Source organism: Microbacterium sp. (genome assembly GCF_036277215.1).
GTDB lineage: Bacteria > Actinomycetota > Actinomycetes > Actinomycetales > Microbacteriaceae > Microbacterium.
In genome coordinates this window covers 1-56,567 of the sequence record NZ_DASUNI010000344.1, presented here as the reverse complement: position 1 = coordinate 56,567, position 56,567 = coordinate 1, and the positions used below count along the sequence as shown (strand labels likewise).

Sequence of the window (56,567 nt, the reverse complement as noted above, 5' to 3'; positions counted from 1 at the left end):
AGCCACGCCATGATGTTGCCGAGCACGACCACCCAGACCAGCAGGTAGCCGTAGCGGGCGCCCGCGGTCATGTTGCTCGCGACGTTGCCGGGATCGAGGTACGCGACGCCGGCAACCAGCGCGGGACCGATCAGCCAGGCGAGGCGCGCCGTCGAGCGTGGCGCGCGGCGCGCGCTCGGACCTCTCGGGGTGAGGTCGACGTCGACAGCTGCTTTCGGCACACCGAAACTCTACCCCGTATTTCGGTGGACCGAAATATGGGGTGAGCGCGTCGCCGGGACGGTGGCTATGGAAACCTGCATCCGCTCCACATACCTTTGCCGCAGGCGCAGGATCGTGTGGCAGATGCGGCCACGTGCAGCGGATGCCGGAATGCGTCGCTCTTCGGCCGGGTAGCCTGAGCCGGTGACCGCCGAGACTCCCGCCGATGCGCCCGACCCGGCGGAGCCGGAGCTCTCGGACGGGGTAGGGCCGTGGCCCGGCGGTGAGGCGGCATGGCCGGACGACTCGCGGCTCGATCCGGAACTGCTCGCCCGCGGCGATCGGCGCAACGTCGTGGATGCGTACCGCTACTGGCGCATGGACGCGATCGTCGCAGACCTGGATGAGCGGCGCCATCCGTTTCATGTCGCCATCGAGAACTGGCAGCACGACATGAACATCGGTTCGATCGTGCGCAGCGCCAACGCGTTCCTGGCCGCCGAGGTGCACATCGTCGGGCGCCGCCGCTGGAACCGTCGCGGCGCGATGGTCACCGACCGCTACCAGCACGTGCGGCACCACGAGGATGTCGCAGCCTTCGCCGCGTGGGCTGATGCCGCATCGCTACCGATAATCGCGATCGACAACCTGCCCGGGGCGCTGCCCGTCGATCGCACGGATCTTCCGCAGCGGTGCGTGCTGCTGTTCGGGCAGGAGGGTCCCGGGCTGTCCGAGGAGGCGCTGGCCGCGGCATCCGAGACGGTCGAGATCACCCAGTACGGGTCGACGCGCTCGATCAACGCCTCGGCGGCCGCCGCGGTCGTGATGTACGAGTGGTGCCGCCGCTGGGCGGCGCCGCCCCCTTGACCCGCGGCCCTTCCGACAGACCAGCGGATGCCGCCCCTCAGGCGCCCGCGACCATCCACGCCGCGCCGCGGACGCGCCAGCCCAGCGTCGCGAGCCGAGCCAGCATGTAGACGCCGAAGAACGCGACCGAGAGCCAGGCGAGACCGGCCGCACCTCCGATGCCGAGAACCGCGAGCAGAATCAGCGCGGGCACGAACGGCACGAGGTTGAGCACACCCGCGAGCGCGAGGTACTTCGCGTCTCCGGCACCGATCAGAACCCCGTCGAGCACGAAGACGATCCCGCACACCGGCTGCGCCACGGCGAGCACGATCAGCGCCGGCTGGACCAGCGCGGCGAGACCGGCATCCCCGGTGAACAGGAGTCCGATCACGCCGGAGAGCGCGCCGATCACCGCACCGACGACGACCCCGAACCAGGCGCCCCACGCCACCGTGCGGCCGAGCGTGCGCTGCACTTCGCGCGTGTCTCCCGCGCCGAGCCCCTTGCCGATCAGCGCCTGCGCCGCGATCGCGAGGGCATCGAGAGCGAACGCCGCGGTGGAGAAGATCGTGAACGCGACCTGCCACCCGGCGAGCTCCTCGGTGCCGAGCCCCGTCGCGACCACCACGGTTGCGAGCAGGGCCATCCGCAGCGTCAGCGTGCGCAAGAACAGCCAGCCGCCCGAGCGGGCCGACCCGCGCACACCCTCGCGGTGCGGACGGACGGATGCCTCGTGCCGGCGCGCGAGCCGGCCGATCACGACGACGTACGCCGCGACCATGCCCCACTGCGCGAGCACGGTGCCCAGGGCCGACCCGGCGATTCCCCAGCCGAAGCCGTAGATGAAGGCCCAGTTCAGCAGCGCGTTCGCGCCGAAGCCGAGGCCGGCGATCCACAGGGGCGTCACGGTGTCCTGCATGCCGCGCAGGAGCCCGGTCGCCGCGAACACGATCAGCATCGCGGGAAGGCCCCACATCGAGAGCCCGAGGTAGATCTCCGCCTGGCGGGCGACCTCCGGGCTCGCGCCGAAGAACCCCACCAGGAGAGGAGTCGCGAGGTAGCCGACCAACGCCAGCACCGCACCCATGCCGAGCGCGAGCCACATGCCGTCGATGCCCACCGACACCGCCCGCGTCGGGTCGCCGGCGCCGAACCGGCGCGCGACGGCGGGGGTGGTCGCGTACGCGAGGAAGACCATGAGGCCGACGATCGTCTGCAGTACGGCGGAGGCGATGCCGAGCCCGGCGAGCGGGACGACGCCGAGGTGTCCGACGAGCGCCGAGTCCACGATGAGGAAGAGCGGCTCGGCGACCAGCGACCCGAGTGCGGGTACGGCGAGCCGCAGGATGTCGCGGTTGAGCGTGTCGCGGGGCACCTGTCGAGCTTAGAGTCGGGGACTCATGGCGTGCGCCGACGATGCCCTGCGCGACGGCCCCGGCTGACTCGCGGGGACGTGCGAGCCGCTCATGTTCGACGCTTATCCTGTACGCATGACCGATTCCCGATCCGGTCTCGCGCTCGACGAGCTCAGTGCTGAGATCCGCCCCCAGGACGACCTCTTCCGCCACGTGAACGGCGCCTGGCTCGAGCGAACCGAGATCCCCGACGACAAGGCCCGCTGGGGCTCCTTCCACCTCATCGCCGAGCAGGCCGAGAAGGATGTGCACGCGATCGTCGAGGAGACGCAGGTGGCCGAGCCCGGCACCGAGTCCCGCAAGATCGGCGACCTGTACACGAGCTTCATGGACACCGGTCGCATCGCCGAGCTCGGCGCCAGTCCGCTGTTCGACCAGCTGGCGCGGGTCGACGCCATCTCGTCCGTGCCCGCGCTGCTGCGCACGCTCGGAGAGCTCGAGCGCGACGGCATCGGCGGTCTGATCGGCCTGTACGTCGAGCCCGACCCGGGCAACCCGCAGCGCTACGTGCCCTTCCTGGTGCAGGGCGGTCTGTCGCTGCCCGACGAGAGCTACTACCGGCTCGACAACTTCGCCGACCTGCGCACGACCTACCGCGGCCACATCCAGAGGATGCTGGAGCTGGCCGGAGTGCAGGATCCCGCGGCATCCGCTGATCAGATCTTCGCGCTGGAGACCGAGCTCGCCACGCACCACTGGGACAACGTCCGCAGCCGCGATGCGGTCGCCACCTACAACCTCATGACGTGGGAGCAGGTCACCGAGCTCGCCGGCATCGACCTGCATCCGTGGCTCGAAGGCACCGCACCGGGACGCGAGGACGCCTTCGCGGAGGCGAACGTCTACCAGCCGAGCTTCCTCGAGGGGCTTGGATCGCTCCTGGTCGAGGACCGGCTCGACGACTGGAAGGCGTGGGTGCGCTTCCGGATCGTGCACGGCGCGGCCGCGTTCCTGTCGGACCCCTTCGTCGACGAGAACTTCGCCTTCTACGGCACGCAGCTGACCGGCGTCCCGGTCAACCGCGAGCGGTGGAAGCGGGGCGTGGGGCTCGCCGAGGCGGCGATGGGCGAGGCGATCGGCCGCGTGTACGTCGAGCGGCACTTCCCGCCGGCGGCGAAGTCCGCCATGGACGAACTCGTCGCGAACCTGATCGAGGCATACCGGCGGAGCATCACGAGTCTCGAGTGGATGAGCCCCGAGACGCGCGAGCGCGCCCTCGCCAAGCTCGACGCCTTCACGCCGAAGATCGGCTACCCCGTCAAGTGGCGCGATTACTCCGCGCTCGAGATCGACGCCCTCGACCTCGTCGGCAACGTGCGGCGCGCGCACATCCACGAGCACGATCGCCAGCTGGGTCGCATCGGCCAGCCCGTCGACCGCGACGAGTGGTACATGACGCCCCAGACCGTGAACGCGTACTACAACCCGCTGATGAACGAGATCGTCTTCCCCGCCGCGATCCTGCAGTATCCGTTCTTCGAAGCGGATCGCGACGCCGCCGCGAACTACGGCGGTATCGGCGCGGTGATCGGCCACGAGATCGGCCACGGCTTCGACGACCAGGGCAGCCGGTTCGACGGCGACGGGTCGCTGCGCGACTGGTGGACGGATGCCGACCGGACCGCGTTCGAGCAGCGCACGAGCGTGCTCATCGAGCAGTTCAACGCCCTCACCCCGCGCGGGCTGCCCGAGGAGCACTTCGTGAACGGCGCGCTCACCATCGGCGAGAACATCGGCGACCTGGGCGGGCTCGGCATCGCGATCAAGGCCTACGAGCTGTCGCTCGACGGTCCTTCGGCAGGCTCGGGAACCGACTCCGCGCCTCGCGCGAACCCCGGGCCGACGATCGACGGGTACACCGGCATCCAGCGCCTGCTGCTGTCGTGGGCGCAGATCTGGCAGCAGAAGGGCCGGGATGCAGAGACCATCCGCCTCCTGACGATCGACCCGCACTCGCCCAACGAGTTCCGCTGCAACCAGATCGTGCGCAACATTGATGCGTTCTACGACGCGTTCGAGGTGACCGAGTCGGACGAGCTCTGGCTCGACTCGGACAAACGCGTCACCATCTGGTGAGACGCTCCGCGCCAGTCGCCCGATCGTTCGCGGCATCCGGATCCACCTCGCTTCACAACAGAACACGCTCTCTCTGACGCATCGCGCGCGCATCCGCGCGCATCACGCATTTCCCCCTCACACTGGAAGGAACACCGGTGGGCATTGCCCCAGAGCCCTTCGATACGGGCGCTGAACGCCCTACTCAGGAGCCACTCAAACGGGATGCCGAGTCGCTGCGGGGGTCGCGACGAAGCAACAGACGACTGCCTCGGAGGGCAGCCGTCGGACGCAGATCGTTCACGTCGACCCTGAAGGCGCTCGACGAACTGGCCGCGTCCGGCGCGCGCATCGCGGTGCGCATCACAGACCTCGACCGGGGCACGACGGTGCTCGCGGGGGATGACTTCGTGGTGCTGCCGATCGCGGGACTGGGCGTCGTACCGCTGCTCATCGACGTGGCCGCCGGCTTCGAGTCCGGTGCCCTCGATCCGCTCGAGATCATCGATCGGTCGTCGCTGGATTCGACCACCGGCGCGGGAGTCTGGCAGCACCTCAAGGCGCCCGCCCTGCCGCTGTCGGACCTCGCCGTCCTCACCGCGTCGACGGGCGACACCCTCGCGGCCAACGCGCTGATCGAGCGCGTCGGGCTGCCCGCAGTCCGCGCCCGGATCGAGCAGCTCGGCCTGACGCAGACGGCGCTCATCGATGAGTTCCGCGACAAGCGCGGGCCCGACGACGCGCCGCAGGTGGCGCTGGGCTCCGCCCGCGAACTGGCCGAGATCTTCGCGGCCCTGGTGAATTCGGAGGCGGTGTCGGCCGGCGTCAGCGCTCAGGTGGCGGAGTGGCTGAGCCTCAACCACGATCTCTCGCTCGTCGCCTCGGCGACCGGACTCGACCCGTTCGCGCACGAGAACGACGAGCACGGGCTGCTCTTCATCAACAAGACGGGTCACGATGCCGGCATCCGCGTCGAAGCCGGAGTGCTGGCCGGCCCGCGGGCGGGGATCTCATATGCGCTGATCGTGTGCTTCGACGACCTGTCGATCGCCCACCGGCTTCGGGCGCACCAGGCGTTCCGGACGCTGGGCGTGGACCTGATGGAGTACGTGTTCTGAGTTTTCCCGCTGCGCGCGATTCGCGTTTCTGACAGCGAGACTGCATCGGGAAGTCGAGACTGCGGGCGCTACCCGCTGTTTCGACCACCGGTTGCAGTCTCGCGCGAGGAGGCGGGGGTGGGCCCGCGGGTGGTCAGTCGACGGCCTCCAGGCGGTCGATCAGGTCCAGGCCGCGGTGGGCCCAGGCGATCTCGCCGACCGCGCGATCTACGAGCCCCTCGTAGGCGAGGCGCTTGAAGGCGACCGTGCGCTCGTGGTCGCTCTCGGGGGTGACCGCGAGCCGCCGGACGAGCATCGGGTTGTCCCGCGCGTCGATGCGGCGCAACTCCTGCTCCCACTGCTCGAGCTCCGACTCCCATTCGGCGATGTGCGCGCGGAAGAACGCGCGGGCCGCGTCCGGCGAGGTGTTCTCGAGGTACGCGGCGCGCAGGTGCGCGGGGTCGCGGACCCGCTGGTAATCGAGCGGCGATCGCATCCACTGGATGTACGCCTGCTCGCCGGCGTTCGTGACGTGGTAGACCCGCCGCGTGCCGCGCTGGCCCCGCGCCTGGTCTTCGCCCTCGATCAGGCCCTCGGTCTCCATCTTGCGAAGTTCGGGATAGATCTGCGAGTCCGGCGCGTGCCAGACGTGACCGACGGACAGGGAGAACTGCTTCTGGAGGTCGTACCCCGACAGCGGCCCGACGCGCAGCAACGCCAGCAGGGCGTACCGCAGACTCACGGGGCCTCCTTCGTCGGCGCGGGCGGCGGGGCTGAAATGGTGCGAGAGGGTTCGCCCTGAGCCAGGTTGAGGAACCTGATCGGGCGAACCCCCTCGAGCATATTGCGGCAGGCCTACGCGGGCTGGTAGTTGGTGCGCCAGCCGCCCTGGTAGGTCGCGCGCGCGACGGTCGAGTACGGCACGGGGCTGACCACGGCGCGCACCTCGACCTGCTCGTGCGGCTCGACGCTCGCCTTCTTGGTGCCGCCGTTGGGCTCGCCCCATACGACCTTCAGCTCGGTGCCCTCGGGCACGTTCGGATCGACCGTCGCCAGAGACAGACCGCGGCGCTCGTTCGCGCTGTATCCCGTGAACATCGAGTAGCCGACGACCGTGCCGTCCTCGTCCACCACGGAGTCGTAGTTGGCCGACCCGTAGTTCGCGAGCGGCAGGTCGAAGAACTTGTAGCTCGGGCCGTCCACGTTCAGCAGCGACGTCCAGACCTTGCCGAGGTCTTCGGCATCCCATGCCAGGGTGACCTTCTTGCGCTGCGAGGCGGGGTCGATCTTCTCGAGCGCATCGCGGCCGATGAAGTCGTGGTCGAACTTGACGAAGTTGCCGTAGCCGAGCTCCCACGGGGTGAGGTAGTAGTCCTCGATGTTGTCGGAGACGAACGAGCCGGCGAGCGTACCGGTGGCCTCGTAGCCGTCGGCGGGCAACCACTCGCGGTAGCCGCGCTCCTCGGCGCCGGTGTAGATCGCCGGCAGCGGGGAGGGGATCCAGCCCGACTCGAGCGTGTTCGAGGGGTAGGCGCGCGAGCCGACGGGCACCAGCCCGAACTCGGCGCCGGCCTGGACGATCGCGTTCCAGATGCGGTCGTGGTCGGCGTACGGACCCCAGATCTCAAGACCCGGGGCGCCCGCCATACCGTGACGCAGCGTGCGAACCGTGGTGCCGTCGATCGTCATGGTGGACATGTTGAAGAACTTCAGCTGCTCGAGCGGCCCGCCGTGGAGCTTCTCGATGACCTGCCACGCGTTCGGGCCCTGGATCTGGAAGCGGTAGTAGTTGCGCTTGACCTCGTGGCCGTAGGGGCGGGAGGGCGAGCGGCGGTCGATCTCGATGTCGAGGTTCGCATAGCCGCCGGTCTCGCCGTGGTACAGCAGCCAGTTCGACGCCGGGGCGCGACCGACGTACACGTACTCGTCCTCGGCCTCGCGGAACAGGATGCCGTCGCCGATCACGTGACCGGCGGCGGTGGTGGGCACGTACTGCTTGGCCTTGTCGACCGGGAACACCGAGGTCGAGTTGATCGCCGTGTCGGAAATCAGCTTGATCGCGTCCGAGCCCTTGATGAACAGGTTGTCCATGTGGTGCGACTGGTCGTACAGCACGGCGGTGTCACGCCACGCCTTCTGCTCCTTGATCCAGTTCTGGAAGTCGGCGGGGACGACCGGGTAGATGTAGGAGCCGATCTGCGAGTTGCGCAGGAGTTCGACCGGGCTTCCGGCCGCGTCGATCACTTCCTGCAGATTCTTGTGGGCCATGGTGAACCTCTCTGTTCGGTGAGGGATGCCTCAGGTCGAGGCGTCCGTGGTGGTCAGGGTCGGTCGGTGAAGACGATGGTCTGGTTGCCGTGTCGGATGACGCGGTCTTGGGCGTGCCACTGCACGGCACGGGAGAGCACGGCGCGCTCGACGTAGGCGCCGCGGGACTGCAGGTCGGCGGCATCCATCGCGTGGTTCACGCGGGCGACGTCCTGCTCGATGATCGGGCCCTCGTCGAGGTCTTTGGTGACGTAGTGGCTGGTCGCGCCGATCAGCTTCACGCCGCGTTCCTTGGCCTTGCGATACGGGGCCGCGCCGATGAAGGCGGGCAGGAACGAGTGGTGGATGTTGATCACCGGGACGGCGACGTCTTCGAGGAAGTCCTCGGAGATGATCTGCATGTAGCGGGCCAGGACGATGAAATCGACGTTGCCCTTGAGCAGTTCCAGGATCCGGGCTTCGGCGGCGGACTTGTCCGGCCCCTGGGAGGGGACGTGGAAGAACGGGATCCCGAAGGAGCGGACGTCCTCGGCGGTGTTGGTGTGGTTGGAGATCACCATCGGAATGGTCACCGGCAACTCGCCGCGGCGGTGCCGCCAGAGCAGCTCCAGCAGGCAGTGGTCCGAGGTGGACGCCAGGATCGCCATCCGCTTCGGAATCGACTGATCGGTCAGGGTCCACTCCAGTCCGAGCGCACCGAGCGTCTTTTCCAGGTCCGCTTCGATCTCGGGCATCGTCGCGGCCAGGTCGGCACGGTGGAACACCACCCGCTGGAAGAACGCCCCGCCGAACGCGTCGTCGGAGTACTGGTCCAACGACACGATGTTGCCCTGGTTGCGGGTGATCAGCGACGTGATCGCCGCGACGATCCCGGGCTGGTCCGGGCCGTGCACGATCAGACAGGCGTGGTCGCGCAGGGCTTCGTTGTGCAGGCTCATCGGCCTCTCCTCAGGACTGGGCGGCGGCGTAGTCCCGCGCCCACTCCGAGGTGGCCAGCAACCCGCCGAACGTATAGAAGTGCAGTTTGACAGGTCCTGCGGCGGGGGTCGTCGCACCTTCTGCGGCGGTGACCGGTGCCGTCTCGGCGAGCAGCGCGGACAGGTCGGTGACGAACTTGTCGGGTCCGGCGGTGCCCATCAGGTTGGTCAGCGAGAAGCCGTACTTCTTGACGATCATCGCGTTCGCTCCGACCCCGAAACGGCGGGCGAAGCCGATCAACCGCTTGATCCCGGCAGGTCCGGGCGTTCCGACCCGGATCGTGCTCTGGATGCCGCGGGCGCGGACCGCCTCGATCCACGCCAGCACCGGGTCGGTGTCGAACGCGAACTGGGTCAGGATCGTCGCGCCCAGACCCTGCTGCGCCAGCGACAGCGACTTGTCCTCCAACGCCCGCCACAGCACGTCGGTCGAGATGTCCGGGTGACCCTCGGGGTACCCGGCGATCGAGACCTCCTTGACGCCGTAGTCCAGCAGCAGGCCGGTGCGGATCACGTCATAGGAGTCCTCGTACGGCCCCTCCGGCGTGGCCGGGTCGCCGCCCACGACGAACACGCTCTCGGTCGCCCCGACATCCTGCAGCCGGGACAGGAACTCCTCCAACTGCGCCCGCGACGACAGCCGCCGGGCCGAGATGTGCGGAACCGGGATGAAGCCCAGCTCGCGGACCGCCTTGGCCGCCGACACCCGCATCTCGAGATCCTCGTTGCCCAGGAACGTGACGTTGATCTTCGTCCCCGCCGGGATCGTGTCCTTCGCCTCCATCAGGCCGGGAACATCCTTGCCCGTCATCTCGAGGGAGTAGCCGGACACCAGCTCCAGAGCCGCCTGGCGATTGGCCATGACGTGTGTGGTCTTTGACACTGATCGAGGTCCTTTCCGCATTCAGCAGGTTCGCATCGTCGCGTTTGCCTACCTCCAGAATACCTATGGACATAGGGAATGTCTATAGGCAAAGCGGGCGGCGGCTGGGCGCAGCGGACCCCGCGCCGCCTGCAGGGTCGGGAGTATGGTCGGGGCATCGGCGACGCCCCGTCGCGGCGAGGAGGAATCATGACCGACCACACCTATCGCGTGACCGAGATCGTGGGCACGTCGCCCGACGGAGTGGATGCCGCGATCCGCAACGGCCTCGGCCGAGCGGCCAAGACGCTCCACAACATCGACTGGTTCGAGGTGGTGTCGGTGCGCGGGCACCTCGAGGACAACACAGTCCATCACTTCCAGGTGACGCTCAAGGTCGGCTTCCGCCTCGACGAGGTCGAGTGACGGGGTGAAGGACTGGGCGAAGGGCGCTCAGTTAACGTCTTGGTGACGCCCGTCACGTTTTTCTTGACAATCGTCGCGGGGTGGCCGAACATGGCACCGTCCCACGATGGCGTGCGGCTGGACGCATCCAGCGCCCACCTGTAGTCGTCGGTGCGACCACGACACAGAGAGGCATGTTCATGAAGAAGAGTCTTGCCACGCTCGGCCTGCTCGCCGCTGCCGCACTCGCCCTGGCGGGATGCACCGACTCCGGTGCGAGCCCGTCCCCGGCCGCAACGGACGACGCCGCAGGCGGCGACGAGGCGTTGACCCCCGTTCGCGTCGCCGCTCTCCCGATCGCCGAGACCGGTGCCCTCTGGGGCGCCATCGACGAGGGGATTTTCGAAGAGCACGGGCTCGAGGTCGAGGTCGTCCCCGCCCAGGGCGGCGCTCAGGCGATTCCGGCCCTGTTGAGCGGCGACATCCAGTTCGCGATCGGTCAGCCCTTCGGGCCGATCCGCGCCGACCTCCAGGACCTGGGCATCGTCGTGATCGGCAACTACGCCAGCTCGCTCGCCGAGGGCAAGGACGTCAACGCCGTGGTGTCCCTCGCGGACTCCGGCATCACGACTCCTGCGGATCTCGCGGGCAAGCGGGTCTCGGTCAACAGCCTGGGCGCGGCAGGCGACGTCACGATCATGAAGGCGGTCCAGGACGACGGCGGCGATCCCACGACGATCGAGTTCGTCGAGGTCGCCTTCCCCGACGCTCAGGCGCAGCTCGACGCGGGCAACATCGATGCCGCGTGGGTGCCGGACCCGTTCATGTCGCAGATCGTCGGCGCGGGCGGCAACCTCGTGGTGCATCCGTACCAGGCGACGATTCCCGGTCTTCCGCTGCTCGTCGACATCACCACTCAGCAGCTGCTGGACTCCGACCCGGAGCTGGTGTCGGAGTTCGCCGCGGCGATGACCGAGGCGCTGGATTGGGCGGCGGCCAACGAAGACGCGGTACGTGCGGCGATCGTCGCCAACATGGGCATTCCCGAGGCCGCGGCCGACAGCATCACGCTCCCGGAGTTCACCTCCGAAGTGGATGTCGCAGCGATCGAGGAGCTCGTCGGCCTGGCCATCGAGTTCGGCGTGCTCGACGCCGAACCGGACCTCGACACGCTGATCCAGCCGCAGTGACGGTTGGCGGGATGCCTCGGTCGCCGAGGCATCCCGCGAAACCTCCGCGAGACAGACGGGAAGGCATCATGGCTCCCCCCACGACGCGCGCCGCACGCACGGCCCGCAAGGTCGCCCTGGGCACCGCCGGAATCGTCGGATTCCTGATCGTCTGGCAGCTGATCCCGACCCTCGGGATCATCAGCCCGCAGTACCTGCCCTATGCGACGGAGACGCTGGCTCGCCTCTTCCAGGAGCTGCGCGACCTGGAGTTCTGGCGGAACGTCGGGCGCACGATGACGGCGTGGTTCCTCGGCCTGCTCATCGCCACGGTCGCCGCGACGATCCTCGGCACCGTCATCGGGTTGGTGCCGTTCCTACGCCGGGCGACGCACACCACCGTGGAATTCCTGCGACCGATCCCGTCCGTCGCTCTGATCCCGCTGGCTGTGCTCGTCTACGGCATCCAGCTGCAGGCGGCGCTCGTGATCATCGTGTTCGCCAGCTTCTGGCAGGTCTTCGTGCAGGTGCTCTACGGCGTGGCGGATGTGGATGCCGTGGCGCGCGACACCGCCCGCAGCTTCGGTCTGACGCGCGCCGAGCGGGTCAGGTACCTGATCCTGCCCACGGCCCTGCCGTATCTGATGACGGGACTTCGGCTGGCGGCATCCGTGGCGCTCATTCTCGCGATCACGGCGGAGATGGTGATCGGAACGCCCGGACTCGGGCGCGAGATCGTCTTCTACCAGGCCGCGGGCGACTGGGTCGGCGTCTACTCGCTCGTGATCGTGACCGGTCTCCTCGGGTTGGCGATCAATCTCGGCTTCCGGTTCGTCGAACGCAAGTCCTTGGCCTGGCACCAGTCGGTTCGGGGGGAGGAGGTCCTGTGACCCTGTACACCAGCACGGTGCGGGTGCCCCAGCAGCGCGCGCAGTCGTGGAAGCGCGTGCGCGACAGCATCATGTATGCGATCGGTCTGCCCTTCCTGCTGCTTCTGCTCTGGGGGGTATGGGCCACCGTGGCGCCGGCCCAGTTCTTCCCCGGTCCCCTCGTCATCCTCGAAGCCTTCGTCGACACATGGGTCGGACCGGCGTTCTTCACGGATGTCCTTCCGAGCCTCGGCCGCCTCGCCCTGGGCATCGTCCTGTCGATCACGATCGGCATCGTCGCCGGAACCCTGATCGGCCTGAACCGGTGGCTGCGCGAGACGCTCGAGCCGCTGCTGGAGTTCTTCCGGGCGATCCCGCCCCCCGTGCTGATCCCCATCGTGATGCTGCTCATGGGGATCACGGACGCCATGAAGGTCGCCGTGATCGTCTTCGGTGCGGTGTGGCCGGTGCTGTTGAACACCATCGAAGGCGTGCGCTCGACCGACAGCGTCATGACCGAGACTGCGCGATCCTTCGCCCTCACGCGAGGTGAGCGACTGCGCTACCTCGTGCTGCCGTCGGCCAGCCCCAGGATCATGGCCGGTGTCCGGCAGACCATGTCGGTGGCGCTGATCCTGATGGTCATCTCCGAGATGTTCGCATCGTCGTCGGGGCTCGGCTATCGGATCGTGTACTTCCAGCGCAATTACCTCATCGCGGAGATGTGGAGCGGCATCCTGCTCCTCGGTCTGATCGGTGTGCTCCTCGCCGCGCTGTTCAGCGTCGTGGAGAAGCGCGTCCTGCGCTGGTACCACGGAATCAAGGAGGTCGAACGTGCCTGAAACCCTGCTCAAGGTCGAGCATCTGAAGAAGGTGTACGAGTCCACGACCGGCAACGTGGAGGCCATCGGCGACATCAGCTTCGCGATGGGGTCGGGGGAGCTCGTCTGCATCGTCGGCCCGTCGGGATGCGGCAAGACGACGCTTCTCAAGTGCATCGCCGGTCTGCTGCGGCCGACGGCCGGGACCGTGGAACTCCACGGCAGACGCGTCAGCGGCCCGCCGGAGAACATGGCGCTCGTCTTCCAGGAGTACGGCCGCAGCCTGTACCCGTGGCTCACGGTGCGCGGCAACGTCGAGCTTCCGCTCAAGCACAAGAAGCTCCCGACCGCAGAGCGTGATCGGCTGGTCGAGGATGCGATCGCGGCCGTGGGCCTGGAGCATGCCGTGAAGAGCTACCCGTGGCAGCTCTCGGGCGGAATGCAGCAGCGTGTCGCCATCGCACGAGCCGTCGCCTACCAGCCCGAGGTGCTCATCATGGACGAGCCGTTCGCGGCGGTCGACGCCCAGACGCGCGCCGATCTCGAGGATCTCGTGCGCAGCCTGCACCTGGAGCGCGGGATGTCGATCCTCTTCGTCACGCACGACATCGACGAATCGGTCTACCTCGGCGAGCGGGTGATCGTGCTGTCGAAGTCGCCGACGTGGGTTCAGGAGGATCTCGCGATCGATCTGGCCGCCACGCGCGACCAGATCACCACGCGTGCGCTGCCCCGATTCACCGAACTGCGCACCCACGTCTACGAGCAGATCCAGCGGGCCAAGCGCGGCGAAGCGGTTCGTCCGGGCGCATGACGAGTGCATCGACCGTCGCCGACGAGTCCGGCAGGCCGGCGCGCAGCCGCCAGCCCAAGCAGCTGCTGCTGGCGTTCTTCGGCGAGTACGTGGTGGATCAGGACGTACCGTCCCTGCGGGCCAGCGCCCTCATCGACGTGCTCGAAGGCGCTGGCGTCGCAGCCCCGGCAACGAGAGCGACGCTCGACCGGATGGTGCGCCGCAGCCTGCTCGCCAGGGAGCGACGTGGCCGCGAGATCGTGTTCTCCCTCACCGACGAGGGCTCCGCCGTGCTGCGTGAGGCGACCGAGCGCGTCCGCGGCCAGCATCCGTTCGAGCCGCACGGAACCGGCTGGACGCTGGTCACCTTCACGATTCCGGAGCATCAGCGCACGCTGCGCCACCGCTTGAGGTCGGCGCTCATCTGGGAGGGCTTCGCACCGCTCCGCGACGGGCTCTGGCTGGCGCCCGGAGAAGTCGACCTGGCGTCGGCGCTGGAACCGTTGCGGGCGAGCCTGCCGGCCGGCGCCGTCACCGCCTTCCACGCTCAAGAGCTGCCCGGGTACGCGATGGGCGACAGTGTGCGGGCTGCCTGGAACCTGGACGCGATCCGCGGTGAGCACCTCGCCTTCATCGACGAGTGGGGCGGCCCTTTCGGAAAGGACGGCCGTTCCGCACTCTCGACCAGGACCATGCTGGTCGCGGACTGGCTGGCGCTCCTCCGCGCCGATCCGCGGCTTCCCCGAGATCTCGTGGATGCCGAATGGCCCGCCGAGCGATCGTTCGATGTCTATTGGGCTCGCCGTCGCGCGCTCGAGAGTGCGGCGCGGGCGGAGTTCGATGCGCTCGCGGCGTCGGCGGTCAGTCGGCGGACTGTGTCGGCGCTGCCGGGCTGACGGCATCCCGGGGTTCGAGCACGAACCTTTCCCGGCCCACCAGCGCGCCGACGATCAGCTGGCCGGTGAGCACGACGGCCACCAGGATCAGGGGGGCGACCCACCCGCCGGTGAGGGTGAGCAGCGTTCCGAACAGGATCGGTCCCGTCGCCGCGATGAGATAACCGCCGGACTGCGCCATCCCGGAGAGGGCGCTGGACCCCTGGTGGGTGCGCGCGCGCAGGCTGAACAGGCTGAACGACATCGACAGCGATGCGCCCGATGCGAGCCCGCAGAGGATCACCCAGAACAGGAACGCGCCAGGCAGCGCGATGAGGCCGAGAATTCCGACGATCGAGAGCACGGGGATGACCGCTGGGGCGAAACGCTCGATGCGACCGCGCAGCAGCAGCGGCACGACGAGGGAGCCGGCGAACGCGCACAGCTGGTAGATCATCACGTCGATGCCGGCGACCACCTCGGACCGCCCCAGCGAGTGGGCAATCGGCGCGAGCCATGTCACCAGCATGTAGAAGGTCATCGACTGCAGACCCATGTAGGCCAGCACCTGCCACGCGAGCAGGTCGGTCCAGATCCCGGAGCGGGTGCGCTTCAGCCGGGTGCCGCGCTCCGGCGCCCGCTGCCGCATGGCCAGCAGCCAGGCGAGGATCGCGAACGGCAGCAGCGCGGCCGTGCACAGCAGGGCCGCCTGCCAGCCCAGGTCGCCGCCGCTCGCCGGGATGTGCGAGATCGGCACGACGACGCCCGAGGCGACGGCGCCCATTCCGGACAGGCACGCCGTGAACGCGGCCGTCACCGAGGGGATGCGGTCGCTGAAGTCGCGCTTGATGACCGCCGGCATCAGCACGTTCGCGACGGCGAGCGAGGCGCCGATCAGCGCCGTGCCCAGCCACAGGTTCGCGGGGGAGCCGGGCAGCGACCGCCAGATGGTGCCGACGGCCAGGATGAGCAGTGACGCGAGCACCACCCTCGACATGCCCCAGCGGGCACTCAGCCCGTGCGCGATCGGCGAGACGAGTCCGAACGCGATGAGCGGCACGGCGGCCAGCGCTCCGAGCGCCGCCTCGCTGGTGCCGAGGTCATCGGCGATCTGCGCGAGGAGCGGGCCGACGCCGGTGATCGTGGCGCGCAGGTTCGCGGCGATGAGCAGGACGGCGATCAGGAGCAGGAGCCGCGAGGAGCCTCGGTCGTCGGGTTCGGCGGTCATCGCCACTCGGTCGCGCGCGCGAGAAACCACATCCCGGTCGAGACGCCGCGCAGCGCGTGCGGTTTCGACCGGGATGTGGTCTCTCGGATGGGAGCTGATGCTCTCAGTGTGCCTGAGCCGCGAGGGCCTCGGCGTCGATGTGCGCGATCGAGCGGGTGTCCTGGAAGGCGCGGACGCCCTCGATGCCCTGCTCGCGACCGAACCCGGACTGCTTCATGCCGCCGAACGGAGCACGCAGGTCGAGCCGCGTCGCGCCGTGATCGTTGACCCAGACGTAGCCGCAGACCAGCTTGCTGCCGACGCGGTTCGCGGAGTCCACGTCCGCCGTCCACACCGAGCCGCACAGGCCGCCCCACGTGTCGTTCGCCGCGGCGATCGCCTCGTCCTCGGAGTCGAACGGGATGATCGGGATGACGGGGCCGAACTGCTCCTGCGTGACCACGCGCAGCGACGGATCGGGGTCGATGACGATCGCCGGCCGGAGGAAGTTGCCGCCGGCGAGGTCGCCGCCCGGAAGCTCACCGAACTCGCGGACGTCGGCTCCGGCATCCTTGGCCTCTTCGATGATCTCGGAGACGAACGCCTTCTGCACGGGCGAGTGCAGCGGTCCCATCGTCGTGCCCTCGTCCAGGCCGTAACCGATGACTGCTCTGCCTAGTCGCGCGGACAGTCCGTCGACGAGCTCGTCGAGACGGGAGCGGTGCACGTAGAGCCGCTTGGCGTTCATGCAGATCTGGCCGGTGGTGTCGAAGACGGCGGCGTAGATGCGGTCGAGGTGCGTGTCGTCGAGGATCGCGTCGTCGAGGAAGACCGCCGCGTCGTTTCCGCCCAGCTCGAGCGTGACGCGGGTCAGCGACTTCGACGCCATCTCCATGATCCGTTTGCCCCCGCCCACCGACCCGGTGAAGCAGACCTTCGCGATGTCGTCGCTGGAGATGAGGGCTGCCATGTCGGCGTCCTTGCCGGTGACGACATTGAGCACCCCGGGCGGGAGCTTCTCGGCGATGCGCTGCACCACGCGGGTCGTCGCGAGCGGTGCCGAGGGCGGCGGCTTGACGATCGCGGTGTTGCCGGCGAGGAGGGCGTGGGGCAGGGCCGCGCCGAGGATCGCGATCGGCCAGTTGAACGGCACGATGACCGTGACGACGCCGAGCGGCTGGTACGACACGGTAGTTTCCACCGGGATGCCGGGGACGACGGGAAGTACCTTGCCGGTCTCGACCTCATCCGCGAGCATGAGCGCCAGGTTCCACCGGATCTCGAAGACCAGGGAGTCGATCCAGGCCTCGAAGCGGATCTTGCCGTTCTCCTGCGACAGGATCGCGGCGTCCGCATCGCGCTCTTCCGCGATGCCGACCAGCGCCGCCCGCATCTGCTCCGCGCGCTCGGCGGCGGACAGGGCCGACCAGGCCGGGAACGCGGCCTTCGCCGCAGCGATCGCGTCATCGACGTCCTGCGGTGTGGCAGCGGCGGCGTGGCCGACGATCACGCCGGGCTTGCCGGGGTCGGGGATGTCGAGGGTCGCGGTCGTCTGGCGCTCCTCGCCTCCGATGTAGAGGCCGGTCCGTACTTCCGCGGTCGTGCTTATCGTGTCACTCATTGGTCACACCTCTCTGTGCGATGTTGTCGGGTGTCGTGGGTGCCAAGGCCTGGCGTGCATGGGCGAACTCGATCCGCGGGTCGGGAGGTCGCCGGGGTCGATAGTGGTAGTTAACAAATCCGTGACAATTTTGTCAACAGGTGCTGACGGATTGACGGCAGTCACGCGGCGCGGAGCTCGAGCGAGCGCGAGATCGCCGCGGCGGTCGCCATCACCGTGGGCGCGAAGCGCTCGGCGTGGGACAGGGCGGTTGCGCCGGTCACCGACAGAGCACCGAGCACAGGTCCGCGTCCGCTGGTGATCGGAGCGGCGACGCAGAAGAGCCCTTCCTTCGACTCCTCGACGTCGTAGGCGACCCGCTGGCTGCGCACCCTGCCGAGCTCTCGCGCGAGGGCGGCGGGGTCGGTGATCGTGTGAGCCGTCAGGCGCGTCATCGTAGGTGCGAGGGCGTCCAGATCCACGTCATCCTCCGTGAACGCGAGGATCGCCTTGCCCAGCGCGGTCGCGTGCAGCGTTCCCCGGCCGCCGAGGCGAGTGTGCGGCACTCGCAGCTGTCGCGTCGATATCTTCTCGAGATACACGATCTCGCCTCCCTCGCGCACGGCGAGGTTCGCGGTCAGCTGCGTGACCTCGTGCAGGGTGTGCAGGTACGGCACCGCCGCCTCGCGCAGCGACGTCGGGCTCGGCGCCATCGCTCCCAGCTCGAACAGCTTCACTCCGAGGCGCAGGCCGCCCGGCGTGCGCTCCAGTCCGCCCCACTCCACGAGCTCCTTGGCGAGTCGATGCGCGGTGGACCGCGTGACACCCGACCGTTCGGCGAGCTGGCGCACCGACAGCTCCCGCCGCTCGCCGCTGAACGCGTCGAGCAGCGCGAGTGCGCGGCGGAGGGACGAGGAGGTGTCCTGCAGGACGGGACGGGGCATAGGACCGATCGTACCGAGTTGTTGACAATGATGTCCACAGGAAGGTTGAACATATGTCGGGTGATCCCTCCGCGGTGCGCGTCGATGCGCAGGAGCTCCGCGATCTCGCCGCGCGTGCGCTGACGCGGCGCGGGGCGACGACCGAGCACGCGCGGATCCAGGCCGATCACCTGGTCGCGGCGGAGTTGCGCGGTCATCCGTCGCACGGTCTGCGGCGGCTGGACGTCCTGGTCGCTCGGATCGAGAGGGGCCTGATCGACCCGGCTTCGCAGCCCGAGCTGCAGTGGACCGCTGCCGCGGCCCTGACCGTGGACGGCGCTCGCGGGTTCGGGCCGGTCGTCGCGTACCAGGCGATCGCGGCGCTCCGCGGGCGCCTGCCCGAGACCGGTGTCGCGGTCGCCGCACTGCATCGGACGCACCACCTCGGCATCCTCGCTCCGTACATGGAGCAGCTCGCAGCCGTCGGACTGGTCGGCCTCATGCTGTCGTCCACCGAGGGGCTCGTGCACCCGTGGGGCGGTGTGGGCGCGCTGCTGGGCACCAACCCCATCGCGATCGGGGTGCCGGCGTCCGGCGGCGACCTGGCGGTGGACATGTCGACCGGCGCCGTCTCGGCGGGCAAGATCCTGGACTATCGCGCCAAGGGCATGACGCTGCCCGACGGCTGGGCGGTGGATGCCGCCGGGCATCGCACCACCGACGCGGCGGAAGCCGCCGAGGGCGCCATCTCGCCGTTCGGGGGAGCGAAGGGCTATGCGCTCGGTCTCGCGTTCGGCGCGATCGTCGGCGCGCTCACCGGCACCGCGCTCGGTCCCGACGTGCACGGCACGCTCGACGCCGACTCCGAGGTGACCAAGGGGGATGTCATCATCGCCATCGACCCCGTGGCGTTCGCCGGATCCGACACGCGCACCGCGCTCGGCGACTACTTCGCGCTGATCCGCGGGAGCGGGGCCGACGGCAGCACCGTCACCGTGCCGGGCGACCGCGCCAGGGCGGCCCGCGATCGATCCTGTGCAGAGGGTGTCGCTCTGTCCGCCGACGTGTGGGCCCGCCTGCATGAGCTGTCCGAAGCCGTCGACCCCGCCGTCGCAGACCGAAACGAGGACCCATCGTGAGCTCCGGACTGGGCGTGCTGAGACTGCCCGACGACGTGCGCTTCGGCTACGGGGTGCGTGCGGGCATCCCCGCTGCCGTCGCGGCGCTGGGGCGGCGTGTCTTCGTCGTCGCCGACCCCTTCCTTGCCACGACACCCGAGTTCCACGATGTCGTCGCGGGACTGGCGGACCGCGGCCTCGACGTACAGGTGCACACCGACGTGCCACCCGAGCTTCCGGTCGACGTGGTCGAGGCATCCGGTGCTCTCGCACGGTCCTTCGCCCCCGATGTGATCGTCGGCTACGGCGGAGGCAGCGCCCTGGACGCGGCGAAGCTGATCGCACTGCTGGTCAGCCACGGCGGCAGCCTCTCCGCCTACTACGGAGAGAACGCCGTCCCCGGCCCGGTCGTGCCGCTCGTGGCGGTCCCGACCACGGCCGGCACCGGGTCGGAGGTCACCCCGGTCGCCGTCGTGTCCGATCCAGCGCGGGACCTGAAGGTCGGAGTCTCGAGCCCATTCCTCGTCCCGCGGGTGGGGATCGTCGACCCCGAGCTGTCGATCGGTGCCCCGAGGGGCGTCACCGCCCACTCGGGCATCGACGCCTTCGTGCACGCCGTCGAGTCTTACACCGCGGCATCCCTCGAAGTCGATCGCGGCGCACGCCTGCCCGTCTTCATCGGCCGCAACGTGCTCACCGACCCCCTGTCCCTCGAGGCGGCCGGCGCGATCTTCCGCTCCCTGCCGACGGCCGTCGAGAGCCCCGCCGACCGGGACGCACGAGAGGCGATGGCGTACGGCAGCCTGCTGGCGGGGATGGCGTTCGGGTCTGCCGGCACCCACCTCTCGCACGCGATCCAGTACCCGATCGGGGCGATGACCAAGACCCCGCACGGCCTGGGCACCGGTGCGCTGCTTCCCTATGTGCTGCAGGCGTGCCTGCCCGCGATCGGATCGCGGCTGACCGCGCTCGGCGGGGCAATGGGCGTCCTCGAGCCCGATGAGGGCGAATCGGATGCCGCGGCGCAACGCGTCGTCGATGCGGTCGCGGGACTCTGCGCGCGCATCGGACTGCCGGTCGCGCTCACCGACCTCGGGCTGACCCCGGCGGATCGCGAGCGCATCGTGACCCTGACGCTGCAGGTCGGACGCCTCGTGGCGATCAGCCCAGTGCCTGCCGACGCCGACTTCATCGGGCGGATCGTCGACGCCGCGCTCGTCGGCGACCGCGCCCGCCTGTCCTCCTGACACCCCTCGAACGAAGCGAGAAATCATGACTGCGACGACGAGCACCCGCACGTATATCGCCGACCTCTTCATCGACGGCGTCTGGCGCCCCGGCGGTGAGGGCAGGCGATTCGACGTGATCGATCCGGCGGACGGCTCGACCGTCGCGGAGTTCGCTGCAGCGACCGAGCAGGACTGCGACGATGCCGTCGCGGCGGCCGAGCGCGCCTTCCCCGCATGGGCGGCGACGAGCCCGCGGGCGCGCAGCGAGATCCTCTACCGCGCGTTCGAGATCCTGCGCGAGGAGAAGGAGCACTTCGCCGAGATCATGGTCCGCGAGAACGGCAAGGCCTGGCCCGACGCGATCGCCGAAGCGGGCTATGCGACGGAGTTCTTCCGCTGGTTCGCCGAAGAGGCCGTCCGCGTGCCGGGCGATTACCGGCTCGCGCCGGCGGGCGACAAGCGGATCGTCGTCACCCGTCAGCCGATCGGCGTGGCGCTGCTGATCACCCCCTGGAACTTCCCCGCCGCGATGGCGACCCGCAAGCTCGCGCCCGCGCTGGCGGCCGGGTGCACGACGATCCTCAAGCCCGCGCGCGAGACTCCGCTGACGGCGGCGTACGTGGTGGACGTGCTGCGTCGCGCCGGCGTGCCGGACGGTGTGGTCAACCTCGTCACACCGGTGCCCACCGGGCCGAACGTGGCGCGCATGATCAGCCACCCCGCCGTGCGCAAGCTGTCGTTCACCGGCTCGACCGAGGTGGGTCGCGAGCTGCTGCACGCCTGCGCCGACACCGTCGTGAGCACCTCGATGGAGCTGGGCGGGAACGCGCCCGTGCTCGTGCTGCCAGGCGCCGACCTCGACGTGACCGTCCCCGGTGCGCTCGCCGCGAAGATGCGCAACGGCGGCTCGGCCTGCACGGCGGCCAACCGGTTCTACGTGCACGCGAGCCTGCACGACGAGTTCGTCTCGCGGATGAGCGCCGAGCTGGCCCGGGTGCGCACGGGCGCCGGCCTCGACCGGCAGAACACGCTCGGGGCGCTCGTCTCGGTGGCGGAGCGCGACAAGGTCGCGGACCTCGTCGGCACGGCCGTCGCCGAGGGGGCGACCGTCGTCACCGGAGGGGACGCGCTCGGCGGGGGAGCGTTCATCGAGCCGACCCTGCTCACCGGGGTGACGCACGGCGACAGCATCACCCGCACCGAGATCTTCGGGCCCGTCACGGCGGTCGTCTCCTACACCGACGTCGATGACGCGGTGAGGATGGCCAACGACACCGAGTTCGGGCTGGTCGCCTACGTCTTCGGTCCGGAGCAGGACGCGACGCGCGCGGCGCTGAGACTCGATGTCGGCATGGTCGCGGTCAACCGCGGTGTGCTGAGCGACCCCGCCGCCCCCTTCGGCGGCACCAAGCAGAGCGGGCTGGGCCGCGAGGGCAGCTCCGAAGGCATCCTCGAGTTCCTCGAGGAGAAGTACGTCGCGATCAACGTCTGATCCGGCCTGAGATCGGAACGGGAAAAGGCACTCATGCACTCGATGAAGAGGAACCCCTGGCGACTCGCCCTAATCGGTGCGGGCACTTCGCTCGCACTGCTGCTGGCGGCGTGCTCCGGAGGAGGCGGTGGAAACAGTGACGGCGGCGCGACCGGTGAACCCGCCGAGGGCGGCGAGATCACCATCATGTCCGCCGCGGGAATGGGCACGTGGGATCCCGCGCTCGCCTTCTTCGGCACCCTGCCGGGGGTCACCACCGACCGGCTCGTCGCGGTGTACGGCCAGCTGTTCTACGTGGACCAGAGCGGAGAACTCGTCCCGAGCCTGGCGGAGAGCTTCACGACCGAGGACGGCGGCACCACCTGGACCCTCACGCTGCGGCCCGGCATCACCTTCACCGACGGCACGGCCTTCGACGCCGCCGCGGTCAAATTCAACTGGGACCGCAACGCCGACCCCGCCACCGGTTCGCCGACGATGGCGCTCGCGCAGTCCTTCACCACCGAGGTCGTGGACGAGGTGACACTCGCCGTCACGGCGAAGGCCGCCAACCCCGTGCTCGACGAGCAGATCGCCGAACTGATGCAGTTCGTCGCCTCTCCGACGGCGCTCCAAGCGGATGAGTACGTCGAGCCGGTCGGCGCCGGTCCGTTCATCCTCACTCACCAGGATCCCGCGATCGGCGAGGACCTCGAGGCCAACCCCGACTACGCGCTGGGCAAGCCCGTCTACGACGCACTGCACTACCGCACCGTCGGCGACCCGTCGCAGCGCGTCGAGACCATCGCCGGCGGCAGCGCCGACCTGATGAACGGGTTCTCCTCCGACTTCCGCGACTACGCCGACGACGACCGGTTCGAGATGTTCACCGTCGAGAACGGCGGTTTCCGTCACCTCGTCTTCAACAACACGCGCGCACCGTTCGATGACGTGCGCGCCCGGAAGGCCGTCGCCCTCGCGCTGGAGCCGACCGAGCTGGTGCAGACGCTGCTGTCGGACCCGGAGCAGGTCGGCTCGACCACGCTGTTCTCCGATGAGTCGCCGTACTACGACGCGGCGCTCGGACTGCCCGAGCCGGATCTCGAGGAGGCTCAGAAGCTCGTCGACGAGCTGATCGCCGACGGAGTGGACATGTCGTTCACGATCGTCCCGGCGGCGATTCCGGAGAGCATCCGGTCGGCGGAGTACGTGCAGCTCACGCTCCAGCAGCTCGAGGGCGTCACCGTCGACATCGAGCAGGTGCAGATCCAGGACTGGCGTCTGCGCACGCAGGGCAATGACGACTTCGACATCACGTTCTACTTGGGCATCTACGACATCAACCCGGTCGCGTCCACCTTCACGAACCTCTTCGAGAAGGACGGCACGGACAACATCCAGAACTCCTCCAGCCCGGAGATGACCGCAGCGCTGGACGAGCTGCGTACGGCCACGAGCGAGGAGGAGAAGGCTGCCGCGCTCGCACAGGTGCAGCAGATCTACGTCGACGAAGTGCCGATCTACTCCTTCGGGTTCGATCATCGGATCTTCTTCCACAGCGCCGAGGTGCAGGGCTTCGAGGCGTTCGGACGAGGCTCGATCCTGCCGGAGAAGCTCTTCCGCACGGAGTAGGGCCCACGCAGAGAGCCCCGGCGCATGCGCGCCCGGGGCTCTCTCGTCGCGTAGGGGAGCGACGGTCAGCGCGGCCATTCCAGCACCCGGCGCACGGTGCCGCCGAGCACCGCGGCGCGGTCGGCCTCACTGAGGACGCCATCGTCGCGGATGTACCCGAACGACTCCGCCCACGAGCTCCATTCCAGATCGAGCGTCCAGTCGCTCGCCCACATGACCCGGTCGGCGCCGAACGCGTCCACGACGCTCCGCAGCGCCCGGGCGACGTCGGAGAACGGGTACGGCTCCTCGCTCAGGCGCGTCGCATGCCCCCACTTGACGTGCACGTTCGCCAGCTCCGCCAGCCGGCACACTTCGGCGAACTGCGCGAACCGGTCGGGGCGGTGCGCACGGGATCCGGGCATCGCGACGCCGAGGTGGTCGACGATGACCGGCAACGCCGGATGAGCGGCTGCGACCTCGCGGATCGCGTCGAGCCGGCCGGCGATGCCGATGCCGTTGACCTGGATGAACACCGGCACGCGGGCATCCTGCGCAAGCTCGAAGTACCGGTCGTAGCGACCCCCGACCAGCTCGGCGGCGAAGGCGTCGACGGCTTCGTCGTTCTCGCGACGCTCGCCGGCGCTCGGCGGAAACGGCACGAAGGGAAGGATGCGCAGAGCGAGTCGTCCCGGTTCGGTGCGCAGCTCGCCGATCACACGATCCAGCTCGGGATCGTCCGGCTGCGCTCGCGTGAGGTAGGCGAAGCGATCGGGGTGCCGCGCCACGGCCAGTTCGCCGATCGGGCTGATGTGCCGCACCGACCCGCCCGGCAATGGGGACGACGGCAGGGGTCGTCCACGATCGTCGAAGCCCCAGAACTCGTCGATCACCAGGGCGTCGACGCCGGCGGCATCCATCGCCACCAGCCCTGCCTCGAGCCCGATCATGTTCAGATGCACCTGCGCATCGACGATCTCCATGCACCACGACCCTTCACGCCACGCGCCACGCCCCGGCGCCCGAAGCCACCTGCGCCTGCCGCACTACACTGACACCACGTAGACGCCGTCCGGATCGCCGGAGCCGCCGCAGAGGAGCCCGCCGAGGATGACCAGCCTGGCCGAAGTGCCGCAGCCCAAGGCTGAGCTCGTCGACCTGATCGCGCACGACATCAGGGAAGGCGTCTACCACCCTCGCGAGCGTCTGATCGAGGTCGAGCTGTGCGCCCGATACCGCACGTCGCGCAACGCGGTGCGAGGGGCGCTGATCGAACTCGCAGCCCTCGGCCTCGTCGAACGCGAGGCCAATCGCGGCGCCCGGGTGCGTCCCGTCTCGATCGACGAGGCGATCGAGTCGACCGAGGTGCGCCTCTCGCTGCAGGCGATGTGCGCGGGCCGCGCGGCGACGCGCGTGACCGATGCCGACCGCGCCGAGCTGACCGCGTTGCTGGAAGAGTTGCGCTCCTCGGTCGAGGACGGTGACCGTGCGCGCACCGCAGCGGCGAACTCGGAGATCTCGCGCGTCATCCGCCGCATCAGCGGTCACCAGACCGCCTCCCGCATCATCGAGACGCTGCAGAGCCAGGTGCGGATCAACTGGTACCCGTACCAGCTGCCGGATCGTCGGGTGGACTCCATGCACGAGTACGAACGGGTCGTTGAGGCCGTGATCGCCGGCGACGAGGCCGGAGCGCTCGAGGCGGCGTACCGGCATCGCGACAACGTCCTCGATGCGCTCCGCGGCATCCGCGACGCGACCGCGGCGAGCGTGGATTGACCGCACGCCGTCCGGTGCGCGGACCGGGAGGGGCACGATCTCACCGTCCCAGGACGAAGTCGGCCGCACGCTCGCCGATCATCACCGCCGTGAGGTAGGTGTTCGCGCGCGGGACGATCGGGCAGACCGACAGGTCGGCGACCGTGAGGCCGTCGACTCCGAGGACCCGGAGCCGAGGGTCGACCACCGTCGTGTCGTGGTCCGAGTCACCCATCCGCGCACCGCCTGTGAGGTGGGAGGTGTCGCGGGCGGAGGCGCGCAGCCACGCGTCGACATCGGCGTCGCTCCAGTCGGGATCGACGACGTCGCCGTTGCGATCGCGCACCGAGCTGGTGTGCGGAGCCAGCATCCGCACAGAGGAGCGCACCGCGTGGCGCGCCAGTGCCCGGTCGCCCCCGTCGGCGAGCAGGTTCATCCGGATGTCCGCTGCCGCACGCGGGTCGCGTGACACGATCCGCGAGCTGCCCCGGCTGAGGCAGTACGCAAGTTTGACCCCGAATGCCACTTCGGCGGCGTCGGCCGTTGCGGGATTCGCGGCGACGACGAGCAGGTCGCCGGAGCGCGAGTGCGGCAGGCCCGAGCTGTAGCGCAGCGTCGCGTTGCCGCGGGCTCCGTTCGCGGCCGGCTCAGCACCGTCGTGCGCGATCTGCAGCCAGAACCCCACATGATCCTGGATGCCCTCGCCCACGGGCAGGTCGGATACGACCGGGATGCCGAGTGCCTCGAGCATGCCGGCGGGCCCGATACCCGAGCGCTGCAGGATCGCAGGGGTCGCGGCCGCTCCGCCGGCGAGGATGATGTGATCGCCCTCCGTGAGGTGGACCGCACCGGCGCGGTCGACGGTCTCGACGCCGAGGGCGCGCGATCCGCGCAGTACGACCCGGGACGCCGTGACGTCCGCCTCGACGGTGATGCGTCCCTCGCCGCGCCAGGGCTCGACATAGCCGTCGTACGCGGTGACCCGGACGCCGAGGTGGATGTTGCTGGCCGTGCGCGAGACGCCGAGGGCCCCGGGCCGGTGGTAGTCGGGCTCCCATGCGTGACCGGCCGCGAACGCCGCATCTGCCAGGAGCCGGTCGCCGGAGCCCCACTCGGACTGCTGCCGGCGCACCACGGGCACCGGCCCGCCCCTGCCGTGGAACGGCTGCGAGCCGTAGTCGACATCGTTCTCCAGGCGGCGGAACACCGGCAGCACGTCGCTCCAGCCCCAGCCTGCGCAGCCGCCCGCCTCCCACTCGTCGAACTCGTCCGTGGGCGGCCGTACCGTGACCAGTCCGTTCAGCGACGACGTGCCGCCCACGCCCCACCCCCGCAGGTACGGGTCCATCGGGCCGTCCTCGAATCGCCGCGCGACGACGCCGGGGTAGGCGAACGAGCTCGGGGCCCGGCCGTCGACCCGCCACGCGAACACGTCGTCGCGCGGGCGGCGGATCTCGTCGGGACAGGATTCGCTGCGCCAGTCCGGACCTGCCTCGAGCAGCGTGACGGACGCGCCGCCCTCGGCGAGGCGTCCCGCCACCGCGCAGCCGGCCGAACCGGCGCCCACGACGACGACGTGCACTAGAGCCCCAGCTTGGCCTTCAGGTCGGCGGGCATGCGCTCCATCGGGAACGGCCACACGTACTCGGGCCCGCCCAGCAGGTGCTGGTCGACCCGGCCCGCTTCGGCGATGCCCTGCAGCGTCTCGGGATCGATGTCCGCGTCCTGGACGGCGACGTCCTGGCGCAGCTCCGCGATGTTCTTGACGCCGATCACCACCACGTCGATGAGCGGTTCGGCCAGCGCATAGGCCATCGCCGCCTCCGGCAGCGCGAGGCCCGACGCCTCGGCGGCATCCTCCATTCGGGCGACGGCGGCGACGACCTCGGGCTGAGCGCCCCAGAAGCTGTAGAGCGGGTCGTCCACGCCGCGCACGCCCGTGCCCAGGATGTTGCCGGTGAACGGCGACGTGAGGATCGTCCCGATGTTCTTCTCCCGCGCCTTCTCGAGCAGCCCGGAGCTTTTCGCCGAGTCGTTCAGGAGCGTATAGAGCCGCGGGAACTGGATCACGTCGAACTCGTCCGACTCGACCGCGGACAGCAGCGGCGCGAGCGTGCCGGTCGCGATGCCGACGCTGCCGACCAGACCCTCGTCCTGCAGTCGGCGCAGCTCGGGCAGGGCGCCGCCGTGCGCGTAGATGACCTCGAGGTCGGCGTCGCCGCGCGGGTCGTGGAGCATGAACAGCGGGATGGACTCGATTGCGAACGCGTCGAGGCTCCGTTCGACGGAATCGCGGATCTGCGCGCCGCTGAAGCCTTTGCCGTGCCCGAACTTCGTCGAGACGATCAGGTCGTCGGGGACGTTGTCGAGCGAACGAAGCGCCTTTCCGAGCGCCTCTTCGTTGGCGTACACCTCCGCCGAGTCGAGAAGCGTGATGCCGAGCGAGAACGCCTCGCGCAGCATCCCGGTCACCGCCTCCTCGCCGAGCACGTGCACGGCGGGGTGCGAGCCGTTGGGGTTCTCCAGCCCCCACGCGCCGAGGCCGATGCGCGAGGTGGTCAGACCGGTGCGGCCCAGGGTCGTCGTGTGCGCAGTCACTTGTGTCCCGCGTTCTTCGACACGACGTCCTTGAGCTCGTCGGGCACGCGATCGAGCGGGAAGGGCCACACGAAGTCAGGGCCGCCCATCAGGCTCTCGTCCACGGCGCCGGCGTCGGCGATCGACTCGAGGTCGTCGCGCGAGACGCCGGTGAACAGCGACTCGACGTTCTCCTCGACTTCACCCGGCGTGCGCACGCCGATGACGGCGACGTCGATCAGCGGCTCGGTGGCGACGTAGGCCACCGCCGCCTGCGCGATCGTGATGCCGAGCTCGTCGGCGCGGTCCTGCATGCGTCCGACCGCCTCGATCACCTCGGGTTGCGCCGGCCAGTACGCGTACAGCGGCTTGTCGACTCCGCGCACCCCGGTCGCCAGGATGTTGCCGGTGAACGGCGCGGCCAGCTGGGTGCCGATGCCTTTGGCCCGGGCCTTCTCGAGCAGTCCGGATGTCTTCGCTGCGCGGTTCACCAGCGTGTACAGGCGCGGGAACTGGATGACGTCGAACTCGTCGGAGTCCACCGCGGCGTGCAGCGGCTGCATGGTGCCGGTGGCGACGCCGATCGCGCCGACGAGACCCTCGCTCTGCAGGGCGCGCAGGCCCTCCAGCGCTCCGCCGGCACCGAAGACCTCGGCCATGTCCTCCTCGCCGCGCGGGTCGTGGAGCATCATGAGCGGGATGGTCTCCAGCTCGAGCGAGGCCAGCGACTGCTCGACCGCGCGACGCACACCGTCGGCGGTGAAGGGCTTGCCGTGGCCGTACTTGGTCGCGATGAGCAGGTCGTCGGGCTTGTTGCGCACCTCCTTGAGAAGGCGGCCGAGACGGTCCTCGTTCTCGTACATGTCGGCCGAGTCGAGGTAGGTGATGCCGGCGTCGAAGGCGGCCTCGAGCACCGTGATGATCGTCTCGTCGTCGCCGATGGTCGCGGCGGCGGCCGCCTTGCCGATGCCCCACGTGCCCAGCGACAGCTGCGAGGTGGTGATTCCGGAGCGGCCGATGGTGACCCTGGGTACTGAATGCGTGGTGGTCATGGGCTTCTCTCAGTCGGGGACGACGACGTCGCCGATGGAGCGCGCGCGCAGGTCGGCCCAGATCGACTCGGGAACCTCCCGGCCGACCGTGGGCTCGCCCTGGTTCTTGTGGTTGAGGTGTCCGTCGCGTTTGGCGTCCTCGAGCGGCATGGCCATGACGATCCCGTTCATCGTCTCCTCCGGCGCCAGTGCTCCGTGCGGGATGCCCTTGCCTGCGGCGAGGAGGTCGCCGGGGCCGACCGGGATGCGCATGCCGGCGTAGTCGAGGGTGAAGTGCCCGCGGAAGATCACCCAGTACTCGTCGCCGTCGTGGTAGTGGTAGTCGCACGGATTCTCGGGTCGGAACATGCAGATCTCGTTGCGCACCGTGTGGTCCCAGCGGCCCATCACGCGCACGAGCTCGGCCATCGACTGGCCGCTGTTGGTGATCGTGGCCCCGGATGCCGGGATGTCGAAGTAGTCCCGCTTGTGCAGCGTCACCCGGCCGGCGTCGGTCTCGACCTGCACCTGACCGCTGACCACCGTGATGCGGTCCTTCGGGGTGGTCGGGTCGATCCGCAGGGTCGAGGCGAGCGGGCGGTCCTGGTAGTAGCCCCAATAGGCGACGTGGCCGTTCTCGTCGGCGGTGACCTTGTGGTTGTTGGTCACCATCGTGCGACCGAGGTGGATGAACTCGAAGTCCTCGATCTCGACCCAGGGCAGGTTGGCGGCCTTGAGGGTCTCGCGGTTGAAGATGGGCATAGCTGTGGTTCCTTCCGGCTCAGACGTATTGCGCGTGGTTGCGCAGAAGCGGGCTCTTGAACATCTCGATCTCAGCCGTGACGTACTGCTCGACGGGGATCCGCTCGATCGCGGACTCGCCGAGGACGCCCTGCACGTCGCTGTTGGCGTACAGGTACTCGGTGGTGGCGGGGTGGTTGAACGGGCCGCCGTGCGCGATGACCAGCACGTCCGGGTTCTGCGCCCGCGCCGACTCCAGGACCGCCTGCACGTGCTCGGTGGCTGCGGGAACGGAGAGGCTGCTCTCGGCGTCGGCGCGCGGGCCCACCATCCCACCCTGGGTGAGACCGCAGCGGGCGACGATGAGGTCTGCTCCCGCGCCGGCCAGCTCGCCGGCGAACGTGACGTCGTACGCCTGGCCCACCGTGAACACGTCGCGCTCGCCGGCGAGCGCGAGCAGCTCGAGCTCTCGGTTCGAGCCCATCCCGACGTCGTTGCGTGCTCGGCCCCACGTGCCGGTGTAGGCCAGCGCCGTCGGGAAGTTCGTGATGCCGTTGATGCCGCGGGCGATGTAGTCGTCGACGACCGGCGCCAACCGCCGGCGCTGGCCGTCCGTCGCGTCGATTCCCGCGATGACGGGCGTGGAGTCCACGACATTGTCGATCTCGGGGAACATCGCGAGGGTCATGTCGATCGGGTTGCCGATGTAGATGGAGGTCGGCACTCCGAGATTGCGCGAGCGGCTGTTGGCGTGGACGAAGATCAGGTCGGCTCCGCCGATCTCGGCGCACTTCGCGATGATGCCCACACCTGCCCCGGCCGCGACGATGGGCTCCTTACGACCGAGGGTCGCGTTCAGCCGCGCGACGATCTCCGCGCGGGTGAAGACGCGGGCGGCCACTCCTGCACTGCTCATTCGGGGGTTCCTCTCGGGCGACGCGGGCTCAGGCCACGCGCGGTGCATAGGACTTGAACTGGTGGACGGTCTCGACGACGGCGCGCTCGACGGGGATGCGCTCGGCGCTCGATGCTCCGAGGAACCCCTGCGCGTCCGTGGTGTCGTAGAGGTACTGCAGGTCCTCGGGGCTCGACAGCGGTCCGCCGTGGGCGAGGCAGATGATGTCGGGGTTCTCCGAGCGGGCGAGCTCGATGAGCTTCTGGACGTGCTCGCAGCTCTGCTCGAGGGTCATCGCCGACTTCCCCGCACCCGCGAGGCCGCCGGTGGTCCATCCCGCGTGCGGGACCACGACGTCGGCGCCGGCGGCGGCGAGGCCCTGCGTCTGCGCGGCGGTGTAGCCGTAGCAGATCGTGAAGTAGTCCTTCTCACGCGCCTTGCGGACCATGTCGAAATCCAGCTGCAGGCCGAGCCCGACGTCGTTGCGGTCGGGCTGGGCGAACGAGGTGGGGAAGTTGATGAGCCCGTCGTAGCCGGTCGCCTGGTAGTCGCTGACGAGACGATCGACGTCGTTCCAGTACGTCGGGTCCTGCGCCTCCGCGCCGCCGACGATCGGGGTGTCGCGGACCACGTTCGCGATCTCGCGGTACATGCCGAGCGTGGTCGGGTTGGCGTGGTTGAGCAGGTGGTTGGTCGCGAGCCCCATCAGGCGGGTACGACCGGTGTTGTAGACGATGATGATGTCGGCACCGCCGGCCGCCGCCGACTTCGCGATCAGTCCCGAGCTGCTGCCGGCACCTACGATCGGCTTGCCGTCCGCCAGCTGGGCGCGCAGCCGCTCGAGGATCTGGGTCCTGGTGAATCGGGCCATGTCATTCCTTCTCTGTCACGGGCTGGGGCGACGCGGGAAGCATCGCGAGCAGGGTCGCAGCCGCCTCGCGGGCGAAAGCCGGATCGTTGATGTGGAGGGGGCTGGTGCGGAGCGGGATGTCGGGGCGCAGCGCGTCGCGCAGGCCCGAGGTGAACGCGGCGTCGGCGTCGGCGTCCGCGAACGCGCCGCCGGCGATGTCGAGCGAGGAGAACCCGCCCTCGGGGATCAGCACCGCGGCCGGTCCGGTCGCGGAGGCGAGCTTCGCGGCGACGAACGAGGCGGCTCGTGCGCTGTCGTCAGCGTTCGCGCGGACCAGCGGGACGGTCGGCAGGTGCCAGTGATGGGCGCGATCGGCGAATTCCGCGGGGATGGGCGGCAGCACGTTGATGACGTCCAGCGCGCCGGGCACGACGACCTGCGGGATGCCGGCTGCCGCCGCAGCCTCGAGACGGTTCGGGCCCGCATCGCAGAGCCCGCCCGTGAGGTTCTGGGTGATCTCGGTGGTCGTCCAGTCCAGAACGCCCGCGAACCGGCCGTCCGCGATGAGCCGCTCCATCGTGCGACCGCCCGCGCCCGTCGCGTGGAACACCACGACGTCGTAGCCGGCGTCTTCGAGCGTTGCGCGAGCGACGTCGCCGCCGGCGGTGGTGACGCCGAACATGGTCATCGCGATCGTCGGGCGTGGTGCGACCGCGGCGCGGGGACCGACCGGGGCGACCATGCCCGCAACGGCCGCGGCCGCATTGCGCAGCACGGTCGTGAGCAGCCCGTTGAGACCGGCGACGTCGACCACGCTGGGGATGAGGACGATGTCGTTCTCGCCCGAAGACTTCACGACCGTGGTCACGACGAACTTGGGAAGCCCGAAGGGGAGGGGCTCGAGAGCGCGCTGCGACATCCAGCCGCCGGTGCCGCCGCCGATGCCGATGACGCCCGCGATCGAGCCCGCCGCGACGAGCTCGCCGAGCACGGCGGCCGCGGCATCCGATGTGGTCTCCATCGCGGTGGTGCGATCGTCGCCCGACGCGTCGGTCGCGCCGCGCGAGGCGAGCTCGGCCCGGGTGATCGAGGCGTCGGACGGCGATGCGCCGGTGAGGGCGATGTCCACGAGCAGGGGCCGGATGCCGCGCGCGGAGAGCTCATCGGCCAGGAATCGCGCCTCGGGCCCCTTGGTGTCGAGCGTGGCCAGGACGGCCACCCGGGGGGCGTCGGTCGGCGCGGTGTCGCTCATGGGGCGAGAACTCCATCGTTCGCAGGCGGGTGGACCGGCCGCGGTGATTCCCGACGACCTCAGTCCTCACGCTAGAACCCGCATCGGACCTTTGTCAACCGGATTGTCAACAACTTTGTCCGCTTTCGGAATCAGCGAGTCCTACGGCGTCGGGTGGGGCTGCGACTGAGAGCGGCGGAACTCCTGCAGCATCGCGACGATCCGATCGAGATGGTTGCGCATCGCGGTGGAGGCTTGGTCTCGGTCGCCGGCCAGGATGGCGTCGCCGATCTCGAAGTGGTCGTGCGAGGAGTCCGAGAACGCCCCGGTCTGGAATGCGACGGGAAAATGGCGCTGAAGGTTGTGATTGCGGATGGACGCGAGCTGACGGCGCGCCCCCTCGTGGCGGGAGAGCGCGATGACGCTCTCATGGAAGGCGATGCTCGCCTGGCGATAACTGTGCACGTCGCCGCTCTCCGCGGCGAATCTCATCGCGTCGAGGCCCGCCCGCATGCGCTCCCGCTCCTCGTCCGTCGCCTTCTCGGCGGCGTCGCGCGCGCACAGCGCTTCCAGCTCGCGCCGTACCTCGGCCAGCTCGATGCCCTCGTCGATCGAGAGGCTCCGGACGCTCGCACCGCGGTTCGGCGAGCGCTCCACCAGCCCTTCCGTGGCGAGCTGCACGAGCGCGCTGCGGACGGTTGCGCGGGCGAACCCGTAGCGCGCGACGAGCTCGCTCTCGACGAGCCGCTCGCGCGGGTGGTACTCGCCGCGCGCCAGATCGGAGCGCAGCCGGTCAGCGAGCAGCTGCGTCTGATCCAGGCTGTCCACGTGCGCCCCCCTGCGTCGCCGAACGAGAGTCGGCGTTCGGCTCATAGTGTAGCCACGCCCGAGCCATTGTGCGGACAGGATTGTTGACAATGTGGTTGACGCGATGGTCGACCCCGTCTTATGCTCCGATGGACGGATTCGGACTCGACCGACTCCCGACCATCGAGGAGGATGCCGGTGCCGCTGTACGCCACTCGCGAAGAGCTGAAGAACCGTCCCGCAAGCGAAGCATGGGTCGACATCGACGACGTGGAGTTCTTCACACTCGGAAACGCGGACCGCGTCGCCGAAGGCGAGGAGCCCGTACCGAGCGAATGGCCCGATCCGGTCTCCGACCCCGAGGCGAGCCTGCACACCACGCACAACATCCCGGTCGCGCGGCGCGTGGTGCCCACCACCCCCAAAGAGCGGCTCATCGTGGTCGCCGGCGAGGCCGTCGTCGAATCCGAGTGGGGCCGCGTGACCCTCAAGAAGATGCAGTGGGTCGATGTCCCGCCCAGCGGCGCGGTGGTGCGCAACAACCTCAATCCCGGCCCCGAGGGGCACCGGGGACAGGTCGAGATCGCGCGCGTCGCCGGCCATTGGAGCGAGGCCATCCGCACCGCGATCTTCACGTTCGGCCCGGGGCGGCCCTGCGACTACCACTACCACGACGGCGACGAGTACTGGTTCGTCTTCCGCGGCCACTTCACCCTCAAGTACCGCGGTGAGGACATCGAGGTCCGGCCCGGCGCGATCCTCGCCGCAGGTATGGGCGAGGAGCACGGCGTGGTGGATCCGTCAGAGACCTTCGAGGGCATCGGCTTCGCCACACAGCTCGAGGGCGAGGGGCGCGACGGACACCTCTGGCGCACCGTACACGGCGACCCCGTCGAGACCCGCTGAGACGCAGCGCGCAGCATCCCGTTCCCGATCACAACTTCACACCCTGCACCGACGACGCGGAGCCCGCGTCACCCACACGAAAGTGAGCACGTCAATGAAGATGTCCCGATTCCGGCTCTCCGCTCTCGCGGTCGCCGCAGCCGCAGCGCTCACGCTGTCGGCCTGCAGCGGCGACGGCGGCGGGGGCACCGCATCACCCAGCGCCACCGTTCCGAGTGCAGAGACCCCTGCCGAGGGCGGCGAGCTCACGATCCTCGTCGCGGGAGCGATGAGCACATGGGATCCCGGCTCGTCCACCGGCAGTTTCCCGGGCGTGCAGTGGGACCGTCTGTACGCGGTCTACGGTGCGCTCCTCACCGTGAACACCGACGGTGAGATCGAACCCGGCCTCGCCGAGAGCCTGACCACGGAGGACGGCGGCGACACCTGGACGCTGACGCTGCGGGAGGGTCTGACCTTCACCGACGGCGAGGCGCTGGACGCGCAGGCGGTCAAGGACAACTGGGATCGCTTCGCCGATCCGGCCAACAACCTGGGCGCCGTCCGCGTCGCCTCGACCTTCGCGACGACCGTCGTGGACGAGACCACGCTGGAGATCGCCTCGAACGAGACGAACCCGGTGCTCGACATCCAGATCGCCGACTCGATCGCCTTCATCGGCTCGCCGGCGTCCTTCCCGGCGGCGGGTACGCCGCTGACCGAACCCATCGGCGCGGGCCCGTTCACACTCGAGCAGTGGGACCCCGCGGTCGGCGAGACCTTCGCCAAGAACCCGGACTACTGGGACGAGGGCAAGCCGTATCTCGACACGCTGACCTTCCAGCTGGTCGCCGACCCCGCTCAGCGCGTGACCTCGGTCGTCCAGGGCGATGCGCAGATCATGAACGGCTACCCGTTCCAGTGGATCGCCGATGCCGACAACCCGTCGGTCGGAGTGTTCCCGGTCGCATCCGGAGGAATCCGCCACTTCGTCTTCAACACGACCTCCGACCTGTTCAGCGACGTGCGCGCCCGTCAGGCCGTGCAGCTGGCTGTGAACCCGACCGAGCTCGTGCAGACGCTGACGCAGGACCCGGCGGCCGAGGGCAGCACCGCGCTGTTCCCCGACACCTCGCCCTACTACGACGCCGACCTGGCACTGCCCGAGCAGAACGTGGAGGACGCTCAGGCGCTGGTCGACGAGATCACCGGCGAAGGCACCGATTTCACGATCGACCTGCTCATCGCGGGCGTGCCGGAGCTCGTCCGTGCCGGTGAGCTGTTCCAGCTGACGCTGCAGGAGCTCGACGGCGTGACGGTCAACCTCACGCAGATCCCGATCCCGGAGTGGCGCGCCGCCGCATACGACAAGGACGACTTCGACGTCACCTTCTATCCCGGCGTGTTCGACCTCAACAGCCCGCAGGTCGGCTTCGGCAACCTGTTCGGCGTGGGTGGTCTCGACAACTTCGCGAACTTCGACGACGCTGACATGACATCGGCGATCAGCGACGCGCAGGAGGCCACGACCGACGAGGACCGGATCGCGGCGCTGCAGAAGGTGCAGGAGGTCTACGTGGACCAGGTGCCCATCGTGGTCTTCGGCATCGACTACCGCTCGTTCCTGCACGGCGCCGACGTGGTCGGGCTGCAGTCCATGGGCCGCGGTGCGCTGTACACCGACCGGATCGGGTACGAGGCCGAGTAGCAGAAGTCGAAGGGACCGGTGCCGGCGCTCGCTGCGGTGGGCACGGCACCGGTCCTCCACCCCCCTCACTTCGACGGAGAAGCACATGAAAAGCACTCTGCGGGCGATCGGCTCGCGCCTGCTGTACGGCATCCCCGTGCTGATCATCGTGACGCTCGGCGCGGCCGCGCTGATGGATCTGATGCCCGGATCGCCGGGTCAGGCGATCCTCGGCGACGCCGCCACCCAGGAGCAGGTCGACGCGATCAACGCGCAGCTGGGCTACGACCAGCCGTTCATGGTGCGCTATCTGGAATGGGCGGGCAACGCCCTGCGCGGTGACTTCGGGACCACGCTGTTCACGCAGGAGCCGGTCACCGACGTGGTGATGCGCCGGCTGGTGGTCACCGCGCAGATCGCTCTGATGGCGCTGTTCTTCGCCCTGATCGTCGCCGTACCGTTCGCCATGCTGGCCGCGCTGCGGTCGGGCAAGCTCCTGGATCGGACCCTCAACTTCATCACCTCCGCCCTGCTGAGCATCCCGTCGTTCGTGAACGTCGTGATCGTCTCGCTGATCTTCGTGGTCTGGCTGAAATGGTTCCCCGCGACCGGCTGGGTCCCGCCCTCCGAGTCGTTGGCCGACAACCTCCGGTACGCGTTCCTGCCGGCTCTCGCGCTGAGCATCTACGAGGGCGCCTTCTTCTACCGCGTGATCCGATCCGACCTCACCGGCACGCTGCGGGAGGACTACATCCTGGTCGCCCGGGCCAAGGGCCTGCCCCGCTCGTACATCCTGGCCCGTCACGCGATGCGGCCGTCGCTGACCTCACTGGTCACGGTCATGGGCCTGGCCCTGGGGCGACTTCTCGGCGGCGCCGTGATCGTCGAGTTCTTCTTCTCCGTCCCCGGCCTCGGCGCGGAGGCCGTGAATGCCGTCTCCATCAAAGACATGCCGGTGATCCAGGCGATCGTCACGATCTGCGTCGTGGCGTACGTGCTCATCTTCATCGTCGTAGACCTCGCCTATGCGTGGATCGATCCGAGAGTGAGCGTGCGATGACAACCCAGCTGACACCGGGGTCGCCGACCGACGGACCCCGCACGCAAGGCCTCAACGCGATCATCCGGCCGCGCCGCGACGGCACCTCGATGGCGCTCATTCCACGGCTGAAGCCCCGCCGCCGCCGCAAGGTCGGGCGAGGGATGCTGTGGTTCGCCGTGATCTGGCTCGCCCTGCTGATCCTCGCCGCGGTGTTCGCCGACTTCATCCCGGGACTGCCGGGATACGACGAGAAGATCGGCACCTTCGCGCAGCCGCCGGACGGCACGATCGGCGGCCTGCTCGGCACCGACGGCGTGGGGCGCAGCAATCTCTCCCGCATCATCTACGGCGCCCGGGTCTCGCTGACCATCGCGGTGGTCTCGACGCTGATCGGACTCACGATCGGCGTGATCGTCGGGATGATCGGCGGCTACTACCGACGTGGCGCCGAGACGGTCGCGAACATCCTGGCGAACACGCTGTCCGCCCTGCCGCCGCTGCTGCTGCTGCTCGCGCTGGTATCGGCGATCGGCGCGTCCCTGTTCGGCATCACCATCGCCCTCGGGGTCGTGATCGCCGACCTGTACATCCGCGTCACGAAGGGGGCGGTGATCGCGAGTGCGAACCGGGAGTACGTGCTCGCCGCGCGCGCCCTCGGCGCCGGGGACCTGCGCATCATGATCAAGGAGATCCTCCCCAACCTGGTCCCGGTCCTGGCCGCCATCATCCCCATGGCGATGGCCATCATGATCGTCGTCGAGGGGTCACTGAGCTTCCTCGGGTACGGCATCCCGGCGCCGACGCCCAGCTGGGGCGGCATGATCGCCGCCGGCGCCGACATCATGCGGCAGTTCCCGCTGGTGATCTTCTGGCCGGTGGTGACGCTGTTCCTCACTGTGCTGTCGTTCAACACGGTGGGCGACTATCTGTCCAGCCGCACCGACGTCCGGGAGGGCAAGCTGTGAGCGCCGAACAGACGGTCCGAAGCGGCGCGGGCTGGAAGAGCGACGACGCGCTGGTGCGCGTGCAGGGCCTCACGCTCGACATCGACACCCCCCAGGGCACGGCTCACATCCTGCGCGGTGTGTCCATGTCGGTGCGCCGGGGCGAGACGCTCGGCATCGTGGGCGAGTCCGGCTCGGGCAAGTCGATGACGCTGCGCGCGGTTCTCGGGCTGACGCCCGGCGGGTCGCGTATCGGCGGCACGATGACCTTCGACGGGCAGGACCTCAGCGCGCTCAAGCCCGAGGCCCGGCGCCGGATGCTCGGCCGCCGGGTGGGTGTGGTGTTCCAGAACCCGATGACCTCGCTCAACCCGGTCCGCACCATCGAGCGCCAGATGGGCGAGGCGGTCCGGTTCCACCAGAAGATGTCGAAGGCCGAGGCCCGTGCGCTCTCGGCGGACCTGCTCGACCAGGTCGGCATCCCGAACGCCACCAAGCGGCTGCGCGACTATCCGCATCAGTTCTCCGGCGGCATGCGCCAGCGCGTGATGATCGCGATGGCGCTCACCTGCTCGCCCGACCTGCTCATCGCCGACGAGGCGACCACCGCGCTCGACGTGACGATCCAGAAGGGCATCCTCGACCTGCTCCAGCAGCTGCAGGCCGACCGGCACATGGCGATGATCATCGTCTCGCACGACCTCAGCGTCGTCTCGGGACGCACCGACGACGTCATCGTCATGTACGGCGGACGTATCGTCGACCGCCGGCCGACCGCCGAGCTGTTCACGCCGCCGATCCACCCGTACACCCGCGCGCTGATGCTCGCGATCCCGCGCCTGGACATGAAATCGCTCACGCGGCTGCCGGCCCTGGGCGGGAATCCGCCGAGCGTGCACGATCCGCTGCTTCCGCATGACGAGGCCGACGCCCGCGACATGCTGCGATGGACGACGATCTCCGAGGCCGTCGAAGACCCGATCGAGTTCGCCGAGCCCGACGACCTCGTCTACACCGACCTCCAGCCCGACGGCATCCTCGGCACCGAGGTCGCCGCGGTCGGCGTGATGTCGAGCGAGCAGCAGGCGGGGATCGCCGAGGGCGGCGAGGTCGAGACGTCGCAGGCGACGCTGTTCGAGGAGATCGCCGAATCCGACGGGCGCCAGTGGGGCGAGGAGGCGCAGCGATGAGCGACGACACGAGGACCGGCACGCTGAGCAGATCGGGCTGGCTGCGCGACGATGCCCTTCTGACCGTCCAGGACCTGCACTGCTCGTTCAAGACCGCGTCGGGTCGCGTCCATGCCGTGCGCGGCGTGACCTTCGACCTGAGACCCGGCGAAACCCTCGGGCTGGTGGGCGAGTCCGGATGCGGCAAGACCACGACAGGACGCGCGATCCTGCGGCTGCCACCGGGGCAGGCGGGGACGGTGACGTTCCGCGGCGAGGACATGTCGGCATACTCGAGCAGCGAGATGCGCGCCGCGCGCCGCCGGCTCCAGATGATCTTCCAGGACCCGATGTCGGCGTTCAATCCGCGCCGGAGGGTGATCGACATCGTCGGCGAGGGACTCGAGATCCAGGGCGTCCCGCGTGCCGAGCGCGACGAGCGGGTCGCTGCCGCCCTCGAGCAGGTCGGCATGAGCGTGCAGATGGTCGGCAACCGCCGGCCGCACGAGTTCTCCGGCGGCCAGTGCCAGCGCATCTCCATCGCCCGTGCACTCGCGCTCGGGCCGGACGTGATCGTGTGCGACGAGCCTGTGGCCTCGCTCGACGTCTCCGTCCAGGCGCGTGTCCTCAACGTGCTCCACGACATCCGGGAACGCAACGAGCTGTCGCTCGTCTTCGTCTCGCACGATCTCGCGGTCGTGAAGGTCATGGCCGACCGCATCGCCGTGATGTACCGCGGGCGGATCGTCGAGATCGGGGACGCGGACGCGGTCTACCGCAGCCCATCGCACCCGTACACCAGGCGCCTGCTTGACGCCGTGCCGGTCATCCACGAGAGCGAGCGCGCGTTCGAAGCGGGCGTCGACGACGGCGACGACTCATGGCGCACGGTCGACCGCGCGCTCGTCGAGGTCGGTCCGGGCCACTTCGCGGCGCTCGGCGAGATCGTGACCGACGGCGAGACCGTGCCGTGACCGCCGGCGCAGACCCCGCGCCGTCCGATCCAGCAGGCCTGCGGGTCGTGGTGATCGCGGCCGGATCGCACATCTTCCAGGCGGCGCACGTCCCCGCGATCCTGGCCACCGGCGTCCAGGTGGTGGGGGTCTTCGACGCAGAACCGTCCCGCGCGGCCGAGGTCGCCGCCGAGCACGGCTGGAAGGTCGCCGACACCCTCGACGAACTGCTCGCACTCGATGCGGATGCCGCGGTCGTGTGCGCACCGCATCCCCTGCACGCGGAGCTCGTCCAGCGCTGCCTGGACGCGCAGCTCTGGGTGCTCGTCGAGAAGCCCCTCGCCGCACGCCTCAGCGAAATCGATGCGCTCACCGCCGCCGTCGAGGCCTCCGGTCGGCAGGTGGCCGTCGTGCAGCAGCACCGCCTGCGCGCCGAGGTGGTGCAAGCACGCCGCCGGATCGCGGCCGGGGAGTTGGGTGCCGTCCACCGTGCCGTCGTGACCGCCAGCTATCCCAAACGCGCGAGCTACTACGTGGACACGCCGTGGCGCGGCACCTGGCAGGGCGAGGGCGGAGGAGTGCTGCTCAACCAGGGTCTGCACGACATCGACGTGCTCGTCCACCTCCTCGGGCGACCGGATGCCGTCACCGCGAACCTTCGCACGCTCGTGCAGCCGATCGAGACCGAAGACACCGCCGACGTCCTGCTCGAATGGACGGGCGGCGCCACGGCGACCGTGCACATCACCAGCGCCGCGCGACTCGACGGGAACCGCACCGAGATCTTCGGCTCCGGAGGCTCGCTTCGGCTGTCTCAGGACGGCCTCGACATCCGCTCGGGCCATGGGGACTTCCGGGACTTCGCGGCCACGGCGGGCGGGCACTTCGATGCCTACGAGGTATCGGACTGGCGCCGCGCCGTGCCCCACGGGGGCGGCACGCACGCCGAGGTCTACTCGGACTTCGCGACGGCGTGGGCCGAGGACGGCGAACCGCTGACCACCGCGCGCGCGGCGCGCGATGCGGTCGAGGTCATCGCCGCCGCCGCGCTCTCGTCGACCAGACGGGCCACCGTGTCGCTGCCCCTCGACCCCGCCGAATTCGACGCGTTCCTGGACGCGCGCATCGCCGCCTCTCCCGGGCGTCGCACCCCCGAGAGGACCCCCGCATGAGCGCTCCGGCTCGACCGATCGAAGAGACCCCGCTGAACAACCTCCGGGATCTCGGCGGCATCGCCGTCGAGGGCGGCGTGATCGCGCCGGGACACCTCTTCCGCAGCGACGACGTGTCCACGGTGCCCGACGAGCAGGCGCGCGAGCTGTTCGACCGCGGCATCCGCACCATCATCGATCTGCGCTCGCCCGCCGAGGCCGAACACACCGGACGCGGCCCGCTGGGCCGGTACGACGTGACCTACCGACGGATGTCGCTGCTGCGCGGCGGTGCGGAACCCGACGAGTTCCTGCAGCACCTGCGTGAGGACTCGGCCACGCCCAGGACAGTGGGGGAGTACTACGCGGCGACGCTCGTGGCCGAGGCGGACACGCTGGCCGAGGGCATCCGCGCGATCGCAGACGCCCCGGGCGGGGTGCTTTTCCACTGCGCCGCGGGCAAGGACCGCACCGGCATCTTCGCGGCCGCCCTGCTGTCGGTGCTGGGCGCCGACGAGGAGGACATCGCGACGGACTATGCGCTCTCGTCGACGGCGGTGCCCCGCATCATGGCGCGGGTGAGCGCCTCCATCGGCCACCTCATGGGGGAGTCGGATGCGTTCTTCCGCGCCGCGGCCGAGGGTCGCGGACCGGTCAGCCCGCTGCTGGGCGCCGAGCACGACGCCATGGTCGAGATGCTCGCGATCCTCGACGAGGAGCGCGGTGGCGCGGCCGTGGTGCTGCGCGAAGCGGGACTCGACGACGACGTGGTGCAGCGCCTGCGGGCGCGTGTCGTGGAGGGCTGAGCCCGCGGTTCAGCCGAGGGCTTCGGCGATGCCCTCGAGTCCGGAACGCAGGGCCTGGCGGTAGATCCCGAGGTCGCTTCCGTAGGCGAGCACCGTGAAGCCCCGCTCGACGAGCGAGCGCGCGTCGTCCGGGCCGCTCGTGAGGAACCCCACCGGCTTGCCGTTCGCCTTGCCGGCGGTCACGATGCGCTCCAGCGCCGCGAGGTAGAGCGGGTGGTCGAACTGCGTGGGGATGCCCATGCTCGTGGTGAGGTCGAAGTGACCGACCCACAGGATGTCCACGCCCGGCACCGCCGCGATCTCCTCGACGTTCTCGAGTGCCTCGGCTGTCTCGATCTGCACCATCACGATCGTCTCGGCGTTCGATTTCTTCATCGCCGCGACCGGCTCGACCTCGCCGAAGTCGTGAGCGGCCAGGCCGAACATCGTGCCGCGGATGCCCTGCGGCGGGTAGTGCGCCCACGACGCGATCGCCGCGGCCTCGTCGGCAGTGCCCACCATCGGGATCATCAGCCCGACGGCCCCCATGTCCAGGGCCAGGGCGATGTTCTCGCGGGATGCCGAGGGCACGCGCACGAACGGCGTCGAGCCTCCGGCGCGGGTCGCGGTCAGGACCGGCGTCATGGTCTCCCAGCCGAAGCCGGTGTGCTCGCCGTCGATCAGCACGAAGTCGGCACCGGCACCGGCCGCCGCGCGCGCGACGGCGACGGCGGGGAAGGCGAGCAGGAACGTGCCCACGACCGTCTCGCCGCCCAGCACGCGGGCGCGGAGGCTTCTGCGGCGCACCATCACGACACGGTCTTCGGGGCGTCGGGAACCCCTGCCCATCGCTCGTGCTCGAGCGAGGCGGGGTTGACCACGACGTGCGACGGACGGAAGCCGCGCTTGACCTCGAGGAGGGACCGCACGCATCCCGAGCCGTTGCCGTACGCGAGCTGGTCGGTCCAGCCCGTCGCGTGCGGCGAGAGCAGGACGTTGTCGCAGTCCAGCAGCGGATCGTCGTCGTCGGCGGGCTCCTTCTCGAGAACATCGAGGCCCGCCCCGCGGATGCGGCCGGCGGCGAGCACCTCGGCGAGGGCATTCTGATCGATGAGAGGCCCGCGCGCGACGTTGACGATCACGGCGTTGTGCTTCATGAGTGCGAGTCGTTCCGCGTTCACGATGTGCCGGGTCTCGGGTGTGAGCGCGGCCGTCACGACGATCGCGTCGGAGGAGGCCATGAGCTCTTCGATCGAGACCAGCTCGGCCCCCAGCTCGGTCGCCTTCGCGGCATCCAGGTAGGGGTCGAACGCCAGGACGCGCATGCCCAGCGGTGCGAGCAGGCGGCTGACCTCGCGGCCGATGTTGCCGAACCCGATGATGCCCAGCGTCTTGCCCGGCAGCCCCAAGCCGTTGTACTCGTAGCGCTCCGACCAGTCGCGGCGCTCGCGGACGATGCGATCCTTCTGGCGCACGTTGTGTGCGACGGCCAGCAGCAGCGTGACGGCCGCGAGAGCCATCGGTCCGCGTGTGCCGTCGGGTGTGATGGTGACCGGGATGCCGGCTGTCGTGCACGCGTCGAGGTCGATCGTGTCGTAGCCCACCCCGAACCGGGCGACCACCTTCAGCCGTTCGGCACCTTCGAGCGACCGCGCGTCCAGCGCGTTGCCGAGCACCATCACGCCGTCGTAGCCCGCGAGGGCGCCCGGCGAGAGGGGTGTCTCGTCGACGTCGAGGTACTCCCACACCACGTCCGGCTCCGCTTCGAGCTCGGCCATGCCGATGTCTCCCCAGCCGATCGTCCCGTCGTCGGAGCGGAAGTCGCGCGTCAGCGCGACGCGGAAGGTCTCAGGCATGTCGTCTCGTTTCTGCAGGCGCGGAGCGGCCAGGGCTCCGTACCTCCGATGCTACGAATCGAGCCACTCCCGATCGAGGGGTCGTCCCGGGGGCTGGGACGACCCGATCCGACCTCGACCTCAGTGGTCGCCCTTCACCACGGGTGTGCCGTGGGTGTGGAAGGTCTCGATGGTCTTCATGCCCCACGCCTGGCCCTTCTTGCGCTCTTCGGCGGACCACTCGACGACCGGCTGGTCGGGGTCCAGCAGCAGACGGGCGCCTGCGTTGGCGAACTCGATGCGGTTCCCGCCCGGTTCCCACACGTACAGGAAGAACGTCTGGTTGATGGCGTGCTTGTGGGGACCGGACTCGATGTGGATGCCGTTCTCGAGGAAGATGTCGGCAGCCTTGAGGATGTCCTCCCGGGTGTCGGGGGCGAACGCGATGTGGTGCAGGCGGTTGCCGTGCTTGAGCCAATCGTCGGAGTAGACGATGTCGTAGGACTTGTTGTTGAAGTGGAACCACCAGGCGGCGTAGCCGCCGCCGTCGATGGCGATCCGCTCGCTCTCCCGGCCGCCGAGCGCCTGAGCGATGAACTCGCCGTTGGCCACCACGTCCTTGGCGAGGTAGTTGATGTGATCCAGGCGCCGGGCGTTCACTCCGCGTCCGGGGAACGCGGAGGCCTGGTTCTTGAGGGCCGGCTTGTCGTCGGTGGCGACGTACCGCTCGCTCTCGTAGTAGATCCCCATCGAGTGGCCGTCCGGATCGCGGAACAGGTAGGTCGGGCCGGTGCCCTGCTCGCCGTCCACCCATCCCTCGCCCAGACCGAACCCGTCGATGGCGGCGACCCGCCGCTCCAGCGCCTCCTGACTGGTGGTGCGGAACGTGGTGCGCCCGACGCCGGCGTCTTCGGCGGCGGTGAGCTTGATCGTGTACCGCTGATACTCGTCCCACGTGCGCAGGTACACCGAGTCTCCGGCCTCCGCGACCACGCGCATCGCGAGCAGGTCGCGGAAGAACCACAGGCTCTCGTCGAACTTCGCGGTCAACAGCTCGATGTTGCCGATGTGCGCGACATCGAACGACGTGTAATCGGTCATGGGAGGGTCCTCTCTGGCGGGCGGAAAAGGGGCGGTGCGCTACGTGCGCGGGCGGGGGAAGACGAGGCCGTCGAAGACCTTGCGGGCGGTTCGCAGCGACGTGGATGTCGCCGACCAAGTGCCGTCGTCGTCGAGCTCGATCCGCACGCGTGCCGGGAAGGTGCCGCCGGGGTGCTCGATCCCGTCGGCACCGGCTTCGGACAGCTGCGCGAGATCGGCGCCGACGACACCGGGAATGCGGATGCCGGCGGCCACCGACGCGGCCATCAGCACGCCGATCGAGGTGTGCACCCGCGTGGGGATGAAGGCGCGTGTGGAGATGGCACCACCGTGTCGCGGTGGAGAGAGCAGGAACATCTTGGGCACCGTCGCGCCGGCGACGTCGCCGAGGCCCATCCGGGGACCCGCCAGCAGCCGGATGCGCTCCACTTGCCCCCTGAGCTCCTGCCGGGCTTCGAGCTCGGCGGGGCTCTCGTCGCCGGCGACGCCGAACTCGTCGGCGCGCAGCAGCACCACCGGCATTCCGTTGTCGATCAGCGTGACGCGGTGGCCGTCGAGGTCGTCGACGACCCGGCCGGTGGGCAGGAGGCGTGCGTCCGGGCTGCCGCTGAGCTCGATCTCGATGGGCGCGGCGGTTCCCGGAACGCCGTCGATGGCGGCGTCCCCGTCGTAGTCGACCCGGCCGCCGGGTGTCGCGAACGTCTCGGTGGCCAGGTCGCCCGTGTTGATCAGCCGGATGCGGACGGTCGTGGTCGGCGAATCGGCGGTCACGAGGCCCCGCTCGACCGCGAACGGGCCGATGCCGGCGAGGAGGTTGCCGCATGTCTGGGCGTCGCTCACGGTCGGCTGGTCGACACCGACCTGCAGGAACAGGTAGTCGACGTCGACGCCGTCTTCGGCGGACAGTGAGACGATCGCGACCTTGCTGGTGAGCGGATGGGCGCCGCCGAGCCCGTCGATCTGGGCCGGATCGGGGCTGCCCATGATCCGCAGGACGAGGTCGTCGCGCTCCGCGGGGTCGGCGGGCAGATCGTCGGCGAGGAAGTACGCGCCCTTCGACGTGCCGCCGCGCATCAGCATGCAGCGGATGCCGTCGCGCACCGCGTCAGCGACCGCCATCCTCGTATTCCTCCTGGGACACGAATGCCACGCCGAGGTCGGCGAGCACGGGGCGGAGATCGTTGAGGTCCATCGAGATCTCGCCGGCCTGGTAGCGGAGCCGGTTGGCGGCCTCCTTGGCGGCGCGCGCCTGCGCGGCTTGGAGGGTGGCGACGGCGCGGTCACGGGGCACGATCGTCACGCCGTCGTCGTCGGCCACCACGATGTCGCCGGGGTTGACCTGGACACCGCCGAGCACGACGGGCACGTTCACCGATCCCGGGGTGTCTTTCACGGTGCCCTCGGCGCTGACGTGCGCGGTCCACACCGGGAAGCCCATGTTCCGCAGCTCGCCGGTGTCGCGCACACCGCCGGAGGTCACGTACGCGCGGACGCCGCGGACCTGCATCTGGGTGGCCATCAGCTCGCCGATGAACCCGTAGGGCGAGTCGGTCACGGGCACCACGACGATCACGTCGCCGGCTCGGGACTGCTCGATCGCCGCGTGCACCATGAGGTTGTCGCCCGGGGCGCACGAGACGGTGATCGCGGAGCCGGCGATCGCGGCGTCCTGCTGGATCGGGCGGATCCGGGGACCGGCGTACCCGATGCGGCCCATCGCCTCGTGGACGGTCGCCGATCCGAGCGGGGCGAGCGCGTCGATGGTCGCGGAATCCGCTCTCTGGATGTCGGTGACGACGACGTGGGGTGAGCTCATTCGAGGATGTCCGTGACCTGCGGGTAGTACCGCATGTACGCCTCGCCCTTGGTGTCGACGGGGAGGCCGAGGTTGGGGCCGGCGTTGCGCTTGACCTGCACCCCGCGGCGGATCGCGAGGGACGTGTAGTACTCCCACATGTGCTTCTGCGCGGGCAGGCACTCCATCGCCTTCTGCTTCAGCGCGAACGCCTCGGTGATGTCCAGCAGCACGTTCGGCTTGAAGTCGGACTGCTCCGGCTGGTGCGGTTCGAAGAAGAACACCGGCGGCGCCCCGATGATCTCTTCCGTCGTGGGATAGGTGCCGTCGGAGTTCGCGACACCGATGGCCTGGGCCAGCACGCGAGCCTGCAGGGCCATGCGCGCCGCGGCGGGATGGTCGCCGTTGTACGGGTCGGCCAGCGGATGGGTCAGCACCACCGTGGGCTGGGTGCGCCGGTACACGTCGATGAGCTTGTCGATCGTCTCCGTGGATTCGATCAGCGGGTAGTCGCCGGCATCCAGGAATTCGATCTCGGCGCCCAGAGCGGATGCCGCCGCCGTCGCCTCGTCCCGACGGATGGTCTTGATCTCCTCCAGCGACTTGCCCTGCAGCCACTGCGAGGCCGACTCGCCTCGCTCGCCATAGCTCACGCACACGACGGTGGCACGCTCACCCCGCATCGTCGCCGCCGCGATCGCGCCACCCGCGCGCCACACGAAATCACCCGCGTGGGCACTCACAACCAGAAGCGAACGGGCTGTCTCAGCCAAGAGGGGACTCCTGTCTCAAGTAGGTGCCCATCCGAGGGCCGAGGGCGTCGTCCAGCTCTGCGTCGAGCGCTGCCGTCCTCGTTGAACCCAGCGAACCATACCCCTAGCGCAATGGTCAACATTCTGGTTACAATTTTGGCGACCCTGGAATCACTCTGGACATAGGTAAATGTCCTCCGTACGATCGCGGGCAGGGACCAAACGACGAAGACGTTGAAGGGAACGACATGGCCGGCAATCTCCAGGAAGTGCTCGACGAGGCAGGAAACACCGTCGAACACCTTCGCAACTCTCAGCTCGGCACGTACATCTACCCGGTGGTGCCGGCGGAATTCACGAACTGGCGGCGCGAGCAGATCGCGTGGCGCGAAACGGCGGTCCTCTTCGACCAGTCGCACCACATGGTGAACTTCTTCATGTCGGGTCCGGACGCACTGAAGCTGCTGTCCGACACCGGCATCAACAGCTTCGCGAACTTCCCGGTCAACACGGCCAAGCAGTTCGTGCCGACCGCGTCCAACGGCGGCGTCATCGGTGACGGCATCCTGTTCCACGAGGATGAGGGCGACTACGTCTACGTCGGTCGCGCCCCCGGGGCGAACTGGCTGCAGTTCCACGCCGAGACCGGCGGTTACGACGTCGAGGTGCGCTACGACGACCGTTCGCCGTCGCGCCCGTACGGCGCGGCCGTGAACCGCGAGTACTACCGATTCCAGATCCAGGGCCCCAACGCCTGGCAGATCATCGAGAAGCTCAACGGCGGGCCTCTGGATAAGGTGCGCTTCTTCCACATGGGCGAGCTGACGATCGCGGGCGAGACGGTCCGCACGCTCCGCCACGGCATGGCGGGCGCGCCCGGACTCGAGCTGTGGGGCCCCTACGAGCAGCACGGCAAGATCCGCGACGCCATCCTCGAGGCCGGTCGCGAGTTCGGCATCGAGGCCTGCGGTTCGCGCGCGTACTCTTCCAACACGCTCGAGTCCGGCTGGATCCCCTCGCCGCTGCCCGCGATCTACTCGAGCGAGGCCGAGCGCGCCTACCGCGAGTGGCTCCCCGCTGACAGCTATGAGGCGATCAACGCGCTCGCGGGCTCGTTCGTCTCGGACGACATCGAGGACTACTACCTCAACCCCTGGGAGCTCGGCTACGGCTCGTTCGTGAAGTTCGACCACGACTTCATCGGTCGCGACGCCCTCGAGAAGGTGGATGCCGAGGCGCAGCGCAAGAAGGTGACGCTGGCGTGGAACGACGAGGACCTCGCGAAGCTGCTGACGACGCCGATCGACCGCGAAGGGCGCGGCTACCAGGTCTTCGACCTGCCGAACGCGAACTACGGCTCGTCGAACTACGACGCCGTCATCGACGCGAACGGCGACACCGTCGGCCTGTCGCTGTTCACCGGCGTGACCGCGAACGAGAAGCGCGGGCTGTCGCTGGCGACGGTGAACCCGGACGTACCCATCGGCGCCGAGGTGCGCGTGGTGTGGGGCGAGCCGGACGGCGGATCGAAGAAGACGACCGTGCAGCCGCATGAGCAGCTCGAGGTCCGCGCCGTCGTCAGCCCGGTGCCGTACGCGGTCACCGCACGCACCGAGTACCAGGGCGGCTGGCGCACGGCTGCGGCCACCGCCTGATCCCCGGGTTCGGACGAAGAGCGGATGCCGCGGCATCCGCTCTTCACCGTTCGCGCGCCGCGTTCCCGTGGATCGCGAAGAACTCGCCGTGGGTCCCGCGGACGGCGCGCACGACCGTGTCGAAGAGCCAGTCCAGTGCGCCGAGCTGCTGCGTCGTGGTGCGCCGGTACAGGCAGACCTCGACGGCCGGCATCTCGAGCGGGAGCGGCTGGACGGTGAGCGGCCAGCTCTGCGCCCAGCCGGTCGCGATCGTGTCGGGCACCGTCGCGATCAGGTCGGGGCTCGCCGCGAGGAGCGACGGCAACGAGGCGAAGTGGTTGAGCACCACGTCGGAGCGCAGCACCGCGCCGGAGCGGCGAAGCGCCGACTCGAGACGCGGCAGGCCCGAGTCGCCCGCCACCACCACCTGGTCGGCGGCGATGTAGTCCTCGAGGTCCAACCCGTGCGTGGCAGAGGCCAGCGGGTGGTCACGCGACATCAGCACGGCGTACGCCTGCGATTTGAGCACAACGTGCTCGAAGGCGCCGGCTACCGGTGACGAGGTGACCGCGAGGTCGATCGTGCCCTGAGAGAGCCATTCCGGGAGCGCCTGCACGTCCAACGGCACGGCTTCCACGCGAAGGTGCGGAGCGCTCGCGCGGACGGCGCGGAAGATCGACGGGAAGTAGCCGATCTCACCGAGCTCCGACAGGGCGATCCGGGAGCGGCGGCGTGAGAGCGCCGGATCGAAGCCTGCGACGCCGTCCATCGTCCGGTCGATGCCCGCGATGCCGTCCCGGAAGCCGGGGAAGAGGCTGACGGCCAGCGGCGTCGGCTCCATCGCGCGCCCGACCCGACGGAACAGCTGGTCGTTCAGATCCCGCCGCAGCCTGCCGAGCGCCTGGCTCACGGCCGGCTGCGTCACATACAGCCGCGCGGCCGCGGCGGTCATGCTGCGCGTTTCGTAGACGGCGACGAAGACGCGGATGAGATTGAGGTCCACCAGCCGCCGCTAAGGCATCCTTTCCCTCCCATAAGCACTGCTTATGCAGAATCGTAGGCTCGATATGCTGCCGTGCATAGCATGGAAGGACACCCGGAACGAAGGAGTTCTCATGCCCGAGTCGCTCGCGCAGGCCATCGCCCGCGCTGGAAGCCCCGTCACACTGCTGCGCAACGCGCAGGCCCGCCCCACCGTCTTCCCGGTGACGCCGGAGTTCAGCAACTGGCGCTCCGAGCAGCAGGCGTGGCGCACCTCGGTCGCGCTGCTGGACCAGTCGCACCACATGACCGACCTGTTCATCACCGGTCCCGATGCGCTGAGGCTCCTCTCGGATGTCGGGGTCAACAGCTTCTCGAACTTCAAGGTCGACCAGGCGAAGCAGTACATCGCCGTCAACCACGAGGGCTACCTGATCGGCGACGCGATCCTCTTCTACCTTGCGGAGGAGTCGTTCGACCTCGTCGGCTGGCACATGGTCCTGGACTGGGTGCAGTACCACGGCGAGACCGGCGACTACGACGTATCGTTCGAACGGGACGCCTCCTCCGTCGTGCGCGAGGGCGATCCCAAGCTGTACCGCTTCGAGATCCAGGGCCCGAATGCGCTGGCCCTGATGGAGAAGGCGACCGGCGCGACCGTGCCGCCCACCAGGTTCTTCGGCATGACGACGTTCACGATCGACGGTCTCGAGGTGCGGTCGCTGCGCCACGGCATGGCCGGTCAGCCCGGGTTCGAGCTGTTCGGTCCGTGGGCGGAGGGCGAGCGCGTCCGCTCCGCCCTGATCGCCGCCGGCGACGGTCTCGATCTTGTGCTCGTCGGATCCAAGGCGTACTCCTCCGCGAATCTCGAGTCGGCGTGGGTTCCCTCGCCGATCCCGGCCATCTTCAGCGGCGAGGGCACCGACGCGTACCGCGAATGGCTGCCCGCCGCCCGAGCCGGCTCGCTCGCCGGCAGCTTCGCCTCGGAGGACATCGCGGACTTCTACATCACGCCGTACGACATCGGCTACGGCCGCAGTGTCGCGTTCGACCACGACTTCATCGGCCGCGCCGCGCTCGAGCGCCACGCCGCAGACCAGGCACGCCAGAAGGTGACCCTGGTGTGGAACCCCGAGGACGTGGCCGCCGCCATCCAGTCGCTGCTCGAGCCGGGGGTTCCGGCGAAGTACATCGACTTCCCGAAGGCTCGCTATGGCCAGCACCAGGTCGATCGGGTGCTGCGCGACGGCAAGGACGTCGGCATCTCGCACGACGCCGGCTACATCACCAACGAGCACGCCTTCGTATCGTTGGCCAGCATCGAGAACGAGTACGCGACACCGGGAACCGAGGTCGAGGTCGTCTGGGGCGAGGATCCCAATTCGCAGAAGCCCGCCGTCGAGAAGCACCGCCAGGTGTCGATCCGGGCTACCGTGCAGCCGGCGCCGTACTCCGCGTTCGCTCGCGAGAACTACCGCAAGAGCTGACGGCCGCGCCGGGTTCAACCGGCTGTTCGTCGCAGTTTGCGGCATCCCGCGCATGTGTTCCTGCGGGAGATGACGCGAACTTCGACGGATGCCGCGGGACCGGGCCTCGCGTCAGGCCACGTCGCGCAGCGCGCCGATGACGCTCTGCAGGTGCACCCGCACGGCATGCTCTGCCGCATCGGGATCGCGCGCGACGATCGCATCGATGATGGCGGCGTGCTCGAGCACCGACACCTTGGCGCGCTGCGGGCGCGACGACAACTTGAACTGGTGGCGAACGCTCTGCGCGTGCAGCCTGCCGAGGACGTCGGATGCCGTCGTATGCCGGCTCAGCACGCGCACCCGCTGATCGAGCAGCTGGTTCAGCCGCGAGTATTCCACCAGGTCGCCGTCGGCGACGGCCTCGATCATGTCCTGGCGGAGGCGCAGGAACTCCTCGACCTGCTCGTCGCTGACCGACGCCGCGGTCTTCGCGGCGCACAGACCCTCGACTCCGATGCGCACCTCGAGGATCTCGATCGCCTCCTCCACGGAGATAGCCCGCACGCGGGATCCGCGGTTGGGCAGTCGCTCGACGAGTCCCTCGTTGGCGAGCTCGAGCAGCGCGGTACGCACGGTGGCCCGGCTGGCCGCGAAGGTGTCGCTCAGGTCCGCCTCGATCAGGCGCTGGTTGGGGGCGTACTCTCCGCGGACGATGGCACTGCGGATGACGTCGGTGACGCGCTCTTCCGATGCGTCGGCAGCGGCGCCCGTATCCTCAACGATCGTCGACATCGAGTTCCTCCCGGCTCCGCCCGGCGCACCCGCCGCTGGCTCCAACCACTATTGTCAACAATATAGACGTGAATGCCTCGTCCTAGGGAGATCACTATGCGCGTCGCGGTGCTGGGACTCGGTGAAGCAGGAAGCATCTATGCCGCCGACCTGTCGGCCCGCGGTGCGGTCGTCGTCGGTACGGACCTGCGCGCATCGGCCGTCGTGGACGGAGTCGGCTTCGCCGACGACATCCCGCACACGGTCCGTGGCGCCGATGTCGTGTTGAGCCTCGTGGGCGCCGGGTCCGCGGCATCCGTCCTCGACGAGTCGCTTCCGGCCATGGACGCCGCGAGCGTCTACGTCGACATGAACACCAGCGGCCCCGACGACAAGCGGCGGCTGGCGGCTGTGGCCGCGGCACGCGGCATCCCGTTCGTCGATGTGGCGATCCTCGCACCCGTTCCTCGCGCGCGGATCGACACCCCACTGCTGCTCAGCGGGCCCGGCGTCGCACGACTGCGGCCGATCCTGGACGAGTTCGGCGTGCCGGCGACGGATGCGGGCGCCCAGGCGGGGGCCTCCGCGGAGTTCAAGCTGCTGCGCAGCGTCTTCATGAAGGGGCTGGCGGCGGTGGTCGTCGAGAGCGTCACCGCGGCGCAGATCTTCGGCGCCGAGGATTGGCTGATCGACCAGATCGCGTCCGAGCTGGGCGCATCCGGTCGCGACGCCGTGCAACACCTGCTCGAGGGCACCGCCAAGCACGCGGTGCGGCGTGAGGTCGAGATGATCGAGGTGCGCGAGTTCCTCGACTCGCTGGATGCTCCGCATCCCATGACCGACGGCACGATCGAGTGGCTCAAGGCGATCGCCGAGAAGGATTCGGTCATCCCGCATTCCTGAGAAGGGAGGTGTCCAGGACGTGGCCGTCCAGGACAAGATCCTCGTGGTGCTGGGTGCATTCAGCATCGAGCGACCCAGCATGACGCTGTCGGAGATCGCCCGCGCGACCGAGCTGCCGATGTCGACCGTGCATCGCCTCGTCGCGCACCTGACGTCCTGGGGCGCGCTCGAGCGCGACTCGCGCCAGCGTTATGCGATCGGTCTGCGGTTGTGGCAGCTCGGCACGCTTTCGCCGGCGGCCTACCAGCAGCGCGCCCTCGTCGTCCCCTTCCTCGAGCAGCTGTTCGTGGACACCCGCCGTTCGGTCGGGCTGTCCGTCTTCCGCCCGGGCGGTGACATCGTCGTCGAGCAGAGTCTGGGGTGGCGCGACGCCGACTTCGCGGCGGGTCTGGGCGAGCGCCTCCCCGTCCACGCTTCCTCCCCGGGTCTCATCCTGCTCGCCTTCGGCCGGCCTCACATCTGGCGGGCGCTCGCGAAGCGGCCGCTGCGCCGGTACACATCGCGGACCATCGTCGACCCGGCAGCGCTTCGCCGGGCGGTCGAGCGGGTCCGGAAGACCTCCATCGCGGTGAGCGAAGGCGCCCTGGTCGCCACCACGAGTTCCGTCTCGGCGCCCGTGTTCGGCCACGACGGCGACATCTACGGTGCCGTGTCTGTTGTCTGGACGACGAAGACCGCCGATGCCGCAGAGCTGGCACCCCGGGTGCTTTCGACCGCGAATCGCGTGAGCGCGGCAATGCGCGACTTGCGTGACGAACTGCATCCTCATCCCGTGCGTCGCGGCGTCTTCGACCCGTCTCGGGCCGGCGACGCGATCGCGTCCGACGAGCGCTAGCACCGCACCCCACCGCCCGTCAATAACGGGCTTCTGTAGACAGAATTGTCTTGGATCCCGCCCGCCCACGTGATTCATTGACCTCGCGCGGCCCCCTCTCCGCGCGAGGTGTTGCGCGGGACGACCATCGGATGAAGCGCCCGACGGACCACCTCATCGATGCAAAGGAGCGACGATGAAGAAGAACTCTGTTCGGCTCGGGACGATAGCGCTCGCAGTCGCACTCGTCACCACAGCGATGGCCGGTTCGCCCGCGATGGGTGCACCTCCGGCGAAGTCACCGCCCCCTCTCACGCCTGATCGATGCGCGACTCTCGTCGGCACGACCATCGACGCGCGGGACATTGACCTGCCGACCACGGGCGCGACGGTCAAGACCGCGACGTGGGCGGTGGAAATCGGCGGCGGCCAGTGCCGCGTCATCGGCGACATCCACCCGGTCGACCCGAGCGCGCCGGCGATCGAATTCCAGGTCAATCTGCCGCAGAACTGGAACCAACGCGCCCTCCAGTTCGGCGGGGGAGGTTACGACGGGACGCTCGTGACAGGGCTCGGACGCTATTCGCAGCAGCCGGCCAGTCAGCCGACTCCGCTTCAACAGGGCTACGTGACCCTGGGCTCCGATGGCGGGCACAAGGGGGTCGGATTCGACGCCTCGTTCGGGCTGAACGACGAGGCCCTGCTCAACTATGGTCAGCAGTCGATCAAGAAGACCCATGACGCCGCGAGCGTGCTGATCGACCGCGCCTACGGCAAGGATCCGGCGTACTTCTACTTCGCTGGATTCTCGCAGGGCGGTCATGAGGCCCTGGATGCCGCCGGTCGCTACTCGAAGGACTACGACGGCGTCATCGCGGGCACGCCCACGTACAACGTCACGATGATGCATGCCGGAATCGGCTCGATGTACCGGGATGCGCTGTACCGCGAAGGCGGGGTGGGATGGATCAACCCGACGGAACGCGCGCTGCTCGTCAGTAGCGTCTATTCGGCATGCGACCCGATCGACGGGCTGGCCGACGGGATCATCTCGGACACCGAGGGATGCCTCGGCGAGTTCGACATCCAATCGCTGCGGTGCGAGAACGGTGCCGACACCGGTGACACGTGCCTGTCGGACGCGCAGGTCGAGACGGTCGAGCTCATCGCGTCCGGGAAGGAGCTGGGCTTCGAGATCGCGGGTAACAGCTTCGCGGCACCCGGCCCGATCCTGACCGGCGGAACCTATGACCGATTCGGGCTCGGCACCGAGCCGCAGCCGCACAATCCGATGAACGGGACCGAGGCCTTCCAGTACACGGTGCTGGATGCCGTGTCGAAGTACATCATCACGCGGGACCCGTCCCTCGACACCCCGAACTGGCGGCTGGAGGACTGGATCCCGCGCATCCAGGAGGTCGGTCAGATCATGGACACGACCGATGTCAGCTTCCAGCAGGCGTACGCCAAGAAGGTCAAGGTGCTCATGTACACCGGCATGGCCGACGACGGTGTTTCTCCGTACAACACCATCCAGTTCTACGACCGGCTGGTCGCTGACCTCGGACAGAAGAAGGTGGACAAGTTCCTGCGGTTCTACACCGTGCCCGGGTTCAGTCACGGCTTCGGTCCGTTCGCGGCGAGCCTCGACTCGCTCACGGTGCTCCGCGCCTGGGTCGAGGACGGAGTCGAGCCCGGTCAGCTGACGGTCGCCGACACCAACGCCGCGACCCTGGGCCGCACACGACCGCTGTGCGAGTACCCCACATGGCCGCGATTCGACGGCGGTGATCCGAACAGCGCATCCAGCTTCACCTGCGTGAGCTGAGCACGCACGAGGGGCCGGGATGCATGCGTCCCGGCCCCTCGTCCTGCGTGCGAGCGGTTACGCGTCCGCCCAGACCTCGGCGGCGACCGCCACCGTCTCCTCGATCTTCGCCCACTGCTCGTCCTCGGTGAGGATGTTGCCCTCCTCCGTGGAGGCGAAGCCGCACTGGGGGCTCAGCGCGAGCTGTTCGAGCGGGACGATCGCGGCGGCCTCGTCGATGCGGCGCTTGAGGCCGTCGACGTCTTCGAGTGTTCCGGACTTCGTCGTGACCAGCCCCAGCTCGACGACCTTCGGCCCCTTCGGCAGGAACCGGAGCGGCTCGAACCCACCGGCGCGTTCGCTGTCGTACTCGAGGAAGTACCC

The 56,567-nt window shown here is 69.2% G+C and carries 53 protein-coding genes and 1 pseudogene (1 of these 54 running past the window's edge); 27 read left to right on the top strand and 27 right to left on the bottom strand.

Going from position 1 to position 56,567, the window contains the following annotated elements; genetic code table 11:
- A protein-coding gene (locus VFX99_RS16745) for an Nramp family divalent metal transporter (protein WP_414684418.1) crosses the window boundary here: on the bottom strand, positions 1-221 show its 5' end (the start). The gene continues 1,165 nt to the left of window position 1, outside the view; 221 of the gene's 1,386 nt are visible here — the first part of the coding sequence; the start codon lies at positions 219-221; its stop codon lies beyond the left edge, outside the window.
- A gap of 184 nt (positions 222-405) precedes the next feature.
- Between VFX99_RS16745 and VFX99_RS16740 the strand changes: the two genes are divergently transcribed.
- Positions 406-1,068, top strand: coding sequence for a TrmH family RNA methyltransferase (locus VFX99_RS16740; protein WP_329667424.1), 663 nt, complete (start codon positions 406-408; stop codon positions 1,066-1,068).
- Between the two features lie 37 nt (positions 1,069-1,105).
- On the opposite strand, the gene VFX99_RS16735 is transcribed toward VFX99_RS16740, so the two are convergent.
- Complete coding sequence (locus VFX99_RS16735; protein WP_329667423.1) at positions 1,106-2,425, bottom strand: MATE family efflux transporter; 1,320 nt, start codon at positions 2,423-2,425, stop codon at positions 1,106-1,108.
- Positions 2,426-2,540: 115 nt separating this feature from the next.
- On the opposite strand from VFX99_RS16735, the gene VFX99_RS16730 reads away from it, so the two are divergent.
- Both VFX99_RS16730 and VFX99_RS16725 read left to right on the top strand, forming a co-directional pair.
- Positions 2,541-4,541: a M13 family metallopeptidase gene (locus tag VFX99_RS16730; protein ID WP_329667422.1), complete on the top strand. Its 2,001-nt coding sequence runs from the start codon at positions 2,541-2,543 to the stop codon at positions 4,539-4,541.
- 215 nt (positions 4,542-4,756) lie between these two features.
- The gene (locus VFX99_RS16725) at positions 4,757-5,638 is read left to right on the top strand and encodes a serine hydrolase (protein WP_414684419.1); all 882 of its coding nucleotides are present in this window, start codon (positions 4,757-4,759) and stop codon (positions 5,636-5,638) included.
- A 133-nt stretch (positions 5,639-5,771) separates the two neighbouring features.
- Here VFX99_RS16725 and VFX99_RS16720 read toward each other — a convergent pair whose 3' ends face one another.
- The 4 genes from VFX99_RS16720 to VFX99_RS16705 form a co-directional block, all read right to left on the bottom strand.
- Positions 5,772-6,359 (bottom strand): PadR family transcriptional regulator, encoded by a 588-nt coding sequence (locus VFX99_RS16720; protein ID WP_329667420.1) that lies wholly within the window; start codon positions 6,357-6,359, stop codon positions 5,772-5,774.
- 113 nt (positions 6,360-6,472) lie between these two features.
- Positions 6,473-7,885 carry a vanillate/3-O-methylgallate O-demethylase gene (gene ligM / locus VFX99_RS16715; RefSeq protein ID WP_329667419.1) on the bottom strand — a complete coding sequence of 471 codons (1,413 nt, stop codon included), beginning with the start codon at positions 7,883-7,885 and terminating at the stop codon, positions 6,473-6,475.
- Positions 7,886-7,938: 53 nt separating this feature from the next.
- Positions 7,939-8,823, bottom strand: a complete 885-nt coding sequence (gene purU / locus VFX99_RS16710; RefSeq protein ID WP_329667418.1) for a formyltetrahydrofolate deformylase — start codon at positions 8,821-8,823, stop codon at positions 7,939-7,941.
- Between the two features lie 10 nt (positions 8,824-8,833).
- Complete coding sequence (locus VFX99_RS16705; RefSeq protein WP_329667448.1) at positions 8,834-9,724, bottom strand: methylenetetrahydrofolate reductase; 891 nt, start codon at positions 9,722-9,724, stop codon at positions 8,834-8,836.
- Between the two features lie 210 nt (positions 9,725-9,934).
- Here VFX99_RS16705 and VFX99_RS16700 point away from each other — a divergent pair, with 210 nt between their 5' ends.
- From VFX99_RS16700 to VFX99_RS16675, 6 genes are all read left to right on the top strand, one after another.
- Complete coding sequence (locus VFX99_RS16700) at positions 9,935-10,150, top strand: dodecin (protein ID WP_329667417.1); 216 nt, start codon at positions 9,935-9,937, stop codon at positions 10,148-10,150.
- Between the two features lie 179 nt (positions 10,151-10,329).
- Positions 10,330-11,319, top strand: a complete 990-nt coding sequence (locus VFX99_RS16695) for an ABC transporter substrate-binding protein (RefSeq protein ID WP_329667416.1) — start codon at positions 10,330-10,332, stop codon at positions 11,317-11,319.
- Between the two features lie 68 nt (positions 11,320-11,387).
- A complete protein-coding gene (locus VFX99_RS16690; RefSeq protein ID WP_329667415.1) occupies positions 11,388-12,188 on the top strand; it encodes an ABC transporter permease in 801 nt (266 codons plus the stop codon).
- On the top strand, positions 12,185-13,009 hold the full coding sequence (locus VFX99_RS16685) for an ABC transporter permease (protein WP_329667414.1): 825 nt from the start codon (positions 12,185-12,187) through the stop codon (positions 13,007-13,009). The genes VFX99_RS16690 and VFX99_RS16685 overlap by 4 nt, the downstream gene beginning before the upstream one ends.
- Positions 13,002-13,802, top strand: coding sequence for an ABC transporter ATP-binding protein (locus tag VFX99_RS16680; RefSeq protein WP_329667413.1), 801 nt, complete (start codon positions 13,002-13,004; stop codon positions 13,800-13,802). The genes VFX99_RS16685 and VFX99_RS16680 overlap by 8 nt, the downstream gene beginning before the upstream one ends.
- Entirely contained in the window at positions 13,799-14,677 is an 879-nt protein-coding gene (locus VFX99_RS16675; protein ID WP_329667412.1) for a PaaX family transcriptional regulator C-terminal domain-containing protein, read from the top strand. Before VFX99_RS16680 ends, VFX99_RS16675 begins: the two co-directional genes overlap by 4 nt.
- On the opposite strand, the gene VFX99_RS16670 is transcribed toward VFX99_RS16675, so the two are convergent.
- The 3 genes from VFX99_RS16670 to VFX99_RS16660 all read right to left on the bottom strand — a co-directional run bounded on the left by VFX99_RS16670 (position 14,643) and on the right by VFX99_RS16660 (position 18,407).
- Complete coding sequence (locus VFX99_RS16670) at positions 14,643-15,884, bottom strand: MFS transporter (protein ID WP_329667411.1); 1,242 nt, start codon at positions 15,882-15,884, stop codon at positions 14,643-14,645. The genes VFX99_RS16675 and VFX99_RS16670 overlap by 35 nt on opposite strands.
- A gap of 103 nt (positions 15,885-15,987) precedes the next feature.
- Positions 15,988-17,484, bottom strand: a complete 1,497-nt coding sequence (locus tag VFX99_RS16665; protein WP_329667410.1) for an aldehyde dehydrogenase family protein — start codon at positions 17,482-17,484, stop codon at positions 15,988-15,990.
- 161 nt (positions 17,485-17,645) lie between these two features.
- Entirely contained in the window at positions 17,646-18,407 is a 762-nt protein-coding gene (locus VFX99_RS16660; protein WP_329667409.1) for an IclR family transcriptional regulator, read from the bottom strand.
- Between the two features lie 53 nt (positions 18,408-18,460).
- Between VFX99_RS16660 and VFX99_RS16655 the strand changes: the two genes are divergently transcribed.
- From VFX99_RS16655 to VFX99_RS16640, 4 genes are read left to right on the top strand one after another with little or no spacing between them, the layout of a single operon-like run.
- Complete coding sequence (locus VFX99_RS16655; RefSeq protein ID WP_329667408.1) at positions 18,461-19,525, top strand: Ldh family oxidoreductase; 1,065 nt, start codon at positions 18,461-18,463, stop codon at positions 19,523-19,525.
- Positions 19,522-20,751 carry an iron-containing alcohol dehydrogenase gene (locus VFX99_RS16650; RefSeq protein ID WP_329667407.1) on the top strand — a complete coding sequence of 410 codons (1,230 nt, stop codon included), beginning with the start codon at positions 19,522-19,524 and terminating at the stop codon, positions 20,749-20,751. Before VFX99_RS16655 ends, VFX99_RS16650 begins: the two co-directional genes overlap by 4 nt.
- 25 nt (positions 20,752-20,776) lie before the next feature.
- Complete coding sequence (locus VFX99_RS16645; RefSeq protein ID WP_329667406.1) at positions 20,777-22,225, top strand: NAD-dependent succinate-semialdehyde dehydrogenase; 1,449 nt, start codon at positions 20,777-20,779, stop codon at positions 22,223-22,225.
- Between the two features lie 42 nt (positions 22,226-22,267).
- The gene (locus VFX99_RS16640; protein WP_329667405.1) at positions 22,268-23,836 is read left to right on the top strand and encodes an ABC transporter substrate-binding protein; all 1,569 of its coding nucleotides are present in this window, start codon (positions 22,268-22,270) and stop codon (positions 23,834-23,836) included.
- Positions 23,837-23,901: 65 nt separating this feature from the next.
- On the opposite strand, the gene VFX99_RS16635 is transcribed toward VFX99_RS16640, so the two are convergent.
- A complete protein-coding gene (locus VFX99_RS16635) occupies positions 23,902-24,798 on the bottom strand; it encodes an amidohydrolase family protein (RefSeq protein WP_329667404.1) in 897 nt (298 codons plus the stop codon).
- Between the two features lie 127 nt (positions 24,799-24,925).
- On the opposite strand from VFX99_RS16635, the gene VFX99_RS16630 reads away from it, so the two are divergent.
- Positions 24,926-25,594: a GntR family transcriptional regulator gene (locus VFX99_RS16630; protein WP_329667403.1), complete on the top strand. Its 669-nt coding sequence runs from the start codon at positions 24,926-24,928 to the stop codon at positions 25,592-25,594.
- Between the two features lie 40 nt (positions 25,595-25,634).
- Here VFX99_RS16630 and VFX99_RS16625 read toward each other — a convergent pair whose 3' ends face one another.
- The 8 genes from VFX99_RS16625 to VFX99_RS16590 form a co-directional block, all read right to left on the bottom strand.
- Positions 25,635-27,155, bottom strand: coding sequence for a GMC family oxidoreductase (locus VFX99_RS16625; protein WP_329667402.1), 1,521 nt, complete (start codon positions 27,153-27,155; stop codon positions 25,635-25,637).
- On the bottom strand, positions 27,155-28,171 hold the full coding sequence (locus VFX99_RS16620) for an aldo/keto reductase (protein ID WP_329667401.1): 1,017 nt from the start codon (positions 28,169-28,171) through the stop codon (positions 27,155-27,157). The genes VFX99_RS16625 and VFX99_RS16620 overlap by 1 nt, the downstream gene beginning before the upstream one ends.
- Positions 28,168-29,202, bottom strand: a complete 1,035-nt coding sequence (locus tag VFX99_RS16615; protein ID WP_329667400.1) for an aldo/keto reductase — start codon at positions 29,200-29,202, stop codon at positions 28,168-28,170. Before VFX99_RS16615 ends, VFX99_RS16620 begins: the two co-directional genes overlap by 4 nt.
- Before the next feature lie 9 nt (positions 29,203-29,211).
- Positions 29,212-29,943 carry a cupin domain-containing protein gene (locus VFX99_RS16610; RefSeq protein ID WP_329667399.1) on the bottom strand — a complete coding sequence of 244 codons (732 nt, stop codon included), beginning with the start codon at positions 29,941-29,943 and terminating at the stop codon, positions 29,212-29,214.
- A 19-nt stretch (positions 29,944-29,962) separates the two neighbouring features.
- A complete protein-coding gene (locus VFX99_RS16605) occupies positions 29,963-30,838 on the bottom strand; it encodes a phosphoenolpyruvate hydrolase family protein (protein ID WP_329667398.1) in 876 nt (291 codons plus the stop codon).
- Between the two features lie 28 nt (positions 30,839-30,866).
- The gene (locus VFX99_RS16600; protein ID WP_329667397.1) at positions 30,867-31,688 is read right to left on the bottom strand and encodes a phosphoenolpyruvate hydrolase family protein; all 822 of its coding nucleotides are present in this window, start codon (positions 31,686-31,688) and stop codon (positions 30,867-30,869) included.
- 1 nt (position 31,689) lies between these two features.
- Positions 31,690-32,919, bottom strand: coding sequence for a Tm-1-like ATP-binding domain-containing protein (locus tag VFX99_RS16595; RefSeq protein ID WP_329667396.1), 1,230 nt, complete (start codon positions 32,917-32,919; stop codon positions 31,690-31,692).
- Positions 32,920-33,060: 141 nt separating this feature from the next.
- A complete protein-coding gene (locus tag VFX99_RS16590; RefSeq protein WP_329667395.1) occupies positions 33,061-33,726 on the bottom strand; it encodes a GntR family transcriptional regulator in 666 nt (221 codons plus the stop codon).
- Positions 33,727-33,897: 171 nt separating this feature from the next.
- Between VFX99_RS16590 and VFX99_RS16585 the strand changes: the two genes are divergently transcribed.
- The 8 genes from VFX99_RS16585 (at position 33,898) to VFX99_RS16550 (ending at position 42,342) form a co-directional block, all read left to right on the top strand.
- Positions 33,898-34,611: a cupin domain-containing protein gene (locus VFX99_RS16585; protein WP_329667394.1), complete on the top strand. Its 714-nt coding sequence runs from the start codon at positions 33,898-33,900 to the stop codon at positions 34,609-34,611.
- Positions 34,612-34,705: 94 nt separating this feature from the next.
- Positions 34,706-36,298, top strand: coding sequence for an ABC transporter substrate-binding protein (locus tag VFX99_RS16580; RefSeq protein WP_329667393.1), 1,593 nt, complete (start codon positions 34,706-34,708; stop codon positions 36,296-36,298).
- 85 nt (positions 36,299-36,383) lie between these two features.
- Complete coding sequence (locus VFX99_RS16575) at positions 36,384-37,337, top strand: ABC transporter permease (RefSeq protein WP_329667392.1); 954 nt, start codon at positions 36,384-36,386, stop codon at positions 37,335-37,337.
- Positions 37,334-38,284, top strand: coding sequence for an ABC transporter permease (locus VFX99_RS16570; protein WP_329667391.1), 951 nt, complete (start codon positions 37,334-37,336; stop codon positions 38,282-38,284). Before VFX99_RS16575 ends, VFX99_RS16570 begins: the two co-directional genes overlap by 4 nt.
- Complete coding sequence (locus tag VFX99_RS16565) at positions 38,281-39,453, top strand: ABC transporter ATP-binding protein (RefSeq protein ID WP_329667390.1); 1,173 nt, start codon at positions 38,281-38,283, stop codon at positions 39,451-39,453. Before VFX99_RS16570 ends, VFX99_RS16565 begins: the two co-directional genes overlap by 4 nt.
- Positions 39,450-40,406, top strand: coding sequence for an ATP-binding cassette domain-containing protein (locus tag VFX99_RS16560; RefSeq protein WP_329667389.1), 957 nt, complete (start codon positions 39,450-39,452; stop codon positions 40,404-40,406). The genes VFX99_RS16565 and VFX99_RS16560 overlap by 4 nt, the downstream gene beginning before the upstream one ends.
- Entirely contained in the window at positions 40,403-41,557 is a 1,155-nt protein-coding gene (locus VFX99_RS16555; protein WP_329667388.1) for a Gfo/Idh/MocA family oxidoreductase, read from the top strand. The genes VFX99_RS16560 and VFX99_RS16555 overlap by 4 nt, the downstream gene beginning before the upstream one ends.
- Entirely contained in the window at positions 41,554-42,342 is a 789-nt protein-coding gene (locus VFX99_RS16550) for a tyrosine-protein phosphatase (protein ID WP_329667387.1), read from the top strand. The genes VFX99_RS16555 and VFX99_RS16550 overlap by 4 nt, the downstream gene beginning before the upstream one ends.
- A gap of 9 nt (positions 42,343-42,351) precedes the next feature.
- Here VFX99_RS16550 and VFX99_RS16545 read toward each other — a convergent pair whose 3' ends face one another.
- The 6 genes from VFX99_RS16545 to VFX99_RS16520 form a co-directional block, all read right to left on the bottom strand.
- Positions 42,352-43,131, bottom strand: a complete 780-nt coding sequence (locus VFX99_RS16545) for an HpcH/HpaI aldolase family protein (RefSeq protein WP_329667386.1) — start codon at positions 43,129-43,131, stop codon at positions 42,352-42,354.
- Complete coding sequence (locus VFX99_RS16540) at positions 43,131-44,177, bottom strand: NAD(P)-dependent oxidoreductase (protein WP_329667385.1); 1,047 nt, start codon at positions 44,175-44,177, stop codon at positions 43,131-43,133. Before VFX99_RS16540 ends, VFX99_RS16545 begins: the two co-directional genes overlap by 1 nt.
- A gap of 120 nt (positions 44,178-44,297) precedes the next feature.
- Positions 44,298-45,257 carry a VOC family protein gene (locus tag VFX99_RS16535; protein WP_329667384.1) on the bottom strand — a complete coding sequence of 320 codons (960 nt, stop codon included), beginning with the start codon at positions 45,255-45,257 and terminating at the stop codon, positions 44,298-44,300.
- A 39-nt stretch (positions 45,258-45,296) separates the two neighbouring features.
- Complete coding sequence (locus tag VFX99_RS16530; RefSeq protein WP_329667383.1) at positions 45,297-46,376, bottom strand: 4-oxalomesaconate tautomerase; 1,080 nt, start codon at positions 46,374-46,376, stop codon at positions 45,297-45,299.
- Positions 46,363-47,073 (bottom strand): 4-carboxy-4-hydroxy-2-oxoadipate aldolase/oxaloacetate decarboxylase, encoded by a 711-nt coding sequence (locus VFX99_RS16525; protein ID WP_329667382.1) that lies wholly within the window; start codon positions 47,071-47,073, stop codon positions 46,363-46,365. Before VFX99_RS16525 ends, VFX99_RS16530 begins: the two co-directional genes overlap by 14 nt.
- Positions 47,070-47,825: a PIG-L deacetylase family protein gene (locus VFX99_RS16520; RefSeq protein WP_329667381.1), complete on the bottom strand. Its 756-nt coding sequence runs from the start codon at positions 47,823-47,825 to the stop codon at positions 47,070-47,072. The genes VFX99_RS16525 and VFX99_RS16520 overlap by 4 nt, the downstream gene beginning before the upstream one ends.
- A 227-nt stretch (positions 47,826-48,052) precedes the next feature.
- Between VFX99_RS16520 and ligM (VFX99_RS16515) the strand changes: the two genes are divergently transcribed.
- Positions 48,053-49,459: a vanillate/3-O-methylgallate O-demethylase gene (gene ligM, locus VFX99_RS16515; protein ID WP_329667380.1), complete on the top strand. Its 1,407-nt coding sequence runs from the start codon at positions 48,053-48,055 to the stop codon at positions 49,457-49,459.
- A 43-nt stretch (positions 49,460-49,502) separates the two neighbouring features.
- Here ligM (VFX99_RS16515) and VFX99_RS16510 read toward each other — a convergent pair whose 3' ends face one another.
- Positions 49,503-50,441 carry a LysR family transcriptional regulator gene (locus VFX99_RS16510; protein ID WP_329667379.1) on the bottom strand — a complete coding sequence of 313 codons (939 nt, stop codon included), beginning with the start codon at positions 50,439-50,441 and terminating at the stop codon, positions 49,503-49,505.
- Between the two features lie 112 nt (positions 50,442-50,553).
- Between VFX99_RS16510 and VFX99_RS16505 the strand changes: the two genes are divergently transcribed.
- On the top strand, positions 50,554-51,906 hold the full coding sequence (locus VFX99_RS16505) for an aminomethyl transferase family protein (protein WP_329667378.1): 1,353 nt from the start codon (positions 50,554-50,556) through the stop codon (positions 51,904-51,906).
- Between the two features lie 111 nt (positions 51,907-52,017).
- Here the strand turns inward: VFX99_RS16505 and VFX99_RS16500 are convergent, their stop codons facing one another.
- Positions 52,018-52,680 (bottom strand): GntR family transcriptional regulator, encoded by a 663-nt coding sequence (locus VFX99_RS16500; protein WP_329667377.1) that lies wholly within the window; start codon positions 52,678-52,680, stop codon positions 52,018-52,020.
- A 96-nt stretch (positions 52,681-52,776) separates the two neighbouring features.
- Here VFX99_RS16500 and VFX99_RS16495 point away from each other — a divergent pair, with 96 nt between their 5' ends.
- The 3 genes from VFX99_RS16495 (at position 52,777) to VFX99_RS16485 (ending at position 56,204) form a co-directional block, all read left to right on the top strand.
- Entirely contained in the window at positions 52,777-53,562 is a 786-nt protein-coding gene (locus VFX99_RS16495) for an NAD(P)-dependent oxidoreductase (RefSeq protein WP_329667376.1), read from the top strand.
- 19 nt (positions 53,563-53,581) lie between these two features.
- The gene (locus VFX99_RS16490; protein WP_329667375.1) at positions 53,582-54,397 is read left to right on the top strand and encodes an IclR family transcriptional regulator; all 816 of its coding nucleotides are present in this window, start codon (positions 53,582-53,584) and stop codon (positions 54,395-54,397) included.
- A gap of 175 nt (positions 54,398-54,572) precedes the next feature.
- A complete protein-coding gene (locus VFX99_RS16485; protein WP_329667374.1) occupies positions 54,573-56,204 on the top strand; it encodes a tannase/feruloyl esterase family alpha/beta hydrolase in 1,632 nt (543 codons plus the stop codon).
- Positions 56,205-56,261: 57 nt separating this feature from the next.
- On the opposite strand, the pseudogene VFX99_RS16480 reads toward VFX99_RS16485, so the two are convergent.
- A pseudogene (locus tag VFX99_RS16480) lies at positions 56,262-56,567 on the bottom strand (5-methyltetrahydropteroyltriglutamate--homocysteine S-methyltransferase); the annotation flags it as partial.

Bases quoted from the DNA above. Each gene is read 5' to 3' on its own strand.
- VFX99_RS16695 (WP_329667416.1), top strand. From the start codon at position 10,330: ATGAAGAAGAGTCTTGCCACGCTCGGCCTGCTCGCCGCTGCCGCACTC.
- VFX99_RS16525 (WP_329667382.1), bottom strand. From the start codon at position 47,073: ATGAGCTCACCCCACGTCGTCGTCACCGACATCCAGAGAGCGGATTCC.
- VFX99_RS16505 (WP_329667378.1), top strand. From the start codon at position 50,554: ATGCCCGAGTCGCTCGCGCAGGCCATCGCCCGCGCTGGAAGCCCCGTC.
- VFX99_RS16655 (WP_329667408.1), top strand. From the start codon at position 18,461: ATGTCGGGTGATCCCTCCGCGGTGCGCGTCGATGCGCAGGAGCTCCGC.
- VFX99_RS16660 (WP_329667409.1), bottom strand. From the start codon at position 18,407: ATGCCCCGTCCCGTCCTGCAGGACACCTCCTCGTCCCTCCGCCGCGCA.
- VFX99_RS16575 (WP_329667392.1), top strand. From the start codon at position 36,384: ATGAAAAGCACTCTGCGGGCGATCGGCTCGCGCCTGCTGTACGGCATC.
- VFX99_RS16630 (WP_329667403.1), top strand. From the start codon at position 24,926: ATGACCAGCCTGGCCGAAGTGCCGCAGCCCAAGGCTGAGCTCGTCGAC.
- VFX99_RS16690 (WP_329667415.1), top strand. From the start codon at position 11,388: ATGGCTCCCCCCACGACGCGCGCCGCACGCACGGCCCGCAAGGTCGCC.
- VFX99_RS16535 (WP_329667384.1), bottom strand. From the start codon at position 45,257: ATGACCGATTACACGTCGTTCGATGTCGCGCACATCGGCAACATCGAG.
- ligM (WP_329667380.1), top strand. From the start codon at position 48,053: ATGGCCGGCAATCTCCAGGAAGTGCTCGACGAGGCAGGAAACACCGTC.
- VFX99_RS16730 (WP_329667422.1), top strand. From the start codon at position 2,541: ATGACCGATTCCCGATCCGGTCTCGCGCTCGACGAGCTCAGTGCTGAG.
- VFX99_RS16595 (WP_329667396.1), bottom strand. From the start codon at position 32,919: ATGAGCGACACCGCGCCGACCGACGCCCCCCGGGTGGCCGTCCTGGCC.
- VFX99_RS16675 (WP_329667412.1), top strand. From the start codon at position 13,799: ATGACGAGTGCATCGACCGTCGCCGACGAGTCCGGCAGGCCGGCGCGC.
- VFX99_RS16580 (WP_329667393.1), top strand. From the start codon at position 34,706: ATGAAGATGTCCCGATTCCGGCTCTCCGCTCTCGCGGTCGCCGCAGCC.
- VFX99_RS16615 (WP_329667400.1), bottom strand. From the start codon at position 29,202: ATGACCACCACGCATTCAGTACCCAGGGTCACCATCGGCCGCTCCGGA.
- VFX99_RS16645 (WP_329667406.1), top strand. From the start codon at position 20,777: ATGACTGCGACGACGAGCACCCGCACGTATATCGCCGACCTCTTCATC.
- VFX99_RS16500 (WP_329667377.1), bottom strand. From the start codon at position 52,680: ATGTCGACGATCGTTGAGGATACGGGCGCCGCTGCCGACGCATCGGAA.
- VFX99_RS16670 (WP_329667411.1), bottom strand. From the start codon at position 15,884: ATGACCGCCGAACCCGACGACCGAGGCTCCTCGCGGCTCCTGCTCCTG.
- VFX99_RS16545 (WP_329667386.1), bottom strand. From the start codon at position 43,131: ATGGTGCGCCGCAGAAGCCTCCGCGCCCGCGTGCTGGGCGGCGAGACG.
- purU (WP_329667418.1), bottom strand. From the start codon at position 8,823: ATGAGCCTGCACAACGAAGCCCTGCGCGACCACGCCTGTCTGATCGTG.
- VFX99_RS16530 (WP_329667383.1), bottom strand. From the start codon at position 46,376: ATGGCGGTCGCTGACGCGGTGCGCGACGGCATCCGCTGCATGCTGATG.
- VFX99_RS16635 (WP_329667404.1), bottom strand. From the start codon at position 24,798: ATGGAGATCGTCGATGCGCAGGTGCATCTGAACATGATCGGGCTCGAG.
- VFX99_RS16485 (WP_329667374.1), top strand. From the start codon at position 54,573: ATGAAGAAGAACTCTGTTCGGCTCGGGACGATAGCGCTCGCAGTCGCA.
- VFX99_RS16700 (WP_329667417.1), top strand. From the start codon at position 9,935: ATGACCGACCACACCTATCGCGTGACCGAGATCGTGGGCACGTCGCCC.
- VFX99_RS16570 (WP_329667391.1), top strand. From the start codon at position 37,334: ATGACAACCCAGCTGACACCGGGGTCGCCGACCGACGGACCCCGCACG.
- VFX99_RS16540 (WP_329667385.1), bottom strand. From the start codon at position 44,177: ATGCCTGAGACCTTCCGCGTCGCGCTGACGCGCGACTTCCGCTCCGAC.
- VFX99_RS16495 (WP_329667376.1), top strand. From the start codon at position 52,777: ATGCGCGTCGCGGTGCTGGGACTCGGTGAAGCAGGAAGCATCTATGCC.
- VFX99_RS16560 (WP_329667389.1), top strand. From the start codon at position 39,450: ATGAGCGACGACACGAGGACCGGCACGCTGAGCAGATCGGGCTGGCTG.
- VFX99_RS16665 (WP_329667410.1), bottom strand. From the start codon at position 17,484: ATGAGTGACACGATAAGCACGACCGCGGAAGTACGGACCGGCCTCTAC.
- VFX99_RS16610 (WP_329667399.1), bottom strand. From the start codon at position 29,943: ATGCCCATCTTCAACCGCGAGACCCTCAAGGCCGCCAACCTGCCCTGG.
- VFX99_RS16600 (WP_329667397.1), bottom strand. From the start codon at position 31,688: ATGGCCCGATTCACCAGGACCCAGATCCTCGAGCGGCTGCGCGCCCAG.
- ligM (WP_329667419.1), bottom strand. From the start codon at position 7,885: ATGGCCCACAAGAATCTGCAGGAAGTGATCGACGCGGCCGGAAGCCCG.
- VFX99_RS16640 (WP_329667405.1), top strand. From the start codon at position 22,268: ATGAAGAGGAACCCCTGGCGACTCGCCCTAATCGGTGCGGGCACTTCG.
- VFX99_RS16705 (WP_329667448.1), bottom strand. From the start codon at position 9,724: ATGGCCAATCGCCAGGCGGCTCTGGAGCTGGTGTCCGGCTACTCCCTC.
- VFX99_RS16585 (WP_329667394.1), top strand. From the start codon at position 33,898: ATGCCGGTGCCGCTGTACGCCACTCGCGAAGAGCTGAAGAACCGTCCC.
- VFX99_RS16605 (WP_329667398.1), bottom strand. From the start codon at position 30,838: ATGAGCAGTGCAGGAGTGGCCGCCCGCGTCTTCACCCGCGCGGAGATC.
- VFX99_RS16550 (WP_329667387.1), top strand. From the start codon at position 41,554: ATGAGCGCTCCGGCTCGACCGATCGAAGAGACCCCGCTGAACAACCTC.